This window comes from Psychrosphaera sp. B3R10 (genome assembly GCF_018861025.1).
GTDB lineage: Bacteria > Pseudomonadota > Gammaproteobacteria > Enterobacterales > Alteromonadaceae > Psychrosphaera > Psychrosphaera algicola.
In genome coordinates, this window is sequence record NZ_JAHKQH010000028.1 from 1 (window position 1) to 51,472 (window position 51,472).

Genomic DNA, 51,472 nt, shown 5'->3' on the forward strand with positions numbered 1-51,472 from the left:
AGATTTATATCTCGAAGTGAACCGCGGGGACGCCGTTGCAAGGGATGGGTGTTCACTGCAAGGACGAAGGGAATTCGTCAGTAAATGGATGTACATCAGACGAATTATGGACATACTTTCATCCCGTCTTCGACGATAATATAAATCTTAAATAAGGATTAGTGATTTACGACAATGCGCCCTTTTGATTACATGATCTTAGAAACAAAGAGCGGCTGTTGAGAAAAGTAAGAGCGACGCAGTGGAAATATGTGCACCTTTTCTTCCCTCTGATACTTTTTTTAAAAGAAGAAAACAATAAGCCATGTAGAATCATTAATTACTTTTGTAATATGGCTCAATAAAACATCCGGATTAGCAGCAACAAGTCTGAAGGTATGAGAGTTGGCAAAACAATATGAGTAATAACATCAGTGAATATGGCGTAAATGACAACTCTTACAAAAGTGCGGGAGAACTCGCCGGAATTACGCAACTTGTAGACGAGTTTTATCACAATATGGCTAATTTAAAAGAAGCTAAGAAAATTCGTGATATGCACCCAAAAGATTTAACGCTGTCAAAACAAAAGCTAACGTATTTTTTATCCGGTTGGCTTGGTGGCCCCAAATTATACTCCGAACATTTTGGCAGCATTAACATTCCAAACGCACACAAACACTTGCATGTTAGCAAAGCAGAAAGTGAAGCCTGGTTATTGTGTATGGCAAAAGCTGTTGAAAACCAGCCATATCATTCGTCATTTAAGGCCTATCTGATAACTCAACTTAGAATTCCAGCAGAGAGGATCCGAATGGCGTCCGCTCGAAATCAACCGTTGAATAATCAATAACTAAAATAAAAAGCCCAAACCTAAAACCCAAACTTAAAACAGCGCTAAGCTATAGAAAATGAAGCGAGGCATCAAAACTGTATTAACAGTAAGAGTTGCAACGCCTCGTACAACAACTATGGTTACACTAGTTTTTGATTAACACAGTACTATTTACTTTGCCCTAGCATTTATTAAACGCAGACAAACACTGCAAATACGGCAAAAAATAACCTTCAATATGGAAATAATAACGATGCAAAAATACCAATACAAAGTTATCGATACACGCGATGTTGAAACCGGTGGTATCTTCAAAGGACGTAAACGCGAAGACGTTGAAACTTATTTAAATAAACTTGGTGCCGATGGCTGGGAACTGGTAAACGTCGACTTTAGAGAGCTTGAAGGCGGATTGGAATTTGCCGGCATTATGAAAAAATTGCGATAAATAAATGCGATGAAAAAAGGGTTATGAAAATACATAAACTGGCAGTCCCCAATACCTTGTTTAACGCCTTTATTCACAACCTCTAGACTTGAAGGCGTTTTACTAATTGTGTTTTACAAACCCTTTAACAATGTTTAAATAGCGCCTATGACGATAGAATTTAAAAATATAACAAACGACGAGGTTACTTGCGCAAGTTGTGAGGCCTGCTGTTGTAAATTAGAGGTGATTTTAATTACCGATACTGGCGTGCCAAGTCAACATATTGCCCGTGATCAATGGGGGGGTGAAACCATGCGGCAATTATCCGATGGTTGGTGTTCTGCTCTAGACCGAGAAACCTATATGTGTACGATTTATGAAAAACGTCCCTGGGTGTGCCGAGAATTTGAAATGGCGTCTTATGAATGTGAAGTCGAACGACATGAACAGTTAGGTACGCCACTCCCAAAACCTTAGTGAAGCCTTAACCAGAGTGGTTGCAGCAGCTAAACCTTATAATTTACTATTCGTTTCATGTCATTGAGAACAAGCTAAAAGTCAACTAAGTGAGATCAAAAAATGGAACAAATCAGCGTAATTAATACGATTTTGGTGCCTAAGGGAATGGAAGAAACAGCGGAAAAAGTCAGAAATGAATACATCGACTATTTTCGCCAACAAGCTGGCTTTGTAAGCTCAACGTTTTATAAATCTATCAACCGTCAAAATGATGATTCAGTTAATTATGTTAATACCGTTGTATGGTCATCAAAGGCACATTTTGACGCTGTGGTAAACCTTGGTTTTAAAAATGCGGAAGGCAAAAACAAAGATGGCAAACAAGTCTTAGGTAAAGGCTTCCCGGAGCCCATCAAGGTAAACCCCGACCAATATATTGTAATTGACAAAACCGAAATATAATCACTTACTATAGCTACTAACTATAGTAATCCATAGAATCCTAAAGATTAACGTCGCAGTATTAACTGTTGAAAATGATGTTATTTTAAGGCTATCGCATATTAAAGCTAAGCAAAGGCAAACCATGTTAAAACGACTGGCATCAATTTTCTTTTTTGTTTATTCAATTAATATTTTTGCAGTAGAAATCAATACGCTTAATCCCATTGAAAAACTCGTAATTGACGCGCCTATTTTACAACAAACCATGTATTTTAATGTCACCCTGCCCGCCAGTTATTACTCCGCATTAGACAAAAAGTACGTGGTCATATTTGATCTCCATCCACGGAGTCAACCCTATTTAAGCGGGATGCACGACTGGTTAAGTCACAACTCTGAATGGCCATGGTTAGAAAGCATAGTGGTCACACCGGCAACATATCACCCTGGTTACGCCAAGCTATTTGAAGACACTGCCGCTGAACCAACAAATATGGTGCTTTTAGACCTTTATGAACAGCACATATTACCGAAACTCGATGACACCTTTCGGACTAACGGATTTAAGGTTTATAGTGGCTTTATGAGTAATGGCGCTTTTGGTTTGTATACGATGTTAAATAAGCCAAACCTCTTTAATGCCTACTTAATTTCGAGCCCAACATTAAGCAATGATTTTCTAAATATTGTCGCTGATGCAAAATCAAAATTACCTTTATTAAAAAATAAAAATCTATTTTTGTATCTCACAATAGGCAAACACCAATATGAACAGGCACACGTTCAATATGTTGAAGAATTAGCAGAGATCCTAGAGAAATACGCACCGGAGGGTTTAGATTGGGAGGTAAAAAGTGACGACCCCCATTATTATATGTCTCGCCCAGTGCTTACAGTATTAAACGGAATTGAAAAGCTGTTTGACGATTATCACAATGATTTAAGCGCTGATTCAAGCATTTCACAACAAGGCATTGACGCAATCGTTAATTATTATGCCGAGTTGTCTAACAAAAAATATGGCTTTACGGTTTCAGCCGAGGGGTCGTTGAACAAACTTGCCGCTGCGCAATTAACTCGCGACAAATCCAAGGCGGTGCAAACCTATCTGAAGATAATAACACTGTACCCAAACTCGGCCTATGCGTATTCAAATTATGCCGCAGCTCTTGCTCAAACCGGTCAACTAAAGGCAGCGATTGAGCAACAAAAAATTGCAGTTGAAAAATCAAAATCCTTAGGGAAATGGCATCAAAACAAGCACGCCAAATTATTAGATAAATACCAAAAACGCAATCGTGCCGTCGCAGACTAAGTCATCACTTTTATACTTGTTTTGAATTAATTTACTTAACAAGTGTAACGGATTAACTGCAAAAAACTGACGAATGGGGATAATGCTTAATTAGCATAACCCCCACAACATTTATCCAATGGTATCAGTACACGGGTCAATTATTTTTGCCAAACACGCACATATTCGATTTCAAAGTCGACAATGCCGTCGTCCTTTTTACCTTCTGGGCTGTTAAGTTCTAAATCTTCTTTACTGTCTGGTATACCGTGCCAAGGAAAGGTTTCTTGGTCTAGCCATAAACTAATAGGTTTCGTCGCTACCCAGCCATCGTATCCTGGATTGGTATCTCGGTTTTCCAGTGCCCACTTGCGAACGTCATCCGCCGTTACCGTTGAAAGAAGCTTGCCATCGACATAATACTTAATGCCGTTTTCATCCCACTCAAAGCCATAAACGTGGAACTCATCCGCAACTCGAAACCCTAAATCTTTGTGTTCAGTATAAGTTGGCTTCCCTCGCTGCTTTGAATTTTTACTCCAGTCTCTTACCGACCACCACAACTCTTTATCCAACTCTAATTTAGCTTGATCACGATGGTCACCAAACTGCTCAAAAAAGTCGATTTCTAAACCTTCACCCATCGCCCAAAATGCACTAGTGATTTCTGCATCTGCCGCTTTGCTTTTAATTTCGATGTAACCGTATTTAAACTCTTTCCTTGAAATAATGCAGGCCGTTGTTAGATTTTCGTAGGGCAATGCATCGCCAAATACAGGAACGTGAATTTTATCGCTAAATGGAAAGTCCGGCTCCCAACGAGTTTCTAATATTAATTTACCGTCTTCTAGACGATAATTTTTACCAGAAAATTGTGAAGGCGCTCGACCTTTCCATACCTTCTTGTTTGGCTTATCTGGATGTTTGTAAACGGGCACACCGTCTTCAAATTTACCTACAATGTACCAACGGTCTTCATCAAGTTGAGGGGATTCAAATTCGTCGCTGACCTCAGTGTTTAAGACCCATTTACCTGTATTTTCAGGGTCGGAAAAAGGTAATACAGGCTTAGGCGATTTCATCGCACAACCGGCAATACTCAAACTACTTACCAATGCAATTAAGACTACTTTAGATTTTGACAAGACGGTGAACCAACGCATGTTGTTCGTAAACACACCTGCAAAAATGCGCGTTGAGCAAATTAAGATAAATGCTGTGAAGTTATTCATTCTATGTTGACCTATTGACTGAGCATACAAATTATTACGTTGCCACATCATAAGCTGAATTAACTATGCATTGCAATATAGTTAATATGTTATTAAACATATTATGTTTGAAGTTAAAAAATAGCGTAACAAAGTATCATCTAGGTATCTAAGAGTGATCTACAAAAAGGTAAGGATTGAAGGTTTAAGGACTATCTATCTTTAAAATCGACAATATGACCAGGCTTCCATGGATGATAAGACTGGCCATAACAGTGATATATATTATTTTGTTACGGGGCTTTGATAAGTTGAACGTGTGGAGCAAGGTTGATCATGAAGTCTTTTTTACCTATATCGACACCGTTTAAACGTAAAATATTATACGCAGTAGTTAGGTGGAAATATAAATTGGGGACCAAAAAATCATTTACATAGGAAGTACCCACTAACTCCATATCCATATTTTCACCAAGTGCAATGCGCTAACCTGCTCTAAGTGGGCATCATCCACTGTGATATTTTCAACCAACGTTTTTGCTGTTTGAATAACCTCCTTAGCTGTTGCCATTGAAGTCACTTCCGGATTAAAACTGTCTACGTCCTCCCCAGCACACCACATGGAAAACTGGCGTGGTTGATTGCAAACAAACGCTATTTGAGTCCCAAACGGCAACATATCAGGTGTAATTCGAAGTTAAAAAATCGAATCGACATCGCTTTTATAACAGACATATTTTGGATTGACATAGTATTTTCCATCAAGATTAATTTAATAAGGGCCTTTAAGACAGCTTATCGACAGTTACCACAACTTGAGTGATATATAGGGCCAGTTTAAGGTAATTTAAAGAATTTTAGCCAATGTAGATAAAATTAAATAATCGTATGTGAATTACCCTTTTTGTGGTAAAAGTTCGAAATTATATAAGATCACTCAATATTAAACTCTGCAACTAGGTAAATACTAAATTGGAAGCGATAAAATTATCCTCACTATCTTCTGACACGCCGTCGAATACGGATCTGTTTGCACAAATTGCCGAAGATATTTATCAAAAAGGGTTTAGTATTAATCCAAATATTTTGTCGCCTGAGCTATGTGATCTGTTAGTCGCACACGCGCAATCTATTCAAGATGAAAAATTTTCTGCAGCCAGTATCGGCCGTCAGCAAGATACCTTATTAAATAACTTTGTTCGCAAAGATAAAATCTGTTGGATTACCGGAGAAACCCAAGCGGGAAATGCATGGCTTGAATGGTCAAAACAACTTCAATTGTTTCTAAATCGACGCCTTTTTTTGGGATTATTTTCATTTGAAAGCCACTTTGCGCATTATCAAGTTGGGGATTTTTACAAAAAGCATTACGACGCGTTTCGCGGAGAAGCAAATAGAGTATTGTCGATTGTTGTTTATTTGAATTCTCAATGGCAAAGCGAAGATGGCGGCGAACTCGTACTTTATCAATCAGACGATGACATCGAAGGCATTAAGGTTATTCCCGGTTTAGGCACTGTAGTGGTATTTTTAAGTGAAGAGTTTCCACACGAAGTTCTAAAAGCCAAACGTGACCGATTTTCTATCGCCGGTTGGTTTCGTGTTAATACCTCGATTGCTAATAAAGTTGACCCTCCAGTTTAGGCGTTTTCTCTTCCTAAATTGCAGGTTGCTCTATCAATAAGAGCAAGACCTGCATTTTATAAACGTTTATAATGCCTATTACTTTAAGCTTCTCACTATGCCCCTATGCGCCTTGACCGTTTTATATGTAAAAGTACCCAACTTACCCGCGAAGAAGCGCGAACAGCCGTTACAGAAGGACGAGTAGTCGTAAACAACGTCGTTGATATACATGAAGCCTATCAAGTTCATGAAAACAACATGATTACGTTAGACGGTGAGTTATTAACACCACGAGCTTCACGGTATTTGATGTTGCATAAGCCTGCAGGTTTTATCAGTTCAAACGTCGACGCACGTTATCCATCGCTATTTCACCATGTCGATATTAGCGACAAAGACAACTTACACATTGCTGGCCGCTTAGATAGAGATACCACAGGCTTGGTATTAATTACCGATGACGGCCGTTGGTCGTTTAATATTATTTCCCCGGATACACACTGCCCTAAACGATATCGAGTGACGTTGCGCAATCCAATTACGGTAGAGGCAATCGAGCAACTGCAAAATGGCGTTTTGTTGGATGGCTTAGACACGCCAACGCGTCCAGCAATTTTGGAAGTGATCACGGACCAAGAAGTATTACTCACGATTACTGAAGGTAAATACCATCAAGTTAAGCGTATGTTCGCTGCTGTTAGAAATAAAGTGGTGACATTACATAGGGAAAAAGTGGGTAACTTAGAACTCGATATTCCAGAGGGGCAATGGCGATATTTGACGCCAACAGAAGTCAATTATTTTCAGCAAGAAGCGGATACCAGTGAAATTTCAAAACCCTAAATAATTATCACGGTGTAGAACATTTCAAAATTGTTGCATTGGCTTCTTTACCTACTATAACCATTCGCCATAAGGTCAAATTGAACCTTATTTTGGCCCACTGTATTTTTCTGTTCTAATCGGCGTAATCAACACACTCTTAACACTAGGATATTCCTTTGACAATAGAACGCATCGAAACCAAACAACGTATGAGCCGCATCGTTAAACATAACGGGACTATTTATCTATGTGGTCAAGTCTGTGCGGACGCGAGCAAAGACATCACCGAACAAACACAAACAATGTTGGATAAAGTCGATACCTTGTTAGCAGACGCTGGCAGCGATAGAGAGCACATATTATCCGCAACAATCTACATCAAAGACATGGCTGACTTTGCGGCAATGAATGAAGTTTGGGATAACTGGGTGCCAACTGGGTTTGCACCAGCACGTGCTTGTGTAACCGCAAATATGGCTCGCGAAGCACTGTTAGTGGAAATATCAATAATAGCTGCTGAAAAATAATTACAGGTTCAAAACGCGTTAAGTTATGCAGTAACTAAAGTGCCGTATTTATTTAAATACGGCATTTTCTATTGGCTCACTTAATTATCGTTTTGCTAAATCTATTACGATTGTTTAAATTTCTTTAGTAAACTTTTACCGTAATCAATCGCCTTGCGCTCAATTTTAGTTAGTGGGTCAGCTTGTTCTTTTTTCGGCGTTTGAAAAATTGATTTAGCAAACCTAATGGCTTCTTTTTCAAATGTGTTTAGTTTTACCGGCCCCGATGTTTCTGAATTTTTTGTCGTGTCCATCTTTTGCTCCTGAATTAAGCCTGTAATTGACGTTTCAAAAACAGCAGCAAGACACTTTAAAGATTCCGCACCGACACTTTTTCCACTCTCGACTCGTTGAATAGTCCGAGCGCTTAAACCTGAATGAAGGGCTAGTTCTTCTTGAGTCCACCCTTTTCCCAATCGACGCTGTTGAATACTCATCCGTTTCCCTTGTGCTGTTTGATGTCTATTTATGACAGTCTTTGAGGTGATTAAACACGACAAAACGGCGACAAAAGCTGTTTTGTCGACGACAACCGGACATTAAATTCGATAAACGCCGCTAACAATTGCGCTGTTGATTATTCAACCTTAAAACTAACAGATACTTTGGCTTTGTATTTCAGCTCTTCAAATGAGGCTTTAGACATGGGATTTATGTCTGACGAATAATTGCTTTTTTCTTTTGAACGTCGATACGCCATTACTTCGATAACTTCTATATCGTGTTCAGGGTTTGCATTGTTGTCACTAAAGCTAATGGGGACCAACTTAATACCAAGTTGTTCTGAATAAAATTGTTTTTCTTTCAATACATTGTCTAAAGCCTGAGCTTTTACTTTTTCAATGTACTCTGCTTTTTTTGAATGTTCGTATTCTGTTTTTAACAGCGTCACTTCACGATTTTGATCAACCACTTTTGCTATGCTTTCCATAGCGCTTTCTGAGTTGATCCGAATGGCAATAACGTTGCTCACTTTATAACTGTCAGGTTTATCCCCAAACCAGCCATAATCTGGTGACGTTGAAAATTTAGAATTATTAATATTTTTCAATTCAATGCCGGCATTAGTAAGCACCGATGAAATTTTTGCTCTTAATTTAGAATTTTTGTTTAAGGCTACAGATAATTTATCATCTTCCGTTGTCGCCACTAAGCTGATAATTGCAATGTCCTTAAACACAACTTCTTCGGCGGTTCTTGTTATCGTAATGATATTTTCACTAGGATGAAGAAATCGCTTTAATTCATCGGGGCTGCCTTTCAGTTCAGGTGCAGACAATGCATTAAAAGAAAAAATAGCTGCGAGTATTAATATTGATTTGTTCAAATTCAACTCCATTGTTTATGAATAAATTAATGCAATTGCTTATCAAAGCGCATTGCTTAGGTAACCATCTCCATTAAAAAAATAGCCTACAAAACTTGTTGAATTGTTGATTTCAATTTTTCTGTATCTATTGGTTTAGCGATAAAACCGTTCATGCCCGCTGCCAAACATTTCTCTTCATCACCTTTCATTGCATTGGCGGTTAACGCAATAATTGGAATGTTTTTGTTTTCTGGGCAGACTTCACCAATTCTAATAATTTGTGTTGCTTCTAGCCCATCCATTTCAGGCATTTGACAATCCATTAGCACCAAATCAACACGTCGTAAATCTTTTAGGGCGTCTAATGCCTCAAGTCCATTGTTAGCAACGGTTACAATACAACCAAGGTTGGTCAACAGATTTTGCGCAACGAGCTGATTAATCTTGTTATCTTCAACTAAGAGGATGTTTAACCCTGAGAGTTCAATATCCGAACTTTGAACTTTAATCGGTGCAGCTTTGATTTTCTCTTTACCAACTGGGAATACAAAAGAGGCGACAAAGTTGCTGCCCTCTCCAACAGTGCTCGTCACTTTGAGATCACCTCCCATTAGCCCGCACAACTGTTTAGATATGGATAATCCCAATCCAGTTCCACCGTACTTTCGTGTTGTCGATTCATCTGCTTGAGTAAAGGCACTGAATAATGAGGCAATTTTTCTGTCGTCGATACCTATTCCAGTATCTAATACTGATAATTCAACTTTTCGAACTTGGCCTGTCAACTCAGTTTTTAAACTAATTCGGATTTCACCTTGGCTTGTAAATTTAATCGCGTTTGAAAGCAAATTAGTAAGTACCTGCCTAACTCGCATTGGGTCACCTACGCTCCATAACGGATCAGCTTGATCAAAATCAAGAACCAATTCAACACCATTACCTTCCAACAAGTATTTTTGCGTAGAAGCAACTTCTGCAACGAGCGCACTTAGCGCAAAATCCATTTTTTCAAACGAGACTTTCCCAGCATCAAGTTTCGATAAATCTAAAATATCGTTGATTAAACTTAAAAGCGCTTTAGCACTGGTTTGGGCTATATCGACTTTATGTTTTTGCCCTTCATCAAGATCGGTAAACGTCAGCAATTCCAACATCCCCAATACGCCGTTCATTGGCGTTCGGATTTCATGACTCATATTGGCCAAGAACTTTGATTTTGCCTTATTTGCGTGATTCGCCTCATAGAGCGCAATTTCTAATTCATGGGTTTTATCTGCGACTATTTTTGTTAAGTTTTTATTCAAAACAGCCAACTGCTGATTCGCCGACTGAGTTTCGAGTGTCGCCAATCGGACTTTATTTAAGGTGTCCCCTAACGTTTCTGAAAAACGCTGAATAATTGGGATCATCTGATTAAATTCGGTAATAAAAGACGATTTAATATCAAGTTTCATCTGTTCAAAATTTTTGTTTTCTGAGGCACTAGCCACTGTCTTGGTCAATTCCATTATTGGTCTACTGACTTTTCTGGCCACTGTTAACATGATGAAATATAACGCAATGATAAATATTCCTAAGATCGAAAGTGACCCAACAGCCATCTTAGAAATATGTTGTTCGTAGAGGTTTCGAGGTAATAGCACCATAATTTGCCACCCCGTATCTTCAACGGTTGAACTCTCAACTATAAGGTAATCGCCGAGTTCATCTTTGAAGTAATAATTTTTTGGATCGGCAATGTGCTTAAACATTAACGAATTAGACATGTCCTGTAACAACTCAAGTTGCAAAGGACTGGAACTGAAAACCACTTTATTTTTGTCATCTAGTACAATCATTGTTTGGCTTTCGTCGATGCGTCGACGGTCAAAGTCAGCAAAAATTGACAGATCTAACGATGCCTCATAGATCCCAGCAAAGCTGTCGTTTTTGATAATCGGCACCGACAGAGCGACAATCGTATCGTTCCCAAAACCCGTGCCGATAAATACGTCTGAAATAACTGGCCTAGATTGTAATTTTGCATCGATAAAATAATCTCTGTGGCTAACATTTGTATTCTGCCCGACACCATCCATTAAATAGGAGGGATAAGCCGCGATAATGTTGCCTAATTTATCCGTCGCTAACATCGTTAAAAAATCAGGATGTTGCTCTGCGACTATTTGCAGTCGACTGTTTTGTACGTCGGTAGAATTGTCGTCATGGGTTTTTGCTAAAATTTGCAAACTACGCTTGCCGCTGGAAAAGTATCTTCTCACCTGCGCTGCAACATGCTCAGATTCTAACGAGAGTTGTGTTTGCAATTCGCTTAATTTTTCATTTTGAGTTTGATTTAGCCAAAAATAAGCATTTGCAAATACAGCAAAAGTAACCGAATAAATAACGCTTAAAGAAATGAACGAGCTTAAACGTAAAGGTCGTAATACTCGACCTTTTATCCAAATACTTAAACCATGGGCTAACGCAAAACCAATAAGTAAGTTTATGACGCCGTTTACAACGAACTTGATGACAATTGCGACCTTAGTAATGTAAAGATAATCTGTGAAACTAAAAAACAAAAATGCGACGGTCGCTGCCCCAAATGTAACCCAGTAAATCCCGCCCCAAGTGAGTGGAGACTTAGACTTACGAACGCAGTAATAGACAACTAATACTTCAAATAAAAATGGCGGGACAACCAAAAAATGTCCCCAATTGAGGTAAGTCACACAGGAGGCAATTACGGATGTGATAATTCCAATTACGCCGCCAAATACTATAGTCAACGCCACCGCAATGACGTTTCCAAAGATCAGTGACGCACCAGAAAACAATGGTAAAGGGAAGTAATTAGCGAGTGCGGCGAAAATTATTAGGCTCACTATAAGGAGTTTTTTTAACGCCGAGAGATTTCCAAATTTTATAGTTTCTAACACAAATAAAATACAACCTTTGCAAAGTTACTCTACACCATAACCATTATTACTTTACTCGACAAATTTAATTGCCAATTTTTGCCTAATAAATTTCACGACAAAAGGCAAATTAGTTGAATTTATTATGACTACAAGCAACTTAACAAATTGATTTGTGCAGTTGAGAGTAATTGACTCTTTGTGTTTACGTTTAGTTCGATATTGTAGTTAAGTAATATCTAAGAAAAACACGATTTAAGTATTATTAGAGAGTTATTAGAAACGGCTGGTAAACTGTCACAATAATGTAAAAGGCTCTAGGTAAACTCTGTTGTTATGAAAAAAATATTCTTTTACCTAGCCTCTTTTCTAATTTTTATTGCCACTATATATATCACTGAAAAAAATATTGGCTGGCGAACAATTATTGTCAGTTTAGCGGATATCCCGTTACAAACTCTTAGTGGGTTAGTTGCCTTGAGCATTCTCAACTACGTTTTAAGAATGTGGCGAATTCGTTGGAGTTTACAACTGCCTAGCAACGCGTCCGTCACTGTTTTTTACATCACCACTAGCCATAATTTATGGAACATATTGATGCCGATGCGTCTAGGAGAAGCAAGCTTTCCACTGTTAATAAAACAACATTTTGCAATCGATTACGTCACATCAAGCAGTCATTTACTGTTGTTTAGGCTACTCGATCTCGCTGTTTTATTGAGTATATTTGTCCTGACGCTTTGTTTAGTCACAGTGCCTATGATGTTTATTCCTTGCTTAGTGGTCATTACCCTCATGTTCTGGGCAGCACCGTATTTACTCTCTTTAATTTCCATTACATTAAAAAAAACTCGATTTTCAGTTGGCCAAAGAGTTGCTTTAGCCCTAGAACAACTGAGTGATAACCAACATCAGCTCGCCTTAATTTCCATTACAACATGGGGCATTTGGGCACTTAAACTGCTGGCCTTTGTGTTGTTTTGTATATTCGCCAGTGGTTTACCTGCTTTTGATGCACTGATGAGTATCATTATTGCCGACCTATCTTCCATTTTGCCGATACATGGGTTTGCTGGCACCGGCACCTTTGAGGGGGCTTTTGTATTGGGTGGGTTGCAAACTGGAGCGACGACTGACGCATTATTGCAGGCCGCTGTTCAGTTACACCTTTATCTAATCTTTGTGGCAACCTTAGCAACATTCATTGGTTATTGCTTACATCTAATAGTGCCTACGACATTAAAAACGGCCAAATAAAAACCGAAGGTTTAAGATTCCAACGCAGCTCTTAATGTCACCAAATTGTCATTTGAGGTTCAACTGTTGTTAACTTCCCGTTCAACTTAATGTCACGTTAATTTCATAGATTTGTTGCAAATAACAGCAGTCAACGGAATTAACATGACCTCTCATGCCACCAATGCTCAACCAACGACACGCTCGAACTCGAGTTCACATGTGTCTCCAACATCTAAAATAAACCTGTCGCTTGTTGTGCCATTGTATAAAGAGCAGGACAACATCCATCCCCTATTTACTCGGATCCAAAATGCACTGGGCCCAACACAGTTTAACTGGGAAGTTATTTGCGTCGACGATGGCAGCCCAGATGCAACACTCAGTGAATTACACAGCGCAAATAAGCAGTTTGGTGAACATTTTAGAATAGTGGAATTGCAACGAAATTTTGGCCAAACCGCTGCTATGCAAGCGGGTATCGACGTGGCTCGTGGCGACATCATCGTAACCATGGATGGCGACCTTCAAAACGATCCTGCTGATATTCCGCGCATGGTAAGTGAGTTACAAGAACGTAATTTAGATATGTTGCAAGGCTGGCGTAAAGCCAGAAAAGACAATTGGTTACTGCGAAAACTACCTTCAAAAATAGCCAATAAACTTATCGCTAAGATCACCGGCGTTAAACTCAAAGATTATGGCTGTAGCCTTAAAGTCTATCGTGCGGGTGTGATTAAACAGATTAGATTATTTGGCGAAATGCATCGTTTTATTCCGGCCTGGGTTGCGTCGGTGACAAAACCTTCGCGCATTGGGGAAACTCAAGTGACTCATCATAGTCGTCAATTTGGTGAATCAAAATATGGGTTATCTCGAACATTTAGAGTATTACTCGACCTATTATCCGTGTCATTTTTTATTAAATTTGCAGCACGTCCCGGTCACTTTTTTGGCTATGTAGGCCTGACATTGCTTACCATTGGTGGGCTAATCATGAGTTATCTCGCCGGTCTAAAATTTATATTAGGCGAAGACATCGGCGGTCGCCCAATGTTTTTCATCGGGATCCTCTTCTTAATAGCAGCGCTACAGATGTTAACAACAGGCGTATTAGCCGAAATCATGTCTCGCGTTTTATTCCAATCGACCAATACTAAAGGGTACAGCATTAGAAACTCAGTAGTCGTGCCGGCGGATGCATGCTGGTCAGCACCGAGCCACAGCCAACTCGATACATCGACGAACAGCTCAAATGAAGTAAAAACAGGCACATGTTAACTATGTTCAAAGTTAAATGTGACCTCGTTCAAAACCCGATATTTTTGCTACTCGTGGTATTTATTGCGTTTTTTCTCAACCTTGGTGGGGTGCCGTTATTTGACCTTGATGAAGGCGCGTTTGCCGAAGCAACACGGGAAATGCTGGTAACAAGCAATTTTTCTGCGACGTATTTAGACGGACAACCACGGTACGATAAACCAATATTCAGTTACTGGATGCAGGCGATATCAATATCCATCTTTGGCTTAAATGAATGGGCCGTTAGATTGCCTTCAGCTTTGGCAGGTTCTTTATGGCTGCTGGCTGGATATCGCTTTGCAAAAGAGCAATGGGATGAATCGAGTGCACGCTATTTTGTCGCCGCGATGAGTTTAATATTGTGGGTAATGATCATTGCAAGAGCAGGCACAGCTGACGCTTGGCTAAATCTTTTTGTGTCACTTACCCTATTTAATATGTGGCGATTTAGCCAAAACCCTAGTCGTATTTTATTACTTTCTGTTTATTTTTGGATGGCGTTAGGATTATTAACAAAAGGCCCTGTCGCGGTACTCATTCCTTTGTTAACTGGTGTAATAGCTTTTGCCTTACAGGGAAAGTTGACTTTATTTTTTCGTGCTTTGGTTAACCCATTGGGTTGGATCGTATTGCTAGTTGTGGTGAGTCCTTGGTTAATTATGGTTTATCAAGAGCAAGGACTGGGCTTTTTCCATGGTTTTATTTTTGAGCACAACCTCAATCGATTTAGCCAAACCAAAGAACAGCATGGCGGCCAACTATATTACTATCTTATCTTGTTGCCTGTTATTTTATTGCCGTTTTCCAGCGCCCTATTTGCGCTATTTTATCGAATTAAAACGTACTGGAAAAAGCCATTAGAACAATTTTTGCTGATCTGGTTTTTAGTCGTTTTGACCCTTGTTTCGCTGTCAAAAACTCAGCTTCCCCATTATGTGTTGTATGGTTTACCAGGGATTGTTTTAATTATCGCTCACCATCGTACCGAGCTGTTACGTCACATAGCGGGATTGGCGTTCCCTTTAATATTTATTTTTATATGTGCGATATTGCCACTACTGTTTCCGTATTTTGTCACTGACAATTTGTCTTACGACATGGCGCTACTAAAACAGTACGACCAGTTTTTTAATGTTCGATATTTAGTATGCAGCGGTATTTTGCTTGGCCTCGCATTATCTTTAACGTTTTTAATTAAAGATACGATGGCAAATCGAACCATCTATGTTGGTGTTATTCAATCTATTTTTGTTTTCACCCTACTGATCGAAGCCATTGCCGGTTTGCAGCAACTTCCAGTTTATAACGCTGCGTTACATAAAAACCCTCAAAACAAACCCATAATTGCGTATCAAATAAGAATGCCGAGTTTTAGTGTTTATCGAGAGCAAGTCACTCCGACTCGCTCACCACAAATTGGCGATCGGGTGTTTACTAAAATAGACAAAATTGCCGAGCTTAAACTCGCCATAGCCGATTTAACTCCTGTCGCTGAGCTTCAGGTTGTTTTTAAGCAAGGCGGTATTGTTTTAGTTGATATTAACTTTGCTCAGTCAGCTTTTAGGATGTCGACATCAGCCGTACCGACAACTCTGTTTTCCACATTTAAGTCCCGACAACCATTGCCACTCAGCGATAAGAAGTAATCATGACCTCGTTATTTCAACAAATTATTTCTAATCTGAAATTTGCCCAATTACGTCAGGAACTTGCCGTTTCAAAGCGCTTGTTCATTCTCAATTTTCAATCGAAAAAGTTACTGTCGTTGCTCCATACTGCAATAGCCTTTATTGCCATCTCCGCCATTTTATTTGCGTCAAATGGCTACCATACAGGGTTTCAAACCATCAATAATGTGTCTGGGTATTTACCTGAAAGTTTGTTGCAAATAATAACCTTTTTAGGAGATTCCACCGTCGCATTGGCTTTGATGCTATTTTTTGCACGTAAGAACCCAGCAACTTTGTGGGTTGTATTTGTTGCCGCCATAATTGGCATGATGATAAGCCATGGAATGAAAGACTACTTTGCTATGTTGCGGCCCGCATCTGTACTAGCGTCAACTGAGTTTTATATTATTGGAAAGCCGGTTTATCTCGGTAGCTTTCCGTCAGGCCACTCGTTAACCATATTTGTTTTTGTCGCTACCTTGATGTACTTTTCGAGCCGCAAACAAACACAGCTTTGGCTATTGTTATTTGGTATGACAATCTCTCTAAGTCGGGTACTTGTCGGCGCTCATTGGCCAATTGACATTTTAATCGGGTCTGCACTAGGCCTCATTTCTACCGTTTTAGCTGTGACGATATGTCAGCGATTCACTATTGGATTTAACCTCGTTATTCATTTGCTCCTGCTGACCTTACTCTTCGCGGCAGGCTTAAGTTTATTCCAACATGATGGGGGCTATCCACTCGCAGCGGATTTTGCAAAGCTCTTAGCTTGGTTCACTTTGTTTGTTGTGATTAAAGATTACGGATTAAACAACGTCATAACTAAAACACTAGCAAGTACTCACTTGCCACATAAAATTCATAAAATAAAACGAAATAACTAATATTGGCTCATTTGTAGATATTATAGGTTTTGGTATCAGTTACTCAAATAGGCCGGCTAAATAGCAAGTGCTGTTTGAATTACTCTTTTCATTGCTGACAAACGGTTATTTACAGTTGTGTTGCCAGTAAGGGACTCTGTTAATGGTAGGAAAGCGCCAGCAAATTTGGGACTAATCAAATTGAAATGCCAGCGCTTTCCTGAAACTAGAATGCCCAACGGTTTTTTCTAAGTCTTTATTTGTGTCAAATATAAAATTAATAATTTCCCAATATCCCAATTTGAGATACTAAAAAACATGTTGTAAACCAGTCAATTAAAGTGACGGTGGGTCAATAATCAAATTAGTGTTGAACATTTGGAGATATCAAACAGGGTGTTATATCCCGTTTCTAATCAGCATGAAACTCCACTTAGAGCTCAATTATGGTGAGGGCTAGATACAAAAAAGCCCACTCAATGAGTGGGCTTTGATAAAGATTTACTATGCGACTCTGTTTATATCGCCGCTAGGAACTGTAACTTCCATGTTACCTAAATCCATTTAGTTCCTATTTTTCATTCCTTTATTAAATCTTAGTTTGTGTAGTTTCAAATGTTACTTCGAAGAACCAACAAACTCAGGGTAAGCTTCGATACCACATTCAGAGCGGTCAACACCTTCGTATTCTTGCTCTTCAGTAACACGGATGCCCATCACAGCTTTAAGTGCGAACCAAACGATGAAGCTAGTTACGAATACCCATCCGAAGATAGTTGCTGCACCGATGATTTGACCACCTAGAGTTGCGTCGCCATTTGTAATTGGAACTAATAGAAGACCTAGTAGACCAACAACACCGTGAACAGAAATCGCACCAACTGGATCATCAATCTTAACTTTGTCTAACGACGTGATTGAGATAACAACTAAGATACCGCCTAAAGCACCAAACAATGTTGCTTGTAATGGTGTAGGAGTTGAAGGCTCAGCAGTAATTGTTACTAGACCAGCCAACGCGCCGTTAAGTGCCATTGTAAGGTCAGCTTTCTTGAATAAGATAGCAGCTAGAACTAGAGCAGCAATCGCACCACCAGCAGCCGCGGCATTAGTGTTTAAGAAAACAACCGCAACAGAGTTTGCACTACCGATATCGCCAAGTTTAAGAACTGAACCACCGTTAAAGCCAAACCAACCCATCCACAAGATGAATGTACCTAATGTTGCCATTGGCATGTTCGCACCTGGGATTGCGTTAACTTTACCTTCTTTAGTGTATTTACCTTTACGAGCACCTAGTAATAATACACCTGAAAGAGCAGCAGCTGCACCGGCCATATGAACGATACCAGAACCTGCGAAGTCAACCATAGTCAGAGAGTAAAGACCAAATACTTCTTGTCCACCCCAAGTCCATGAACCTTCCATTGGGTAGATGAAACCAGTCATTACAACTGCGAATGCTAAGAATGCCCAAAGTTTCATACGCTCTGCAACCGCACCAGATACGATTGACATAGCAGTTGCAACAAACACAACTTGGAAGAAGAAGTCAGAAGCACCAGAGTAGATAGAGCCACCAACAAAACCGTCTTCACGTGCAGCAAATTCGCCTAATGTCGCATCAACGTCAACGCTTTCGATACCCGATAAGAAGATACCGCCGTCATACATGATTGCGTAACCGCAAACTAAATACATGATGCAAGAGATTGCAAATAGCGCAACGTTCTTTGTTAAAATTTCTGTTGTGTTTTTCGAACGAACCAAACCAGCTTCTAACATTGAGAAACCAGCAGCCATCCACATGACTAAAGCACCACAAACTAAGAAATAGAATGTGTCCATAGCATATTGTAAGTGAAATATATTTTGTTCCATGATCCGACTCCTTAAATCGCTTCGCCGTCAGTTTCACCAGTACGAATACGTACCGCTTGAACTAACTCTGATACAAATATTTTACCGTCACCAATTTTTCCGGTGTTGGCAGCTTCTGCGATAACTTCAACTAAACGCTCAGCGTTTTCGTCTGAAGTTGCGATTTCTAATTTAACTTTAGGTAAGAAGTCGACTTGATATTCCGCGCCGCGGTATAATTCAGTGTGACCCTTCTGACGACCGAAACCTTTAACTTCAGTAACAGTAAGACCTTCTACGCCTACTTCACTGATGGCTTCGCGTACATCATCAAGTTTAAATGGCTTGATTATGGCAGTGACCAGTTTCATTGTTGTTTCCTTTATATTTTTGTTTATTATTTTATCGCATTGTATTAAGAAAGATCAGTGCCACAAGTTTAAATACTTGATATAAAAGAGGTTTTTGGTTTTTTCACTAACTAGATAACAAAAAACGCCCCAATATGGGGCGTTTAGCAATGTCAATTTGGTGCAGGAATAGGATTAGAAATTTATGCGTTTTTAAGGGGCACTAGGGTGTTCTAAAAAGACCGCAGATACGTTTGTATCCACCTTGATTTTTACGGTTTTATCGAGAAAAGAATACACAGTTCGGACTTTAATAGACTGCCCAAACCATTCGATAGTCGACTCAAAGTACTGGCCAACAAATCGTTCTTTCGTTACTTTTATTTTTGAATCTAGGCTAAATTCTAAACGTAAATGATGTGGTCGCAGGTAGATATCAACATATTGTCCAACCATAGATTCTATTGATGATTCACCGCAATAAGCTATTTCGCCAAGTTCTGACGATAACCTATGCGCAGACGCTACTTGCGTTCTAAGCCATAGCCCTTCCCCTAAAAACTCTGCGACAAACCGTGTTTTAGGATAGTTAAATAAACGTTCGGCTGTATCTATTTGTTCTATTTGTCCTTCGTTTAATACCGCAATACGATCACAAAAAGCAAAAGCTTCATCTTGGTTATGTGTAACAAAAAGCGCGGAGGTATTTTGGTCTTTAAGCAAGGTTCTAATATCGGCAATCAACTCGAACCGAAACTGCGGGTCGATGTTGGAAAATGCTTCATCGAACAACAAAATATTTGGTTTACAGGCAAGCGCTCGAACGATGGCGATTCTTTGTTGCTGTCCACCTGACAGCTGATGAGGGTATTTACCGCGGCTTGAGGATAATTTAATAAGCGCCAGCATTTCTGTTACGCGCTCTAAGCGTTCTTCTTTAGGTAAATGACCTAACCCAAACGCAACATTTTCTTCAACGGTTAAATGCGGAAACAACGCGTAGTCTTGAAATATCAGACCGACATTGCGCTTTTCCGTTGGCAAGTTGAGTTTGTCACTTAGTACTAATGTATCGCCAATATTTACCGTCCCTGAAACGTCTTCAAGCAGTCCTGCAACGGCTTTAAGAACGGTACTCTTGCCGCCGCCTGAAGGACCAAATAATGCCACGATTTCACCTGGCTCAATTTGCAGGTTCAATTTTTTAATGACAGGTTGGTTCTGGTAACTTACTTCGAGATTTTGAATGTTTAAAACTGACATGACATTTCCAACTACGTGTTAACTCAAAACCATTTTGCTAATGAGAGTCGATAGAACGATTTAATAAAATTAACGGAACGAGTCCAACAAGGACAATTAAAATGGCCCCTAAAGCAGCTATTTCAAGCTGCTCGTCACTCGCAAATTGATAGACATAGGTTGGTAGAGTTTGAAAATCAAATGGCCTAAGCAATAGCGCTGCTGGCAGCTCTTTCATACTTTCAACGAAGATCAACAATGACGCAACTAATGCGCTTTTACGAATTAGCGGCAGATGAACTTTCGATAATAATTTCACACCACCTTGCCCCATTGTTTTAGACACCATGTCTAGTGACGGGCTAATTTTCATGTAACTGGCTTCTACGCTTTTATTTGCGATAGCAACAAATCGAACCAAATGAGCAAGTATAATGGCGATAATAGAGCCACTTAACAATAAACCTGGCCCCTGCATTCCGAACGACTCCGCAATTTCATTGATGCTCGTATCTAAAAAGCTCAATGGAATAAGCACACCTATCGCCATAACCGTACCTGGAATTGCATAACCTGTGCTCGCAAGTTTTAAACTAAACTTTTGAGCCGGATATGGGCGACAACGTAAAATAAAGTTTAATACTACCGACAAAGCAAGCGCGGCGATCGCGGCAATCGCAGCAATCAAAATACTATTAAACGCATAAGTCATGATCCCCGTTGACCAGGATTCTGCATAGTAATCGAGTGCATACCCAACTAGGACCGCGGCGGGAACAACAAATGCGATGATTAAAATTAGACTGCAAAAACAAAAGGCTATAATGCTTTGTTTAGTTGAAAGCTGATACATTAACTTTTGTTGACTAACCTTAGCATCTGCGCCGGTTTGTTTTTTACCGTTCTGTAGTCGTTCAACGTACAAAAGCATAAACATACCGAGCACCATAATTGACGATAACTTTGCCGCCGAGCCTAAATCATAATGTCCTAACCAAGTGTCATAAACGGCTGTAGTTAATGTACTTACCGCAAAATAATGAACTGTTGCAAAATCCGCCATACTTTCCATCATTACCAGAGCAACACTAGCGATAATGGCATTTCGGGCTACTGGTAAAGAAACTTTAAAGAAGCAGCGGAGTGGCGATTGTCCCAGCGTTCTAGCGGCATGAGTTAACGCGGCATTTTGTTCCAAAAAACTAGCACGGACCATTAAATAAATATAAGGGTACAGCACTAAAGCCAGCATCAGTGACGCACCTTCAATACTGCGGATATCAAAAAACCAATAGTCATTTGGTGATTGCCAGCCGAACCAACTTCTTAACGCTATTTGAATTGGTCCCGCGTAGTCGAGCAAATCAGTATAGGTATAAGCCACTAAATAAGCTGGCATAGCTAAGGGCAAAACAAGCGCCCATTTAAAAAACGATTTGCCTTTAAATTCACAAACAGACATTAACCAAGCTAAGGGCACACCTATTAACAGGGCTAAAAAACCTACTGAAAACACCAATATTAAAGTATTTACAATATAGTCGCCTAGAACAGTTTGCTTTATATACTCAAAACTTTCACCTTCACCAACAATGGCCTCGTAAAACAAAGCGAACAAAGGCGTTGATAATAAAACAGCGAGAAGCAACCCACCTAAATGAACTTTAGAGAGTGTTCTGAAAATAGAAACGACTAAGGCAGCCAATCGGCTGCCTTTTGCATGTTCTGTTATTTTTTGTGGCTGAGGCAACGTTTCCGCAACGGCCTCACTACCTGATATTCCTAATGACAATGTGTGCCCTACAGATCAAATTTTACCTTATCAACTAAACGCAAAGCCGCTTGGCGGTACTGTGCAATTTGAGTTAATGGCAATGTATCTTCTTTAAATTTACCCCAACTCGCCACAAGTTCAGATGGTTCAACATTTGGGTTAACTGGGTATTCCATATTTAACGACGCATAAGCTTGTTGTGCTTTCTCTGACGCTAAAAATGCAATTAACAATTTGGCATTTTCACTATGCGGAGCAAACTTTGCAACAACTGCACCCGAAACATTAATGTTTACGCCACGATCGTTTTGATTTGGAAACACAATATTGACCGCTTCGGCCCAAGGTTTTTGGTCTTCATTCGTTAGCATTTTACCAAAATAATAACTGTTGCCTAACGATACATCACAAAGCCCTTCTTTAATTGCTTTTACTTGAGCACGGTCATTACCCTGTGGTTTACGAGCTAGATTGGCTTTAACACCGCGTAGCCATTGTTCCGTAGCTGCTTCACCTTTATGTGCGATAAATGACGAAATCAAACCAATATTGTATGGATGTTTGCCACTACGTGTACAAATTTTACCATCGAAGTCTGCTGAACCTAAATCTTCATAAGTTAGATTAGACGGATTAGCAATTTTGGCTTTAGATGCATATATGTTGCGAACACGCTTTGTTAATGCAACCCAATGGCCATTTTCATCACGAAAATGTGCAGGTACCGACTGATCTATTTCAGCTGACTGAAATGATTGAGTTAACCCTTCGTCTTTTAATTGCAATAATTTACTAAAATTAGATGTTAGAACAACATCCGCAGGACTGTATTTTCCTTCGCGCTTAATACGTTCAATTAAGCCGCTTTTAGCAAACACCACTTTAGTTTTAATGCCCGTTTGATCGGTAAACTGTTGCAACAAAGGTTCAATCAAAAATGACTGTCGAAACGAATAAACATTTACCGTTTTATCATTTGATCCACTGTCTTTAGCAACAGCTGTTAAACAAGTTAACCCTAGGAAAATAGCGACCAATTTTTTCATGTTTTTAAGCACTTCTATCTAATTGCGAATAATTCTCATTCATTTTAAACATCACAATAAAAATGTACAGAAATAATTTGTTCCAATTGATTCCTTTTCGATACAACGGAATTTACTGAGAATGATAATGTTTTTGGTAAAAACAATATAAGGTTCCAAACGAAACCTGATAGACACAGTTGAACAATCAACGGTATAGTGAATAACACTTATTAATTTAGACCTTCGGTTCACGACTCTATGATAAAAAGAATTGCACTTGTCGCTCATGATAAAAAGAAACCAGCCATTATTGAGTGGGCAAAAAAACACTCAGATAAACTGCAAAAACACACATTATTTGCAACCGGTACAACGGGTCGTTTAATCAAAGAAAATGCGCCATTGCTAAATCTGACACCGTTAAAAAGTGGCCCACTTGGCGGCGACCAACAGTTAGGTGCGATGATTGCTGAGGGTAAGTTAGACATCTTATTTTTCTTTACTGACCCGATGACACCACAACCGCACGACGTCGATATTAAAGCCTTATTACGTCTATCCACTATGTACAACTGTGTCGTGGCCTGTAATTTAGCGACTGCAGACTTTGTTATCGAAAGCCCTTTATTTGAAGAACCACAGGATCACACAGTGGATTTTTCGGAATATAGCGAACGCATAGTTTAAAGGTAAACAATCGGAACACTATGAATAAAATTCGCGGTTTTACGTTAATAGAATTGATCATTGTCATTGTTTTACTTGGCATTTTAGCCGTAGTTGCGTTGCCAAAATTTATCAACGCAACAGACGACGCTAGGGAAAATGTTATTGAACAACTTTTTGGCCAAATCCAAGCGACCATTGAAATGAATTACGGCTTTGCTCAGGTTAAAAACAAAACTCGTGGAACACAAACCATTGACCTCGACGAAGTTGGCGAATATACATTTAGCGGCGGATACCCCGAAGTCAAAAGTGAAGCGACAACGCCTAACAAGTACTTTTTTGACCTCATGACCTTAGGACTAAAATCGTCGATCACAATTAACGGCGCCGAACGCACTATGGAAATTGCAGGTTTAGTGACATTTGAAAACGATACGGTTGCCCGTATCGGTTTTGGAGAAGATGATTTAGAAGACGGTGAATGTTTTGTTGAATACGAATTAGACGTTGACAATAAACCGCAGGTAACAATGATCAAAACAGGTTGCAAATAATCGCAGAAAAAGTCAGCAAGTTTCTGCAAACCTGCTATTTTATTTATTCCATTTTCCCTTACGAGTGCCTGCCAATCACATTATTACGCAATTTATAGTTCAGGCTTGACAGTATTTTCAAAAAATTCTACTGATTTAATACTGCCCATCGTTATCGGCACTCTTTGGTGGAGCGATGTAGGTAAAATGTTAAGCACACTTTTGCCTTCACTAAACGCACTGCCACCTGCATTTGAAACTAGCAACCCAAGTGGATTAGCCTCGTACAACAATCGTATTTTCCCCCTCTCCATATTCGTTCTGCTGTCAGCTGGATAAAGAAAAATGCCACCTCGATATAATATTCGATGTACATCGCCCACCATAGCCGCGTTCCATCGCATGCTAGGAACATTGTCATTGTTTGTAATTTTTTCAGCTTTTGTATCAGCCATTTTTTCAACACTAAGGTCGGCAATATATTCGGCATCCGATCTAGCTGCCGCTTTTGAACCTTCTAATTGTTGATCAAAGTAACGTTTAGTCAATTGATCCCAGTATCGATAGTTTGCAAGATTTGCAGAAAACTCGTTACTTATCTTTGGGATCTCTAATTGCTCAGTTGTAAGCAAATAGCCACCATGAGTGAGGTCTAACGTATAACCCCTTGTCGGTCCACCGGTTGTCATCACCAACATTGTTGCCGCACCATACAAAATATAGCCTGCGCACAGTTGAGCACTCCCATGTTGAAAGAACTGGGCTTCATCATCCGCTGGCACCTCTGAGCGTGCAGCATAAATCGTAAATATGGTTCCTATTTGGCCATTTACGTCAATATTGGAGGAGCCATCTAATGGATCAAAGGCAATGAGGTATTTACCTTCTTTATTACCTACTACCGTATAGTCTTCTTCCTCTGACGCAATAGCCATCACTGATGATTCATCTAACAACATGGTTTTAAGCAAGTCGTTTGCGATAACATCCAGTTTTTTTTGGATTTCACCCTGTACATTTTCGCTTAATGTTGAACCTAGAACATTACCGAGCGCACCTTGGCTCACTCGAAATGCAATTTCTTTTGACGCTGCAAGGATTGTCCTGATCACGATGATAAGTTCTGACTCAACGTTATCTCGTTTTAAAACCGCCGTTAGTCTTTTCATTTGGCATAACGTCCAATGCAATTGAGGTCTTCAAAACACTGAGCCAATCTTTGTGTCATTGAGACTTGAGCATGTTTCAGCCAAACCCTTGGGTCGTAATATTTTTTGTTGGGTTTATCAATGCCCTCAGGATTACCTATTTGACTTTGTAGGTACCCCTGATATTGATTGTAATAGCCCAAAACGCCACACCAGGATGCCCACTGAGTGTCGGTGTCGATATTCATTTTCACTACCCCATAATTAAGTGATTCCGCAATCAATTCAGGCTCAGTACCCGAACCACCATGAAAAACAAAATTAAGGGGATTTAGGCCTAGGTTAAACTTCTGAGCAACAAACCGCTGTGAGTCTCGCAGTATTTTTGGTGTCAGCACTACATTCCCAGGTTTATAAACTCCGTGAACATTGCCAAACGAAGCGGCAACAATAAAGTTCGAACTTATTGGGTTTAATACCTCAAAGGCATAAGCAACATCATTAGGCTGAGTATATAGTGCAGAAGCATCCATATGACTGTTATCAATACCGTCTTCTTCCCCGCCCGTACAACCGAGCTCGATTTCGAGTGTCATATTAAGTTTTGTCATATGTGTTAAATACTTGGCACAGGTTTCGATATTTTCGGTCAATGGCTCAGCTGACAGATCAATCATATGTGAGCTAAATAGTGGTTTCCCAGTATTAAAGTAATGTTGAGCGCCGGCTTCTAACAAGCCATCTATCCAATCCAACCGAGCTTTGTCTGCATGATCAGTGTGCAATATCACAGGAACTCCATAACTTTGCGCCACCGCATGAATATAATGTGCAGCTGCCACAGCCCCCATAACGGCGAGCTCAGTGCTGGCGGTTCGTACGCCACTGCCAGCAAAAAAACACGCGCCCCCGTAGGACAATTGAATAATAACAGGCGACTGCGCTTGGCTTGCCGCAGCAAGTGTTGCGTTAATCGGATCCGTACCTATGACATTTACCGCAGGTAAGGCATAACCTTTATTGCGGGCATCCGCAAATATGCGTGTAACATCTTCACCAACTACGACCCCGGATGGGACTAAATTTACAAGTTTGCTCATACTGCCACTCCAGATTACTTATTTGCGTTGCGACAAGAGTCGATAATCATTTGCCAATTTTTTGCTGTCACCCATTCGCTTTTCGCCATCCATGTTCCACCAACAGCAAATACATTGTTTAAAGACAGGTAGTCAGCTTTGTTGGTCGCGGTTACACCACCTGTTGGGCAAAATGTTACGTCTGAAAACACACTAGAAACCGCTGATAAAAAAGGAGCACCTCCCGATAACGATGCTGGAAACAGTTTCATTTCGGTAAACCCAAATTCCCGAGCTAACAAAATATCAGCGGTATTCGACACCCCAGGTAAACATGGGACATTTGTATCTGAAAGGTTTGTTAACAACGTTGCTGACCCAGCAGGAGTAACGATAAAATCGGACCCTGCTTGCAGAGCCTTAGTCAGCAATTCAGCATTTGTGACTGTACCTGCACCGACGCACAAGTCTGGTATTTCTGATTTTATGGCTTGTAACGCCGCCAATGACTCTTGAGTACGCAAAACAACTTCGACTAAACGAAGTCCGCCTTCATACATACATTCAGCAATTTTTACCCCTTCAGCAACTGATGACGTCTGGATTATTGGCAAAACAGTTTGCCCCGATAACAGCTCGGAAAATTGAGACATGATGGCTCCCTAAATTTATGTGTGTTTTGGGTTTGTTTAACTTTACAAACAACTCGATTGAAAGGTTTGCACTGTAAATACAGGGGTAACTTCCGAGTTCCCCCTGTTCTAACTAATTATTTTTGGAGCTGATCCGCAATTAACTTAGTCTGCAAATTGTCTGATAATGCCATTTAAGGTTTCTTTTGCGTCGCCAAAAATCATTCGCGTGTTTTCTTTAAAAAACAACGGATTATCAACACCAGCAAATCCTGTTGCCATGCCTCGTTTTAAGACAAATACGGTATTTGCTAAATCCGCATTAATGACCGGCATTCCGTAAATAGGACTGCCTTCCATATCACGAGCGGCTGGATTAACGACGTCATTAGCACCAATAACGATTGCCACATCAAAACCGTCAATACGAGGGTTTATTTCGTCCATTTCAAAAAGTTGTTCGTATGAAACGTCAGCTTCAGCCAACAAAACATTCATGTGACCCGGCATTCTGCCAGCTACCGGATGGATACCGTAAGCGACCTCAGCACCGTTATTTTCGAGCAACACCTGCAACTCTTTCATTGCATGTTGTGCTTGTGCTACCGCCATCCCATAACCTGGAATAACAACTACAGATTGCGCAGCTTCCAAAATGTAATAGGCATCGTCGGCACTAATAGGTTTAATTTCGCCTTCAAGTGTTATTGAATTACTTGTTACTTTTTGGAAGCCCGAAACAAGCACGTTTTTTAACGACCTATTCATTGCCTTACACATAGTATTGGTCAGAATAATGCCGCTGGCGCCCACTAAAGCGCCGGCGACGATGAGCAAATTATTTTGCAACGCAAATCCCGCAGCACACGCCGCTATACCGGAATAACTATTTAATAATGAGATAACCACAGGCATATCAGCGCCGCCGATTGGCATAACGACTAATAAACCTAAAACTAAAGCTGTTACAAAAATCAGCCATTGGATGTCTGATGATTGTGGTGAATTCAGAAGCTGAGTTCCCCCTGCCACCATTACAGTCAACACAGCCACATTTACTATAATTTGGCCTTTAAAAACCAATGGCCGCCCGGCAATGCGTTCGCTCAATTTGCCCCAGGCCAGCAACGATCCCGAGAACGTTACGCCACCTATAACCAATGCTAAAAAGCTAACAAACACAACAAAACTAGAAATCCCATCAGTCATTAAACTTGCCCAGGCAACGCCCACACTCGCTAAACCGCCGATACCATTAAATAACGACACTAACTCTGGCATGGATGTCATTGCGACTTTTTTTGCAGCATAAGCACCAACGATTGAGCCAATCAACATACTTACTAATAACAACTCATAAGACACAATGGCTTGATCTAACAAGGTAACAATAACCCCAGTTAACATAGCAATCGACGAAATTAGATTACCTTTACGAGCCGTTGACGGGTGTCCAAGTAATTTAAGACCCATAATAAATAGTGCTGCAACGATAACGTACACACCATTAATCAAAATATTCATATCCATAACGTATTCCTTACTTCGCTTTAAACATGGCTAACATGCGATCGGTAACCATATAACCACCCACCACATTAATTGTTGCTAAACACGCTGCAAATGCCCCCAAATATGTCGAGTACGACCCCATTTCGCCACCAGCGAGTGACATCGCCGCAAGTAACGAAATACCAGAAATCGCATTAGCTCCTGACATCAATGGGGTATGTAAAGTGGCTGGCACTTTACGAATAAGCTCAAAGCCAACAACAACCGATAATAGGAGGATAAAAAGAAGATAAATGGTCGTCATTACGCCACCTCATTAGAATTATTTGTGAGAGTAGAAGTTGCGGAGTTAGCCTGTGAAACTGCACCAGTATCGTATTGTGGCTTTTCTGTTGTTACTAATTGCACTTTGCCTTGCTGCTCATAAAAGTCGGCAATCGTCTGATTAACAATGACTCCTTTGTGAGTGATGACAGCCGCTTTAAGGATTTCATCCTGCAATTCAATTGGTAACGTTTGAGTTTCTATATCCCAACATTCAGAAACTAAACTGATAATATTGCTTGAGTACATTTGTGATGCATCACGGGCAACGTCATTTGCCCAAAAGCCGGTACCTACAATGGTAACACCTTCAACATTGACGACATCCCTGGCGACTGCACATTCAACATTGCCACCGTTTTCAGCTGCCATATCAACAATGACACTGCCTGGTTTCATTTGACAAATAACATCACGCTTAATTAACACAGGTGGTTTTCTACCAAACAATTGTGCCGTAGTAATCACCAAGTCCGAACTAGCAATACATTTAGCTTGTTCGCGTTGTTGAATGGCCATTTGCTCAGGGGTTAATGCCGTTGCATATCCTTGCGCTGTTTGCGCCGTTTCGCCTAAATCAATTTCCAAAAACTTTGCCCCTAAACTTTGCACTTGCTCTGCGACTACGGCACGTGTATCAAAAGCCGTGACTTGTGCACCAAGTCGTTTCGCTGTTGCTATTGCTTGCAGTCCGGCAACACCTGCACCAATGACAAATACCTTCATTGGTTTTAGTGTTCCAGCAGGAGTCATCATCATCGGCATAACACTTTGCAAATATTGCATGCCTTTTTGCACCATGACATAACCGGCCAAACTTGCCTGTGAACTAAGCGCATCCATTTTTTGACAACGGCTAATTCGTGGCAGCATTTCGACACTAATGCTTGTGATCTGTTGGTGACAAAATGTGTCGATTAAATCAAATTCATTAAAGGGATCTAAAAAGCTGATCACTAACGCACCTGGTTGTACGTTTTTGACCTGCTCATGATTGAGTTTATGGAGCGTCACTACAATGTCAGCGCCACTAATCACTTGTTTTTTCGTATGCAGTACCGTCGCACCAGCTTGCTCATAGTCAGTATCTGAGATGTAAACCCCTTTACCTAACCCCGACTCAACAAGGACTTCCATGCCTAACCGTTTATAGGCCGCGACATTTTGAGGCAACAATGAACAACGATTTTCAAACTCGATATTTTCTCTTGGGAATGCGATATTAACCACGTTTCCTCCTAACTTTAGGTGTGACTCTCCCCTAGCCGCCACGTACGCGTTTTGACTATAGGAGATATTGACTGAACAAATATGTATTAGGCTTGTTTAAGCCCTTTTTGTACGAATAGTGAAACTAAGTTGGGTGCGTCGTATCATTTGCCTCCAAACTTGCTTTAAATAGATTAAAAGTGTCGCGCTCGACAATCGCGCCAGGATGCTGAATGACAAACCCTGCTACTTTAGCCGCCATCAAAACAGACTGCTTAATTGCAATACCATTAAGACGATTACCAATATAAGCCCCATTAAACGAATCGCCTGCTGAGGTAGTATCAACTACATTATCGACTGGAATAATGGCGACTTTGCATAACTTGCCCTGAGAAATGGTATAGACTTTTTCTGGACCATTTTTAATCACAATTTCATCGATATTAAATGGCGCTAAAAAACGGATAATGTCGGGGATCGTATCCAGTTGATATAGTGATTCTAAATCTTCAACCCCCGGTAATACCATATCGCTCATCTCGAATGCTTTTGCATATTGCAGCTTTGTTTCATCCGTTGAGTTCCATAATTTAGGTCGGTAATTAGGGTCAAATATCACCTTAACCCCACCATCTTTAAGCCGGTTTACTAACTGCCAAAACATGTCACGTAATTCAGGCTGGATCACTGCTAAGCTAATGCCGGAAATAAACAGCCAATCACTTTGTTTTAATCCGGATACCAAAGTTTCGTCTATCGCCGCTATAAATGAACGCGCCGCTGAATCATTCCGCCAGTAAGTAAATGTTCGCTCCCCCTCCTCATCAGTATTTATCCAATATAACCCCGGCGCTTTTGTCACGCTGTGAGTGATAAATTGGCAGCCAATATTTTCAGCTGCAAAACGTGACAGCATATTTTGACTTAACACGTCATGACCAACTTGCGTTGCAAATTCAACACTTAATGTTGGAAACAGTCGTTTTAAATACACACAGGTATTGTAAACATCACCGGCAAAACCTTGTTGGATTTGACCGTTTTTATCGGTCCGCAACTCCACCATACATTCGCCAAAACTGACAATTGATTTCACGTAACTGCTCCTATAAACCTAATAAATTTGGAAGAAACTCGCTTATTGCCGGTATCGCGGTCACTAAACCTAACGCCACAACCATAGCTGCATACAATGGCAATATTGGTTTGACAATTTCGGCAATAGAGACTTTCCCTATACTGCAACCGACAAATAACACACTGCCTACTGGCGGCGTACATAATCCAATTGAAAGGTTTAAGATCATCATGATCCCAAAATGCAACGGCGAAATACCTAATGACTCAGCAACAGGTAAAAATATTGGGGTGAATATCAACACCGCAGGTGTCATATCCATAAATGTTCCAATCACCAACAGAACTAAATTGATAATTAACAAGATATAAAGCGGGTTGTCAGACAACGCCAACATAAAGTTGGATATGGCTTGTGGTATCGCCTGATACGACAACAACCACGACATTGAAGAAGAAGCCGCGATTAACAACATAACGATTGATGTGGTTCGAATGGCCTGTAATAACAAAGGATAAATATCATCATGACTAATTTGTCGATAAACAAATACCGCGAGTACAAAGGAATACAATACGGCAACAGCACCCGCTTCTGTCGGGGTAAAAAAGCCACAAATAATCCCGCCTATAACTAACACCACTAGAGCAAGAGATGGGATCGCACCAATAAAAGCAGTCCAAAACGGCTTTATCGCTATGGTATTTTTAGGCACTTGATTAGTGCGTTTTAAATATATCGCTGCGGCAGTCATCAATAAAAAAGTCACTAATAAACCAGGTAAATAACCTCCTATAAAGAGCGCTGCGATTGATACCCCCCCACTAGCAAGTGAATAAATAATAAGTATGTTACTCGGTGGGATTAACATCCCTACCGTTGACGCAGTAACCGTTACGGCGGAACTAAATGGTCGTGAATACCCGGACTTTTCCATCGCTGGGATCATAAACCCGCCAACCGCTGATGTCGCTGCAACCGCCGAACCGGAAATAGACCCAAACAAGGCGCAGGAAATAACATTTACATAGGCTAAGCCACCAGGTAAACGGCCAACTAACGCCATCGCAAAGTCGATTAACCGACTTGCAATACCGCCACTTCCCATTAAATAACCTGATAAAATAAAAAACGGAACCGCTAATAAAGCAAAACTATCAACCCCTGCAACTAAACGCTGTGCAATAGTTGTTAATGCCGGCAATACATCAATCGACGCCACCATTGAAACAAATGTCGCAATGATAATGGCAATTGCAATAGGTTGATTTAGTAGTAACAGCGCGAAAAAAGCGCCAAACAATAATAACTCAGTCATTTTGAGCTCCCTTTTGGTCGTCCGATAATGATTTATTTGGTTCGTTTGATAATGCGTCGGTTGTCGACATAAAACGTTCCAAAGCAAACAACACAAATAACAATCCCGCAATTGGCAACACCATATAGATATAAGCCATGTTTATGCCCAACACGGATGAAAACTGCTCCATTGAGTAAACAATGTAAACCACGTTACCACCGCCAATGCACAACACTACAACCCCAAAGATCAGCGCGAGCAACGCATTCATTTTTCGAATAATAGTCTGTGTTGTTGGTTTAGTTTTGCTTACCAATAAATCAAATCCCAAATGATCCGCATGACGATAGGCAACGGCAGCCCCTAACATGCTGATCCAAATCAGCAGGAATCTGGCTATTTCTTCAGTAAAAGAGCTTGGACGTTCGAGTAAAAATCGCGTGATAACCTGCCACGATACGTCGACTATCAAAATCACAAGTAAACCTGCAACAAATTTACTGACAAACTTACCGATGACGTCACAGAACAAAGTTAATAGATTCATTTGGCCACTACCTCACGTTGAATTGCAGTCACCAACGAGCTGATTTCTGGGTTGGTTATATCTTGATAAAGTTTTTTAACACTCGCTCTAAAGGGAGCTTTGTCGGGGATAATGACGTTAACACCGTGTTTTTTGACTTCACGAAGCGCCATCTCTGTCGATTCTTGCCACAATTGTCGTTGAAACTCAGTCGCCGATTTCATCGCTTGTTGAACCCAGCTTTTTTGCGCGGCATTTAGTTGTTGCCATAAGTGGGTACCTATTATAATAACGTCTGGAATAGAAGTGTGTTCGTCGAGCACATAATATTGGCTGACTTCGTAATGCTTAGAGTAAAAGAAACTTGGCGGATTATTTTCAGCGCCGTCAACAACTCCTTGTTGCAATGCTGTATAAAGCTCACCCCACGACACCGGAGTCGCAGCCCCGCCCATGGTATTCACCATATTGACGGCACTTTGACTATTCATGACTCTAATTTTTAGCCCTGCTAAGTCATTGGGAGCTTCAACTTTAGCAGAGGTCGCATAAAAACTTCGGCTGCCAGCGTCAAAATAACCAAGCCCTTTAATTCGAAACCGTTCTCCCTCAGCAAGTAACGATTCACCTATTGGCCCGTTTAGAATTTGCCAGTAATGTTCTTGATCGGTAAATAAATAGGGCAGTCCAAAAACTTTCATCTTAGGAACAAAAGCTTCGAGTGAGCTTGCCGAGACCTTGGTCATACCCAAAGTTCCAAATTGGATCAATTCAATGATTTCACGTTCTGTGCCTAATTGCCCAGCTGGAAATATCTGAACGTTAAGCTGCCCAGCCGATAATTCAAGCAGTTCAGCTTGGAAATGTTTTAACGCTAAATGTACTGGATGATTAATATCTAGCCCGTGTGCAAGTCTAATGACTTTATTCACTTCCCCTTTATCAGTGCAGCTAGTGGCTCCCCCTATTAGGGTTAGCACTGTAATTACTCGTACTACATACCTTTTGAAAATTGATCGCATACGGCCCTCTAACTTTGAATTTTTGGTAAACCCACTTTTGCCTTCACCTTACAGCAAACCAAAAGCGAAACCAAGATTAATTGGTCATGCCACCTGACCATAATATTACACTGACACTAAAAATTTCAACAACTTTATTGTTTCTCGTGTTATTGTTAGCGATATTAAGCATTCAATAATTTGTTAGAAACAGCGATATCAAAGCTTCTCAAGTGTTTTAAAGGAAAAGAATTGTGGAACTCGAAACCATAAAAATTCAAAGGTTATACGTTAAGGTGGCCGAACAAATCTCTAGGTTAGTACAGGAAGGTGAACTAAAACCAGGTGATAGACTGCCGTCCGAACGTGAGTTAGCAGAAAAAATAGGCGTCAGCCGCCCAACAATTCGTGAAGCTATGATCGCCTTGGAAATAGCGGGAATAATAGAGATAAGAACAGGTTCTGGTATTTATGTAGTTGAGCAAAAACCTGAGTTAGCGCTATCTGACGAAGGGGTTGGCCCGTTTGAGGTTTTAGATACTCGATACATTATAGAAGCCGAAGCTTGCGCCTTAGCCGCGGCCCGAATTACAGAAGAACAACTTGAAGAATTAAATCAAACCATTAAAGAAATGGAAGAGGAAGAGAAACGCCCAGACGCCTCTGAAAAAGCCGATATGAAGTTTCATATGTTAATTGCCGAAGCCAGCCAAAACTCAGCGATCAGCGCGATTGTTAAGTGGCTTTGGGAGCTTAGAAATCAGTCAGCATTGAGCAAAGCATTTATGGCTAGACTACGTGAAGAAGGCATCCATCCTTCTATTAATGAACATAAACGTATTGTCGACGCGCTTGCTAAACGCAACCCAGAAAAAGCTCGAAACGCAATGAAAGCTCATATCGAAGGTGCTTCGGACGCCGCGGCAACTTACTTTTCTAGTAAAAAATAGTATATCCCCTCACTATTTCTTCTTTGGTATAACCACTTAGCATAAGCGAGTGGTTATATATTTATCTAATATTTTCAAACACTTAAGCCGAAATCATTGTGGTTTTTGTCGTCTATTTAATGAAAATCGATATTTCTGTTTGCAAAATTCGACGTACATGTGGTTAAATTGACAGGTGGCCTTACCAATATTTAAATTATTACGGTGGAAGTAGAATATTATGAAAGAGACATGGCGCTGGTTTGGACCAAACGATTCAATTACTTTAGACATGATAGTGCAAACGGGTGCTTCGGGCATCGTTACTGCTATGCATGAAGTCCCAACGGGTGAATGCTGGACATATGAAAGCATTGTCGACCGAAAGAAACTAATTGAAGCGTCAGGTCTAGAATGGACAGTGGTAGAAAGCGTACCTGTTCACAATGATATAAAAACACGTACCGGTGATTTTAAGCGGTATATTGAAAACTATAATCAAACATTGATCAATCTCGGTAAGGCCGGGGTCGACACGGTATGTTATAACTTTATGCCGGTGGTTGACTGGACTCGCACCAATCTAAACTACAAATTGCCCAATAAGAGTTTTGCACTTCGTTTTGAAATGACTGACTTTGTTGCATATGACGTATTTGTTTTAAATCGCAAAAATGCCAGAAATGACTACAAACCAGAAGTCATTGCCAAAGCTAAAACTCGACTTAATAATATGAATGCTAAAGAAGTTGAAGAGCTGGAGAAAAACATTATTGCCGGACTTCCTGGTGGCGAAGGCTCTTATAGTCGCGAGTCAATTTTAATTGCTATCAACGAATTTATTGAATTAGGGACTGAAGGATTAAGACAGAATCTTTTTTCATTTTTAGAAGAGATCATGCCAACCGCCGAGTCTGCAGGCATTAAAATGTGTATACATCCGGACGATCCACCGTTTTCACTATTTGGTTTACCGCGTGTCGTTTCTACTCAATCAGACGCTCAAGCTATTATAGACGCTGTGCCTAGTTCATCAAATGGACTGACATTATGTGCCGGTTCTTATGGGGCACGTGGAGATAACGATCTTGTTTGCATGGCCAACGCATTTGCCGAACGCATTTATTTTGTCCACCTTAGAAATGTTATTAGAGAAGTGGATGGTTCATTTTTTGAATCTGAGCACCTCTGCGGTGACAACGATATGGTTGGATTAATACAAGCCCTTTTGAAAGCCGAAACAACAAGTGGCAATTCGATCCCAATGAGACCAGATCATGGCCATTTACTCGCAGACGAGATTGGTGCAGAAGGCGTTAAACCTGGTTATTCGTACCAAGGTCGAATGAAAGGTTTAGCCGAATTACGCGGCGTTATGCACGCGTTAGAACAACTAAAATAAGGTTTGTACCATGGCTTCTTTTTTGCACCCAGACCGATTGTTTTCAAGTGATGTGACACAACGACAAATTGCCCAGCGCATATATCAGCAAATTAGTGGATTACCCATAATTAGCCCTCATGGGCATACTGATCCAGCTTGGTTTGCAGAAAATGAAAATTTTTCAAATGCAGCCGAGTTGCTCATTGTCCCCGACCATTACGTGTTCAGAATGTTATATTCGCAGGGGATTTCTTTGTCCGATTTGGGTGTAGGCCTGGGTCCATTATCGATTGATCAGGCTCAACGTGTTTGGCAAACCTTTGCAGACAAGTATTATTTGTTCCGTGGAACACCCAGTAGTATGTGGCTAGATTATGTATTTTCAGATATTTTTGATCTTGAAACACCATTATCATCCGCTAACGCCAGTCATTATTTTGATCACATAAACGCTAAGCTAGCGACTGAAGCCTATAAACCACGCGCCTTATTTGACCGATTTAATATCGAGACATTGGCAACTACTGAGCAACCCCTTGACCAACTGAAGCATCATCAAAAGATTCAGGAAAGTAGCTGGCAAGGTAATGTCATTACCACATTTAGGCCAGACAACTTTACTGATCCTGAGCACCCAACGTTTGCTAATAGCATGGTTGAACTCGCAACCATGTGTAATTCAGAACTAACCACATTTAACGACTATTTAGATGCAATTAGACAACGTAGAGTACACTTTAAATTGCGTGGCGCGACAGCAACGGATCATAGTCATCCAACGGCTTTTACCGCTGATCTCGACGAGGCAACAAAAGAACATTTATTTCAGAAAATAAAAACGCTTTCTTTTACGCCTGCAGAAGCTGAATTATTCCGTGGCCAAATGATAACGGAAATGGCAACGATGAGTATTGATGACGGGCTAGTTATGCAATTGCACCACGGCTGTTTCCGTAATCATAACCGTCCATTGTATGAGCAGTTTGGGACAGACAAAGGCGCAGACATTCCTCTGCAAATCGAATTTGTTAAAGCACTGCAACCCTTATTAAGCAAACATGGAAACAACCCAAATCTGACCATTATTTTATTTACCTTAGACGAAACAACCTACAGTCGTGAAATTGCACCGTTGGCCGGGCATTATCCCGCCTTAAAAGCTGGACCAGCTTGGTGGTTCCATGACAGCCCAGAGGGAATGAAGCGTTTTAAAGAGCAAGTAATAGAGTCGGCTGGCTTCTACAATACGGTTGGGTTTAATGACGACACTCGTGCCTTTATGTCTATTCCAGCGCGCCACGACGTGGCCCGCAGAATAGACTGCGCGGCGTTAGCAAAACTAGTGGCCGAACACAGATTAAGAGAAGACGAAGCAATTGAAGTTGCCATCGACTTGACCTACAACTTAGTCAAAAAGGCATATAGGTTTTAATTATGAACCAACTTCTAAATCTTACAACGATGGCCTTATTACCTAAAGCCGTTGTTCGTCCCAAATATGACTTTGCATCTCGCACGGCGTCAATTGTGCATATTGGGATTGGCGCTTTTCATAAAGCCCATCAAGCAACCTTTACCGAAGATATGATGGCGCAAACTGATGGTAACTACCGGATAATTGCCGTAAGTCTTCGAAGTGCCGGTATGCGCGACAGCTTAAAAGCACAGGACTATTTATATACCGCTATTGAAAGATCCAATAAAACGGAACAAGCACGGGTTATTGGCGCACTTCAAGAGGTTTTAGTTGCACCAGAAGATCCACAATCTGTTGTTAACGTATTATCAAATGATTCGATAACGGTCGTTACTGCAACAATAACTGAAAAAGGCTATTGTCTTTTACCGGGCAATACTGGACTTGATTTAGCTCATACCGATATTCAACATGACCTAAACAATCCAAACACCCCAAAAACCATGGTAGGTTTTATTGTTAGGGCTTGCCAAGTTAGACAGCAAAAAAACGGTAAAGGTTTTACATTTATCAGTTGCGATAATTTGCCAGACAATAGCAAAATGGCCGGTAAAGCGATTTTAGAATTTGCCCAGAAAATAAATGCCGACCTTGCACGTTGGATCAAATCTAATGTCAGTTTTAGCAACAGTATGGTTGACCGGATCGTACCGGCCGTAACCCCAAACGATATTGAAAGTTATACTCTAAACAACGGAGTTATCGACAACGCACTAGTGACAAGCGAACCTTTTAGGCAGTGGGTAATAGAAGATAACTTTAATGGTGACCGGCCTCCTTGGGACCTTGCCGGTGCGTTATTTGTTAAGGATGTCAGCCAGTATGAACGACTAAAACTACGATATCTAAATGGCAGCCACTCAGCATTGGCTTACCTTGGTAAAATTACAGGCCACCAGTTTATTCATCAAGCAATTGCCAACCCGACATTAAGACGATTAGTTGAAGCATTGATGGCGGACATGAAACGAACTTTGTCATCGTCAATGGACTTTAACTTTGACGATTATGGCAATGTCATTATTGACCGCTTCTTGAATGATGAAATTCAATACCAAACTCAGCAAGTTGCAACTGATGGCTCGCAAAAGTTACCTCAACGGATAATGGCCCCAATGCAGGAATTATTAGCAGACGATTATTTGTCTAAGCCCATGTGCCTCGTTTTAGCGGGTTGGGTACGTTACCTATCGGGTATTTCAGAGCTGGGAGAGACTCACGCGGTGTCCGATCCAATGGTACAGCAACTGCAAGGTATATGTGGTGATAAAACATTAACACCGATACAAAAAATTTATCAACTAATGGAGATTGATGGGTTGTTTCCTGCGGCGATTAAAAACAACACTACCGCTATTGACCAGATAAGCGAATATGTTATTAAAATGAGCGACGATGGTGTAATTTCAACTATAGATACAGTATTTAGTTAGCGATGCCCTGAGCTCAGTTGTTTAGAAATAGTAATGTTCAAGCCATAAAAAAAGCGGGAGGTTAAAGACCTCCCGCTATTATTAGTCGCTAATTTTTAACATCATCATTATCATTTACAACGTCTTGTTCGCCGGTTGATTTTAGTGAGCTATTCGATTCGTTGTAATCATTTGCAACAGACACATCTCTTATGTTTTTCTGCACAGTTATAATGGCAAACAAAGCCAAAAAAAATGACATGCCATAGAAGCCTTTTTCACTTAACAATAAAGTTGCATTTACAAGCCCAATAACGAGTAAGGCGATTGCAGCGGCAAAAGCGATCCAACACATTCCTAAAAAGACTTTTGTTACAGAGATCCCATCTTGATTATCTCTAATTGTTTTCTGCAGAGTTACAGCTGAAAACATAGCAAGTAGGAATACAGCAAAAATAGTAGCCTTTTTCAATTAACTCTAACTCTGCATTCCACAAGCCAATCAAATAACCAATGACTCCAATAGCCAACGCGCCTAACGTCCTTAATATATAAGTAGAAGTTGGCCTACCTATGTATTGTTAAAATGCATATATAGTTTGTCCTTTTTAAGATTTAGGTTAGCTCTAATTGAGAACTCCAGTGTAATTTTGACCACTTTTGAATAATTCTACAAAGGGGCTTCTATTACGCTAATCAGTGCAAATTTAAATCGAATTACAAAAGTGAAGTCAGCAAATTCATATTTTAAACTAGATGTTTTCTCTATGTTTCCACACTATCAACAAACTAACACTACTTTTCCAATCAAATTATCGCTGACAGCTTTTCCGCTTACTAACAGGTTAACAATCTAACGTGAAATTACACTGCTGTTTGACTAATTTGGGTACTAATAAAACCAGTTAGTTAAAATACAACATATTAAATCCAGCGCAAAAAAAAGCCAGTGAATATCACCGGCTTTGACTTCAACAACATAATAAATAGTTCGCCCTATTTTTACGTCTAGGGCCAAGACGGCATGCCTATTTAGAAGAATTTATATTTCATCGTTAATGAATAAACTCGACCCGCAAATTTTGTTGCGCGTGGTTGCCATTCATTGTTTTGATATTCTTCATACAAGGTATCAGTTAAGTTATACGCTTTGAAACTCACACTTAAATCGTCAGTAAAGTTATAATAAGCAGAAGCATCTAAGCGGCCCGCGGCTTTCACACTGCGGTCACTAGAACCATTGGCTGTGCCAGTCGTTCTTAAGTCATATGCAGTACGGTAGTTATATGCAAAACGTAGCCCGTAGTTGTCTTGCTCATAATAAGCGATTGCATTGTATGACTCATCAGAGATACCAGGAACACGTGCTTCGTCGCTTTCATCTTGAGACGTACTTGAATAGTTAAGTACCCCACCTAATCCATTAAAAGGGTAAGGTAGAAAATCTAAGTTCTGTTGGATAGCTAACTCATAACCACTTACAGAAATTGTATCTTCAATGTTAATCAAGCCGTTCATTCGAACTTCGTCACCAGCTTCGAGCAATGTTGGGTCAGACAAACTGTCGTTACCATCGGTGATACATGTACCGTCGGCTTGTTGTGATAACGCACCTAGATTTACGCCAGTACCTTCCAACGAAGCGCTGTCACAAAGTCCTTCGCTATCAAATAGATTAGAGATTTCTTTGTTGAAAAAAGCTAACGTAATTGCACTGCCCTCACGGTTATACCACTCAAGTGACAAATCGTATGAATCAGCTTCAAATGGCTTGATGCCAACACCTGGTAGTCCAACTGTCGCTAGTCCAGGAATATATGTAAATTTCGCTGAAGGGTTAGCTGAACGTAGATCAGGTCGAACTAGACTCTTGTTATAAGCCATACGAAGCATAAACTCTTCATCTTCGTCGAGGTTAACCGCAAAGTTTGCACTTGGTAAAAAGTGGCTATAATCGTCTGGGTAAACACCTTCGTCTAGGTTATTAATATCACCTTGACCTGCTAATGGCGCTCTTGATTCAGTAGAAGAATCAACAAAACGTCCACCTACATTACCAGTAATAAATCTATCACCTAAGTCCACTTCAATATTAGCCATACCGTAAAGGGCATGTGTCTCTAGTGAAGATGAATAAATTAGACCATCAGCTTGGCGACCACCACGTTGGATATAACCCATTGGCGTGTAAACTGGTAATTCACCGTCACTAGATGCACCAACATCATTAATATCGATGGTGTTTTTAAGACCTTCATTCATAGAAGCAAAGTCAAACGAACGCCAGCCCTCTCCGGCGCTTACAAAGCCTGGCGCTAGCCCACCAAAAAATGACTCTTCTGAAGTATATGACGGGTCGGTAATAGAAGCCGATGTTAGGATGCCTGTTGGGTCGACGCCGACAGATGACCCTTTAGCATAAGTTGAATCTTGAGAAGACTCAGCGTAGCGATAACCAAACTTCACACTTGTTACAAACGAATCGTCAAACGTATATTCTGTATTAAATTCCAACGAGTTTGCTTCATGTTCGATTTGCTCGTAGTTACCAGTTATGATCATGTACAAACCATTATCAGCTCCCACTAACGCCGTATTTGCCACTTTGTCTTTAACATTCCAATTAGCATTGTCAAAGTCCATCGCGCTATTGGCATTTTCCATATCAAAGTAAAAATCACCGATATCGCCTTCACCTGTATAAACACGACCGTTGACGCCTGAATCATTAATTCTTGAAGACAATAATACTTCTGCACGTTGGTTAACGGCGTCTGATAGTGTTAATTTAGCATCAACTTTCCATGCGTCACGCTGCCATTCAACATCAAACAAATACGCGTTTGATTCTTGTTTTTGAGCATCTTGACGATTATCAAAATAATAACGCGCGTTATTAAAATCGACTCCAGATAATACGTAAATTGGTTCACCATCTTTACCGACTGCTCCGGTATTTCTAGGTGGAAAATCAGACAACGGCGTTATACCTACCGTTTTTTGATCTAAACGCATTTCAAGCTGTTCCAAACGGCTACCGTCCAGTTCTTTGCTTGTCATTATGGTATTAAATCCAAATTTAAGTTCGTCAGTTGGTTGAAATTCAATACCACCTGAAAACGACAAACGGTCACCCGTGTTGGTTTCACTTTGCTGGCGATATTCACCAGGCATTTGGATGATCGCATCCGCCGGTAAGTTATTAGCAGCTTTCCAATCATTTAGCGAACCGACATTGCCAGTTCCTTGATCATAATTTTGGCTTGAAATCGTGTCATAGGCATTAATACGAATAACGTCTCGGCGGAATGTTTGTTTGGAATACGCTAAAGTAGCATTAACAGCTAATACATCTTCGATTAAATGGGTAGAACCAGAGATAACAGCTTCAGGTTCAATTGAATCCGCCAATTCTTCGTTTCTGAATCCTATTTGCGCTTTTAGATACGCCTTACGACTTAATGCACCACGCAACTGCTGGTCGACAACCCCTGCAATACCACCCTCAGGCATTTCAGCAGATAACGATTTAACTACCGTGATGCCTGAAAAAACAGATGGGTCAAAAGCACCAAATGGGTTGGCTGCACCATATGCCGATGTTGAAGTATTACGTGTTGGTGTTGCAATTGATTGGCCGTTTGCTGTTGTTAAAACAAATCCAGACGGTAAGCCACGTAAGTTAATACTTGATTCTCTTCGGTCGCCTTCTCGATTTAACTGAACACCGGCTACCGCTTGTAATGCCTCACCCATATCAAGTGCTGGCAATGAACCGATATCATCGGCAGAAATACCATCAACAATTTGTGACGATGTTTTTTTCTCATTTAGCGCTGACTCTAAATTGCCACGAAATGAACCTTTAACTGTTATGACTTCGATATCGTCATCTTTCGCTGTTTCTTTGTTGTTTTCTGCCGCCATAACTTGCGTGCCAAATCCACTTAGGATTAGACCAACCGCAACTGTTACCGCTTTCTTTGAAAACCTTGAACTTGAGTTTGTTCCTTTAGTCCACATTGAAAATCTCCCCGTTGATTTATTCTAATTATTCAATTTCAAATTGTTGTGTCGTGTTATCCACGAGATGAATATTTAAACATATTAACCTTACTGTCAAGTGGCCTTACCAATTATTTTCTATTTAATTTCACTTAGCTTCAAATGATCCATGTCAGAAAACTCCTGGTTTTCTCCACCCATTGCCCAAATAAAGGTATATGCAGCGGTTCCTACGCCACTGTGAATTGACCAGCTAGGAGATACCACCGCTGTCTCCGGTGCCATTACCATTGACTTTATTTCGGTAGGTTCACCCATCAAATGAAATACCACCTCTTCTTTTGGAACATCAAAATACATGTATATTTCAGACCGGCGAGCATGCGTATGCGGCGGATTAGTATTCCAAACACTGCCTTCAGCAAGCTCAGTAAAGCCCATTACTAACTGACAACTGTCTGCGACTCCGGGACAAATCGATTGATAAATGGTTCGTTCGTTACAAGTTGCAGATGCACCTAATTCAAGCTTGTTTGCTTCATCTTTAGTGACTAATTTGGTTGGTAAGCTTTGGTGCGCTGGATAACTAATTAAGTAAAACTTGGCGGGATTTGAATCCTCATTACTTTCAAAACTAATTTCAACACTGCCACGGCCAATATAAAGACTGTCTCGGTTGTTTAAGGTATAACGAGTTCCGTCAATAGTAACGGAACCTATAGCACCAATATTAATGATGCCGACTTCTCGTCGCTGACAAAAATAATCAGCGGCTAACTCTTTATATACTGGTAAATTAATTGCTTTATTTACCGGCACAACTCCGCCAACTACACCTCGGTCGATATCTGTATAAGTGATATTCAACTCACCTGTTTTGAACAAGCCGTTAACAGTGAATGAATCTTTAAGCTGTTCATTTGTCATAGTTTTATAGCGAACAATGTCCGCTGTGTGTAAATTTTTCATAGTAAAATACTCTTCGTTTTTTAGATCAAATTTGGGTTTAATTATTGGTTTGTTAAGGTTATTGAAATGGGGGAATTTAGCATTTGAACTTCTTGTTCAAGTCGCTCAATAAAGCGCTCTTGGGTCGCACTACCATTTATGCCACCTTGCCAATCCGCCATAAAGTAGTAAGAAACCATATTGTTTTGGCTATTCAATACGACAGCTTGGTTGTCTTGGCTAATCTGTATCCCAGCGGAATTCTCTAAGCGGTCCGTTAACTTGTAGAAAACGGCTAGCCCCAAATTATCACCAGCTAAACTCTGCTTTCCATAACTGGCAATATAAGCCCAACCTTTTGAATTTATCGTTGCAGGTTGCAGTAAATCCAAGTTGTGATTTACGAACCCCGTTACCCATTTTGGTAATTCTAGAGCCGACTTTGCGACAACTTTTACTTTAGCGTCACCGTGATTCATCGAATAGCTTACAGTCGCATCTGTTGTACCTGCAGGTGTGGACCAGTTGGAAAATTGAAGCGTAAATTGCGCGGTATTGACGCCGTTTGATAACTGGACTTTAAGGTCATCAAATGCGGACATTTTTGTAAGCTGTCCTTTATGCCAATTACCAGGAGTCCCGATACCAAAAGACGCGCCAACTTTAAGGACATCCATCCCCCATTCGGATAATTCATGATAATTGGACCCATCAACGCCGACAATTGGTAAAACCAATTTTGTCGTGGTTTTTCCAAATACATCCATCGAGCCACGGTAATCAAAGTAATAGCGGTAAGCTATCTGATTTGATTCAATACCGATACCTTCGTATTTAAATAAGCGATCTCCGACAAAATGTTGTTCTGGTAATGTGTAATTTGTTACTGAAAAATATTGACCATCTTGCAACTTATTGTCCTTACCCGGAGTTCCGCCGACTCTAACTGCGAGTTCAGTTTGAGTACGAATGTTAGTGTTGTTATTCGCACCAACATTCGGATTGTGATACAAAGTAACGGTACGGCTTTGGTTCGCTTCAAAATCAACTAACAGTAGGATTTCATTGGCTATTTGATCACCATTACAATCTGTAATCTGAGTCGGGATTTGACTATTATTTACAAATGCAAAAATAGACTCGATAGCAAAAGGTAGACGACTCTGTGGTAGGCATATTTCTGCATTATCACGTGTAATTGGTAAATTATTTTTCGTAATATATTCAATTTTTTGCCATTTTGACGGCCCGGATGCTATCGCTAAGCCACTGATAAAAATAGAAATTACTAACATTGTTTTATAGGTATATGACGTCATTTTGTTCCTCTACCTTAGGTGTAGACATTCAATAAAAGCCAATATACACTATCAAAATTGGCATTACCACATTACCAATAATTTATAATTTCTTTTATGAAAAGACGTATTGAAGGGAAGAAGATGAAAATAAGTAACCTAATTGGCCTGACAGCCAGCATGATAGCAAGCCTATTAACGATAGCTTCCTGTGCAGACGAACCAGCACACATAAGTGATCCAACCCACACTAAGGTGCCTGCTCCAGTTAAATATGCAGCACCAACCACAATTGAACAGCAATTTAGTAAACAATTTTCATTGGATAATATTCAAACAATTGCCAATCAAGTTGCTGACTATCAATTGTCTTTGTTTGATATCCGTTCAAATCAGATGCGTCCTGAGGGTCGTGCGAGTGGAATTCCCAATGGTTGGATGTACGCAACTTTGCATATTGGTCTTGAAGCATATGCTGCCGCATCTGGACAACAAGAATATGAACAAGCGGTAATAAACCTGTCTCAACTTAATCAATGGAAGCCAGGACCAAGGCTCTACCATGCAGATGACCATGCCGTTTCGGATGTGTATCTAGAGTTATATGAAAAATATGGCTTTAAATATCAAATCACACCGACAAAAAAAGTATTGGATGGAGTGCTAGCTGCTCAAAAGACAAATTCCCTCGTTTTTGATAACAATGACAAATACACAGAGTATTTAGATGGTCGAAAATTTGTAGACCCAAGTTGCACTTATCGGTGGTGTTGGGCTGATGCAATCTTTATGGCACCACCTGTATGGGCACATATGGCAAAAATAAGTGGTAACAACAAATATCTCACATTTATGGACTCTGAATTTTGGGCAACAACTGAATACTTATTTGATGAAAAAGAATCACTATTTCTGAGAGATAGTCGCTACTTTGAAAGACGTGATGATGAAGGTCGAAAAATATACTGGAGTCGGGGCAACGGTTGGGTATTAGCAGGTATAGCAAGAACGCTTCGCCACTTACCAGATGATTTTAAAAACAAATCTAAATATGAATTTCTATTTACTCGTATGAGCAAACGACTTGTCGCGCTGCAAAATGAATCGGGAAACTGGCCAAGCTCGCTACTTGATGCATCAGATTCAGTTGCTCGAGAAACAAGTGGTACCGCACTCATAGTTTACGCTATGGCATGGGGTGTAAATAATGGTTACTTGGATAAACAAACATATTTACCAGTAATCACTAAAGGCTGGGATGCAATCGTTTCTAATGTTCACCCATCAGGCCAAGTTGGCTGGGTTCAACAGGTTGCATTTGCCCCTGGTTCTGCCTCTAAAAATGACAGCCAATTATATGGTAGCGGCGCTGTATTATTAGCCGCAGCAGAGATCACAAATCTATTACAGTCAAGCAACTAGAGAATGAGCATGAACCCATATATAAATTCCTTGTTTTCCGTCGAGTCTAAAGTCGCCGTTATAACTGGGGCGAGTCGAGGGCTAGGACAGTCAATGGCCATTGCATTGGCTAAATCTGGTGCACGTGTTGTTGCTGTTGCAAGTTCAGAGCAAAGTATATTGCGCACCAAACAATTGTTGTCTGACATCGCAGGCGATCATTTGTGTCTTGGTTGCGACCAGTCAAAACCGAATGAAATTATCGATACCGTTGATGCAACAATGGAAAAATATGGTCGTATTGACATCTTGATCAACAACGCAGGGATAATAAGACGCGCCCCTGCAGTAACTCATTCTGATGAAGACTGGTTAGATGTAATTGAAACAAACCTAAATGGTGTGTTTCGATTTTGTCGTGCTGTGGGTAAACATATGTTGGCCCAAAAAAGTGGCAAAATTATTAATATTGCATCACTTTTGAGCTTTTCTGGAGGCATTACAGTTCCATCATATGCTGCAAGTAAAGGCGGTGTAGCGCAATTAACAAAAGCATTGGCCAATGAATGGGCTGATAACGGCATTCAAGTAAATGCCATTGCACCGGGTTATTTTGCTACAGATAATACTGAGCAGCTACGCCAAGATCCAGATCGTAATGCGAGTATTACCGCCCGTATTCCAAGTGGCGAATGGGGCGAACCAGCTGATCTCAATGGAGCTACACTCTTTTTATCAAGTAAAGCGTCAAACTATGTCAATGGCCACATTATGTTGGTTGATGGCGGTTGGATGGCGAGGTAATCAAAATGAAATTCGTAAAATTAAAATCGACCTTACTTAACAGTGTAAAAAAGGCAGTTAAAACTGCCGGCCTTTTAAGCTTGCTAATAACAAGCCAAGTTTTTGCCAACACTCTTGCTATTGCAAAGACTAATATTAATGCTGATTGGCAATATCTAGCGAACAATACAAATAGTGTAAATGATGCGTTAAAAAATTCCGACTGGCAGCCTATTTCGCTACCACACACTTGGAACGCAATCGACACAGTTGATGCGCAGCCGGGCTACCGACGCGATGCAAGTTGGTATCGTAAAACAATCCTGGTTTCTAACAGTCCTCGCCACTACTTATATTTTGAAGGAGCAAATACCCAAACCGAAGTTTATGTTAATGGCCAAAAGGCCGGGTCTAATATTGGTGGTTACATCGGCTTTACAATTGAAGTAACAGACTATATTGGCAGTGATAACAAAGCCGATGTCATGGTTCGTGTTACCAATGAATACAATCCTCATTTAATTCCATCACAAAAATCCGACTTTTTTATTTTTGGCGGTATAACTCGAGATGTCTGGTTACTGCAAAGCGGAGACCTGAATATTGATAACCTGATTGTTGATTTAAGGGATGTCAGTAAACAACAAGCAGATGCCGATATGAAGGTCTACTTTAACGGTTTAAACAAAGTTGTTAATGCAAAAATTGTGGCTGAGCTGCGCGGGCCTAACAATGAACTTGTTTACGAACAAACAAGTGACTTAACAATCAACAAAGGTAAGTCAGAGAAAAAAATAGCGCTTAATACCGTACCAAAACCACAACTGTGGTCTATTGAACAACCCAATCTATACACATTAATTGTGAACGTATTCGACGAAAACAACGCTGTTATTGCTTCATCCAGCGCCCGCTTTGGTTATAGGTGGTTTGAATTCAAACAAGGGGCGGGATTTTTTCTAAATGACCAGAGAGTATTATTAAGGGGCACTCATAGACACGAAGAACATGCAGGCATTGGCGCAGCATTGTCAAACGAACAACACTTAGCCGACATGAAACAAATGAAAGACATTGGAGTTAACTTCGTCCGTTTAGGGCATTACCCACAGGATCCTGTGGTCTATGACGCTGCAGACGAATTAGGGCTGATACTTTGGGACGAACTACCATGGTGCCGAGGAGGAAAAGGTGGTGAAGAATGGGAGCGTAATACTGAGTCATTGTTAGAACGCCAAATTTTACAAAACAGAAACCATCCGAGTATTGCATTTTGGTCGATTGGTAATGAGATGTATTGGGAAGAAGATTTCCCAGGTGGCGGCAGTGAAACTATCATAACTCCTTATGTTCAGAAGCTGAATGATAAAATCAAAACATTAGATAACACCCGTTTCACTACAATTAGAAAATATTACCCTGCTGCTAAAATCGTCGATATCTTTTCACCTTCGATTTGGGCTGGTTGGTACGGAGGTGCATATGGTCAATATGAAAAGGCACTTATCTCCTCTACCAAAAAACACCCAAACCTCATTCATATGGAATATGGTGGTTCAAGTCACGTTGGCCGTCACGAAGAAAACCCCATTGATGACAAAGGGTTAAAAGATGCTCAAGTCTCTATAACAGAAGCGATGAATCAAGCTGTCGTTAAAAGTGTCGCAAAGGATTCTAATTGGAACGAAAATTACATGGTGAATCTTTTTGATTGGCACCTAAGTGTATCAGAATCGTTGCCAGGTTTTATTGGCAATGCCCAATGGGCATTTAAAGATTTTGGCACTCCACTTCGACCAGAAAATCCAATTCCATATGTGAATCAGAAGGGTCTTGTCGACCGCTCAGGAATACCAAAAGACGCGTATTATGTGTTCGCTAGTTATTGGGCTAAAGAACCATTTTGTTACATTGAATCAAAAACGTGGACTGTACGTTACGGACCAAAAGATGGGCGTAAAGTTAAAGTGTATTGCAACACCGACAATGCTGAATTAATGCTTAACGGAACTTCTTTGGGGAAAAAGACCCGCGTATTTGGTCAATTTCCGGCACACGGTTTAGTCTGGAAAGTTCCTTTTGAAGAAGGGGAAAATAGATTAAGTGTTGTAGGTCGAACAACCACACAGGAAGTAACAGACTCACTTAACGTGTCTTATTTTATTGGCGATGTCGGTAAACCAGATAAAATAGAACTGAGCTATATCAAACTTAATGACACAACGTATAAAGTAACAGCAACAATTGTTGACGAAAATGGCCGTCAAGTAACGAGTTACGAAGACCGTGGATATTTCTCTACACTAGATGGCAACGCAAAGTTAATCGAACACCAAGGCACACCAAACGGCTCAAGTAGTATTGAGTTAGCAGATGGAAAAGCCAGCATTATTTTAGAGAAACACGGTTCAAACACCGCTGTGATCGAATTTAAAACACAAAACTTTAAAGGGCAATACATTCAAATACGATAACTCATTTATAGTTCAACGCTACTAACATGGTTTTTAGTAGCGTTTTATCTTCAGTTTAAAGCCCACTTGGTATCCAAAATAAAAGTTTCACTTCAAAATTATGAAATTGCCATATTGCCACTATACTTAGGTTTAATCACAATCTAGTTATGGGGGGGCTATGGCAAAATGCACATTTGTATTCATTTTAAGTTTGCTTATTTTCTCAAACTTTCTTGCCGCTGCTGAGCCTATAGATATAATAAAACTAAATAGTGGCCATAATGCCTCTGATCAACGCCATCTGTATAACTGGGAGGTTATTGACGCTGCTTTAGAAGCAAGTAAGATTAAATACGGCCGGTCCAAAGTAAAAATCACTGGAAGTGCCATTCCAAACCACCAGCGGCTAAAGTCATTAGTCCAAGGTCGATTTCTAAACGTAGCGATGTCGTTAACCAATCAAGAATGGGAAGACTCTGTTATTCCCATCCGTATTCCAATCCGTAGGGGTATTTTCAGTTATCGTTTATTGATGATTAACAAAGATAAAAAAGAAACCTTTAAACGTATTTCAACAGTTAATCGTCTAAAAGAAATGCGAGTGGGCGTTCGTAAAAGTTGGACGACTCGAATTATATTGAAGCATTTAAATTTTAATACAGTAGATGCATTCTCCTATGACGCCGTATTTGCGATGTTAGATAAAGGACGATTTGACTATATCCCGCGGGGAATAAATGAAATTTACTATGAACTCAAAGTTCGCGAAAAAGACTTACCCAATATTATGATTGAGCCTGATATTGCATTATATATCCCATCGCCTTACTACATTTTTGTCTCCCCCAAAACACCTAGGATTGCAGAACGTTTGGAGTACGGGTTAGATAAGATGGTTAAAAACGGAAAGCTCAATGAGATATTCACTAAACATTATGGTAAATATATTGAACGAGCCCAAATCCACAAAAAACGAATAATTCAAATCGGTAATCCTCTTTTACCCATTGAAACCCCTTTGCATGATAGTGATTTATGGTTCGATTTTAATGTCGATACAAACACGGTTTCAAACTCTGGTTCTAAGCCAGAAAACAAAAGTTAAGTTAGTACGCCTATTTGCAAAATCCCCATTTTATTGACGACCACATGGATGTGG

Annotated in this window: 47 protein-coding genes; 22 read left to right on the forward strand and 25 right to left on the reverse strand. The window is 40.3% G+C overall.

Annotated features, from left to right (window positions below):
- Positions 1–397 precede the first annotated feature (397 nt).
- From KO525_RS11110 to KO525_RS11130, 5 genes are all read left to right on the forward strand, one after another.
- Positions 398–832, forward strand: coding sequence for a group II truncated hemoglobin (locus KO525_RS11110; RefSeq protein ID WP_215963890.1), 435 nt, complete (start codon positions 398–400; stop codon positions 830–832).
- A gap of 235 nt (positions 833–1,067) precedes the next feature.
- Positions 1,068–1,262, forward strand: a complete 195-nt coding sequence (locus KO525_RS11115; protein WP_215963891.1) for a DUF4177 domain-containing protein — start codon at positions 1,068–1,070, stop codon at positions 1,260–1,262.
- 147 nt (positions 1,263–1,409) lie between these two features.
- On the forward strand, positions 1,410–1,721 hold the full coding sequence (locus KO525_RS11120; protein ID WP_215963892.1) for a YkgJ family cysteine cluster protein: 312 nt from the start codon (positions 1,410–1,412) through the stop codon (positions 1,719–1,721).
- Positions 1,722–1,823: 102 nt separating this feature from the next.
- Complete coding sequence (locus KO525_RS11125; protein WP_215963893.1) at positions 1,824–2,165, forward strand: antibiotic biosynthesis monooxygenase; 342 nt, start codon at positions 1,824–1,826, stop codon at positions 2,163–2,165.
- Between the two features lie 124 nt (positions 2,166–2,289).
- Positions 2,290–3,462 (forward strand): tetratricopeptide repeat protein, encoded by a 1,173-nt coding sequence (locus tag KO525_RS11130; RefSeq protein ID WP_215963894.1) that lies wholly within the window; start codon positions 2,290–2,292, stop codon positions 3,460–3,462.
- A 140-nt stretch (positions 3,463–3,602) separates the two neighbouring features.
- On the opposite strand, the gene KO525_RS11135 is transcribed toward KO525_RS11130, so the two are convergent.
- The 3 genes from KO525_RS11135 to KO525_RS11145 all read right to left on the reverse strand — a co-directional run bounded on the left by KO525_RS11135 (position 3,603) and on the right by KO525_RS11145 (position 5,343).
- Positions 3,603–4,673: a family 16 glycosylhydrolase gene (locus KO525_RS11135; protein ID WP_252736582.1), complete on the reverse strand. Its 1,071-nt coding sequence runs from the start codon at positions 4,671–4,673 to the stop codon at positions 3,603–3,605.
- A gap of 272 nt (positions 4,674–4,945) precedes the next feature.
- A complete protein-coding gene (locus tag KO525_RS11140; RefSeq protein WP_215963895.1) occupies positions 4,946–5,116 on the reverse strand; it encodes a DUF1993 family protein in 171 nt (56 codons plus the stop codon).
- Positions 5,101–5,343, reverse strand: coding sequence for a DUF1993 family protein (locus KO525_RS11145; protein ID WP_368668245.1), 243 nt, complete (start codon positions 5,341–5,343; stop codon positions 5,101–5,103). The genes KO525_RS11140 and KO525_RS11145 overlap by 16 nt, the downstream gene beginning before the upstream one ends.
- A 281-nt stretch (positions 5,344–5,624) precedes the next feature.
- Here KO525_RS11145 and KO525_RS11150 point away from each other — a divergent pair, with 281 nt between their 5' ends.
- From KO525_RS11150 to KO525_RS11160, 3 genes are all read left to right on the forward strand, one after another.
- The gene (locus KO525_RS11150) at positions 5,625–6,296 is read left to right on the forward strand and encodes a 2OG-Fe(II) oxygenase (RefSeq protein WP_215963897.1); all 672 of its coding nucleotides are present in this window, start codon (positions 5,625–5,627) and stop codon (positions 6,294–6,296) included.
- 105 nt (positions 6,297–6,401) lie between these two features.
- The gene (locus tag KO525_RS11155) at positions 6,402–7,121 is read left to right on the forward strand and encodes a pseudouridine synthase (RefSeq protein WP_215963898.1); all 720 of its coding nucleotides are present in this window, start codon (positions 6,402–6,404) and stop codon (positions 7,119–7,121) included.
- A 158-nt stretch (positions 7,122–7,279) separates the two neighbouring features.
- The gene (locus KO525_RS11160) at positions 7,280–7,630 is read left to right on the forward strand and encodes a RidA family protein (RefSeq protein WP_215963899.1); all 351 of its coding nucleotides are present in this window, start codon (positions 7,280–7,282) and stop codon (positions 7,628–7,630) included.
- A gap of 104 nt (positions 7,631–7,734) precedes the next feature.
- Here the strand turns inward: KO525_RS11160 and KO525_RS11165 are convergent, their stop codons facing one another.
- The 3 genes from KO525_RS11165 to KO525_RS20005 all read right to left on the reverse strand — a co-directional run bounded on the left by KO525_RS11165 (position 7,735) and on the right by KO525_RS20005 (position 11,845).
- Positions 7,735–8,106, reverse strand: coding sequence for a helix-turn-helix domain-containing protein (locus tag KO525_RS11165; RefSeq protein WP_215963900.1), 372 nt, complete (start codon positions 8,104–8,106; stop codon positions 7,735–7,737).
- Between the two features lie 140 nt (positions 8,107–8,246).
- Positions 8,247–8,996 carry an SIMPL domain-containing protein gene (locus tag KO525_RS11170; protein WP_215963901.1) on the reverse strand — a complete coding sequence of 250 codons (750 nt, stop codon included), beginning with the start codon at positions 8,994–8,996 and terminating at the stop codon, positions 8,247–8,249.
- A gap of 86 nt (positions 8,997–9,082) precedes the next feature.
- Positions 9,083–11,845, reverse strand: a complete 2,763-nt coding sequence (locus KO525_RS20005) for an ATP-binding protein (RefSeq protein WP_215963902.1) — start codon at positions 11,843–11,845, stop codon at positions 9,083–9,085.
- Positions 11,846–12,214: 369 nt separating this feature from the next.
- Here KO525_RS20005 and KO525_RS11180 point away from each other — a divergent pair, with 369 nt between their 5' ends.
- From KO525_RS11180 to KO525_RS11195, 4 genes are all read left to right on the forward strand, one after another.
- Entirely contained in the window at positions 12,215–13,135 is a 921-nt protein-coding gene (locus KO525_RS11180) for a lysylphosphatidylglycerol synthase domain-containing protein (RefSeq protein WP_215963903.1), read from the forward strand.
- A 144-nt stretch (positions 13,136–13,279) separates the two neighbouring features.
- On the forward strand, positions 13,280–14,395 hold the full coding sequence (locus KO525_RS11185) for a glycosyltransferase family 2 protein (protein WP_215963904.1): 1,116 nt from the start codon (positions 13,280–13,282) through the stop codon (positions 14,393–14,395).
- A 2-nt stretch (positions 14,396–14,397) separates the two neighbouring features.
- Entirely contained in the window at positions 14,398–16,062 is a 1,665-nt protein-coding gene (locus KO525_RS11190) for a glycosyltransferase family 39 protein (RefSeq protein WP_215963905.1), read from the forward strand.
- Between the two features lie 2 nt (positions 16,063–16,064).
- Positions 16,065–16,973: a phosphatase PAP2 family protein gene (locus KO525_RS11195; protein WP_215963906.1), complete on the forward strand. Its 909-nt coding sequence runs from the start codon at positions 16,065–16,067 to the stop codon at positions 16,971–16,973.
- Between the two features lie 597 nt (positions 16,974–17,570).
- Here KO525_RS11195 and KO525_RS11200 read toward each other — a convergent pair.
- From KO525_RS11200 to KO525_RS11220, 5 genes are all read right to left on the reverse strand, one after another.
- The gene (locus KO525_RS11200) at positions 17,571–18,833 is read right to left on the reverse strand and encodes an ammonium transporter (RefSeq protein WP_215963907.1); all 1,263 of its coding nucleotides are present in this window, start codon (positions 18,831–18,833) and stop codon (positions 17,571–17,573) included.
- An 11-nt stretch (positions 18,834–18,844) separates the two neighbouring features.
- Positions 18,845–19,183, reverse strand: coding sequence for a P-II family nitrogen regulator (gene glnK / locus KO525_RS11205; protein WP_215963908.1), 339 nt, complete (start codon positions 19,181–19,183; stop codon positions 18,845–18,847).
- A 192-nt stretch (positions 19,184–19,375) separates the two neighbouring features.
- Positions 19,376–20,425: an ABC transporter ATP-binding protein gene (locus KO525_RS11210; protein WP_215963909.1), complete on the reverse strand. Its 1,050-nt coding sequence runs from the start codon at positions 20,423–20,425 to the stop codon at positions 19,376–19,378.
- Positions 20,426–20,462: 37 nt separating this feature from the next.
- Positions 20,463–22,088, reverse strand: a complete 1,626-nt coding sequence (locus KO525_RS11215; protein WP_303522201.1) for an iron ABC transporter permease — start codon at positions 22,086–22,088, stop codon at positions 20,463–20,465.
- A 116-nt stretch (positions 22,089–22,204) separates the two neighbouring features.
- A complete protein-coding gene (locus KO525_RS11220) occupies positions 22,205–23,224 on the reverse strand; it encodes an extracellular solute-binding protein (RefSeq protein WP_215963910.1) in 1,020 nt (339 codons plus the stop codon).
- A gap of 240 nt (positions 23,225–23,464) precedes the next feature.
- On the opposite strand from KO525_RS11220, the gene KO525_RS11225 reads away from it, so the two are divergent.
- Entirely contained in the window at positions 23,465–23,893 is a 429-nt protein-coding gene (locus KO525_RS11225; RefSeq protein WP_215963911.1) for a methylglyoxal synthase, read from the forward strand.
- A 20-nt stretch (positions 23,894–23,913) separates the two neighbouring features.
- Positions 23,914–24,429, forward strand: coding sequence for a type II secretion system protein (locus KO525_RS19880; protein WP_215963912.1), 516 nt, complete (start codon positions 23,914–23,916; stop codon positions 24,427–24,429).
- Between the two features lie 92 nt (positions 24,430–24,521).
- Here the strand turns inward: KO525_RS19880 and KO525_RS11235 are convergent, their stop codons facing one another.
- The 10 genes from KO525_RS11235 to KO525_RS11280 all read right to left on the reverse strand — a co-directional run bounded on the left by KO525_RS11235 (position 24,522) and on the right by KO525_RS11280 (position 34,241).
- Positions 24,522–25,577, reverse strand: a complete 1,056-nt coding sequence (locus KO525_RS11235; RefSeq protein ID WP_215963913.1) for a class 1 fructose-1,6-bisphosphatase — start codon at positions 25,575–25,577, stop codon at positions 24,522–24,524.
- Positions 25,574–26,656 carry a class II fructose-bisphosphate aldolase gene (fbaA, locus tag KO525_RS11240; protein ID WP_215963914.1) on the reverse strand — a complete coding sequence of 361 codons (1,083 nt, stop codon included), beginning with the start codon at positions 26,654–26,656 and terminating at the stop codon, positions 25,574–25,576. Before fbaA ends, KO525_RS11235 begins: the two co-directional genes overlap by 4 nt.
- Before the next feature lie 14 nt (positions 26,657–26,670).
- Positions 26,671–27,288 (reverse strand): bifunctional 4-hydroxy-2-oxoglutarate aldolase/2-dehydro-3-deoxy-phosphogluconate aldolase, encoded by a 618-nt coding sequence (gene eda, locus KO525_RS11245; protein WP_215963915.1) that lies wholly within the window; start codon positions 27,286–27,288, stop codon positions 26,671–26,673.
- Positions 27,289–27,432: 144 nt separating this feature from the next.
- Positions 27,433–28,797 (reverse strand): NAD(P)(+) transhydrogenase (Re/Si-specific) subunit beta, encoded by a 1,365-nt coding sequence (locus tag KO525_RS11250; RefSeq protein WP_215963916.1) that lies wholly within the window; start codon positions 28,795–28,797, stop codon positions 27,433–27,435.
- A 10-nt stretch (positions 28,798–28,807) separates the two neighbouring features.
- A complete protein-coding gene (locus KO525_RS11255; RefSeq protein ID WP_215963917.1) occupies positions 28,808–29,083 on the reverse strand; it encodes an NAD(P) transhydrogenase subunit alpha in 276 nt (91 codons plus the stop codon).
- Positions 29,083–30,333, reverse strand: coding sequence for an NAD(P) transhydrogenase subunit alpha (locus tag KO525_RS11260; RefSeq protein WP_215963918.1), 1,251 nt, complete (start codon positions 30,331–30,333; stop codon positions 29,083–29,085). The genes KO525_RS11255 and KO525_RS11260 overlap by 1 nt, the downstream gene beginning before the upstream one ends.
- Before the next feature lie 124 nt (positions 30,334–30,457).
- Positions 30,458–31,411 carry a sugar kinase gene (locus tag KO525_RS11265; RefSeq protein WP_215963919.1) on the reverse strand — a complete coding sequence of 318 codons (954 nt, stop codon included), beginning with the start codon at positions 31,409–31,411 and terminating at the stop codon, positions 30,458–30,460.
- Between the two features lie 10 nt (positions 31,412–31,421).
- Positions 31,422–32,711 carry a TRAP transporter large permease gene (locus tag KO525_RS11270; protein WP_215963920.1) on the reverse strand — a complete coding sequence of 430 codons (1,290 nt, stop codon included), beginning with the start codon at positions 32,709–32,711 and terminating at the stop codon, positions 31,422–31,424.
- The gene (locus KO525_RS11275; protein ID WP_215963921.1) at positions 32,704–33,240 is read right to left on the reverse strand and encodes a TRAP transporter small permease; all 537 of its coding nucleotides are present in this window, start codon (positions 33,238–33,240) and stop codon (positions 32,704–32,706) included. The genes KO525_RS11270 and KO525_RS11275 overlap by 8 nt, the downstream gene beginning before the upstream one ends.
- A complete protein-coding gene (locus KO525_RS11280; RefSeq protein WP_215963922.1) occupies positions 33,237–34,241 on the reverse strand; it encodes a TRAP transporter substrate-binding protein in 1,005 nt (334 codons plus the stop codon). Before KO525_RS11280 ends, KO525_RS11275 begins: the two co-directional genes overlap by 4 nt.
- A 233-nt stretch (positions 34,242–34,474) precedes the next feature.
- Here KO525_RS11280 and KO525_RS11285 point away from each other — a divergent pair, with 233 nt between their 5' ends.
- The 4 genes from KO525_RS11285 (at position 34,475) to KO525_RS11300 (ending at position 39,443) form a co-directional block, all read left to right on the forward strand.
- Positions 34,475–35,170, forward strand: a complete 696-nt coding sequence (locus tag KO525_RS11285) for a FadR/GntR family transcriptional regulator (protein WP_215963923.1) — start codon at positions 34,475–34,477, stop codon at positions 35,168–35,170.
- A gap of 220 nt (positions 35,171–35,390) precedes the next feature.
- The gene (uxuA, locus tag KO525_RS11290; protein ID WP_215963924.1) at positions 35,391–36,551 is read left to right on the forward strand and encodes a mannonate dehydratase; all 1,161 of its coding nucleotides are present in this window, start codon (positions 35,391–35,393) and stop codon (positions 36,549–36,551) included.
- A gap of 10 nt (positions 36,552–36,561) precedes the next feature.
- Positions 36,562–37,965: a glucuronate isomerase gene (gene uxaC, locus KO525_RS11295; RefSeq protein WP_215963925.1), complete on the forward strand. Its 1,404-nt coding sequence runs from the start codon at positions 36,562–36,564 to the stop codon at positions 37,963–37,965.
- A gap of 2 nt (positions 37,966–37,967) precedes the next feature.
- The gene (locus tag KO525_RS11300) at positions 37,968–39,443 is read left to right on the forward strand and encodes a mannitol dehydrogenase family protein (RefSeq protein ID WP_215963926.1); all 1,476 of its coding nucleotides are present in this window, start codon (positions 37,968–37,970) and stop codon (positions 39,441–39,443) included.
- Positions 39,444–39,531: 88 nt separating this feature from the next.
- Here the strand turns inward: KO525_RS11300 and KO525_RS11305 are convergent, their stop codons facing one another.
- From KO525_RS11305 to KO525_RS11320, 4 genes are all read right to left on the reverse strand, one after another.
- Positions 39,532–39,894 (reverse strand): YiaA/YiaB family inner membrane protein, encoded by a 363-nt coding sequence (locus KO525_RS11305; protein ID WP_252736583.1) that lies wholly within the window; start codon positions 39,892–39,894, stop codon positions 39,532–39,534.
- A 560-nt stretch (positions 39,895–40,454) separates the two neighbouring features.
- Positions 40,455–43,445 (reverse strand): TonB-dependent receptor, encoded by a 2,991-nt coding sequence (locus tag KO525_RS11310; RefSeq protein WP_252736584.1) that lies wholly within the window; start codon positions 43,443–43,445, stop codon positions 40,455–40,457.
- A 120-nt stretch (positions 43,446–43,565) separates the two neighbouring features.
- Positions 43,566–44,396: a 5-dehydro-4-deoxy-D-glucuronate isomerase gene (gene kduI / locus KO525_RS11315; protein WP_215963927.1), complete on the reverse strand. Its 831-nt coding sequence runs from the start codon at positions 44,394–44,396 to the stop codon at positions 43,566–43,568.
- Positions 44,397–44,437: 41 nt separating this feature from the next.
- Positions 44,438–45,694: a DUF4861 family protein gene (locus KO525_RS11320; protein ID WP_215963928.1), complete on the reverse strand. Its 1,257-nt coding sequence runs from the start codon at positions 45,692–45,694 to the stop codon at positions 44,438–44,440.
- 123 nt (positions 45,695–45,817) lie between these two features.
- On the opposite strand from KO525_RS11320, the gene KO525_RS11325 reads away from it, so the two are divergent.
- From KO525_RS11325 to KO525_RS11340, 4 genes are all read left to right on the forward strand, one after another.
- On the forward strand, positions 45,818–47,095 hold the full coding sequence (locus tag KO525_RS11325; RefSeq protein ID WP_215963929.1) for a glycoside hydrolase family 105 protein: 1,278 nt from the start codon (positions 45,818–45,820) through the stop codon (positions 47,093–47,095).
- A gap of 9 nt (positions 47,096–47,104) precedes the next feature.
- On the forward strand, positions 47,105–47,878 hold the full coding sequence (locus tag KO525_RS11330; RefSeq protein WP_252736585.1) for an SDR family NAD(P)-dependent oxidoreductase: 774 nt from the start codon (positions 47,105–47,107) through the stop codon (positions 47,876–47,878).
- 5 nt (positions 47,879–47,883) lie between these two features.
- Complete coding sequence (locus KO525_RS11335; RefSeq protein ID WP_215963930.1) at positions 47,884–50,331, forward strand: glycoside hydrolase family 2 TIM barrel-domain containing protein; 2,448 nt, start codon at positions 47,884–47,886, stop codon at positions 50,329–50,331.
- Positions 50,332–50,491: 160 nt separating this feature from the next.
- Entirely contained in the window at positions 50,492–51,418 is a 927-nt protein-coding gene (locus tag KO525_RS11340; RefSeq protein ID WP_215963931.1) for an ABC transporter substrate-binding protein, read from the forward strand.
- Positions 51,419–51,472 lie beyond the last annotated feature (54 nt).

Bases quoted from the DNA above. Each gene is read 5' to 3' on its own strand.
- KO525_RS11310 (WP_252736584.1), bottom strand. From the start codon at position 43,445: ATGTGGACTAAAGGAACAAACTCAAGTTCAAGGTTTTCAAAGAAAGCG.
- KO525_RS11165 (WP_215963900.1), bottom strand. From the start codon at position 8,106: ATGAGTATTCAACAGCGTCGATTGGGAAAAGGGTGGACTCAAGAAGAA.
- KO525_RS11270 (WP_215963920.1), bottom strand. From the start codon at position 32,711: ATGACTGAGTTATTATTGTTTGGCGCTTTTTTCGCGCTGTTACTACTA.
- KO525_RS11210 (WP_215963909.1), bottom strand. From the start codon at position 20,425: ATGTCAGTTTTAAACATTCAAAATCTCGAAGTAAGTTACCAGAACCAA.
- KO525_RS11195 (WP_215963906.1), top strand. From the start codon at position 16,065: ATGACCTCGTTATTTCAACAAATTATTTCTAATCTGAAATTTGCCCAA.
- KO525_RS11280 (WP_215963922.1), bottom strand. From the start codon at position 34,241: ATGCGATCAATTTTCAAAAGGTATGTAGTACGAGTAATTACAGTGCTA.
- KO525_RS11330 (WP_252736585.1), top strand. From the start codon at position 47,105: ATGAACCCATATATAAATTCCTTGTTTTCCGTCGAGTCTAAAGTCGCC.
- KO525_RS11180 (WP_215963903.1), top strand. From the start codon at position 12,215: ATGAAAAAAATATTCTTTTACCTAGCCTCTTTTCTAATTTTTATTGCC.
- KO525_RS11120 (WP_215963892.1), top strand. From the start codon at position 1,410: ATGACGATAGAATTTAAAAATATAACAAACGACGAGGTTACTTGCGCA.
- KO525_RS11325 (WP_215963929.1), top strand. From the start codon at position 45,818: ATGAAAATAAGTAACCTAATTGGCCTGACAGCCAGCATGATAGCAAGC.
- KO525_RS19880 (WP_215963912.1), top strand. From the start codon at position 23,914: ATGAATAAAATTCGCGGTTTTACGTTAATAGAATTGATCATTGTCATT.
- uxaC (WP_215963925.1), top strand. From the start codon at position 36,562: ATGGCTTCTTTTTTGCACCCAGACCGATTGTTTTCAAGTGATGTGACA.
- kduI (WP_215963927.1), bottom strand. From the start codon at position 44,396: ATGAAAAATTTACACACAGCGGACATTGTTCGCTATAAAACTATGACA.
- KO525_RS11340 (WP_215963931.1), top strand. From the start codon at position 50,492: ATGGCAAAATGCACATTTGTATTCATTTTAAGTTTGCTTATTTTCTCA.
- KO525_RS11300 (WP_215963926.1), top strand. From the start codon at position 37,968: ATGAACCAACTTCTAAATCTTACAACGATGGCCTTATTACCTAAAGCC.
- KO525_RS11255 (WP_215963917.1), bottom strand. From the start codon at position 29,083: ATGACGACCATTTATCTTCTTTTTATCCTCCTATTATCGGTTGTTGTT.
- KO525_RS11320 (WP_215963928.1), bottom strand. From the start codon at position 45,694: ATGACGTCATATACCTATAAAACAATGTTAGTAATTTCTATTTTTATC.
- KO525_RS11200 (WP_215963907.1), bottom strand. From the start codon at position 18,833: ATGGAACAAAATATATTTCACTTACAATATGCTATGGACACATTCTAT.
- KO525_RS11225 (WP_215963911.1), top strand. From the start codon at position 23,465: ATGATAAAAAGAATTGCACTTGTCGCTCATGATAAAAAGAAACCAGCC.
- uxuA (WP_215963924.1), top strand. From the start codon at position 35,391: ATGAAAGAGACATGGCGCTGGTTTGGACCAAACGATTCAATTACTTTA.
- KO525_RS11220 (WP_215963910.1), bottom strand. From the start codon at position 23,224: ATGAAAAAATTGGTCGCTATTTTCCTAGGGTTAACTTGTTTAACAGCT.
- fbaA (WP_215963914.1), bottom strand. From the start codon at position 26,656: ATGAGCAAACTTGTAAATTTAGTCCCATCCGGGGTCGTAGTTGGTGAA.
- KO525_RS11185 (WP_215963904.1), top strand. From the start codon at position 13,280: ATGACCTCTCATGCCACCAATGCTCAACCAACGACACGCTCGAACTCG.
- KO525_RS11125 (WP_215963893.1), top strand. From the start codon at position 1,824: ATGGAACAAATCAGCGTAATTAATACGATTTTGGTGCCTAAGGGAATG.
- KO525_RS11275 (WP_215963921.1), bottom strand. From the start codon at position 33,240: ATGAATCTATTAACTTTGTTCTGTGACGTCATCGGTAAGTTTGTCAGT.
- KO525_RS11190 (WP_215963905.1), top strand. From the start codon at position 14,398: ATGTTCAAAGTTAAATGTGACCTCGTTCAAAACCCGATATTTTTGCTA.
- KO525_RS11140 (WP_215963895.1), bottom strand. From the start codon at position 5,116: ATGGATATGGAGTTAGTGGGTACTTCCTATGTAAATGATTTTTTGGTC.
- KO525_RS11335 (WP_215963930.1), top strand. From the start codon at position 47,884: ATGAAATTCGTAAAATTAAAATCGACCTTACTTAACAGTGTAAAAAAG.
- KO525_RS11235 (WP_215963913.1), bottom strand. From the start codon at position 25,577: ATGAAAAGACTAACGGCGGTTTTAAAACGAGATAACGTTGAGTCAGAA.
- eda (WP_215963915.1), bottom strand. From the start codon at position 27,288: ATGTCTCAATTTTCCGAGCTGTTATCGGGGCAAACTGTTTTGCCAATA.
- KO525_RS11250 (WP_215963916.1), bottom strand. From the start codon at position 28,797: ATGGATATGAATATTTTGATTAATGGTGTGTACGTTATCGTTGCAGCA.
- glnK (WP_215963908.1), bottom strand. From the start codon at position 19,183: ATGAAACTGGTCACTGCCATAATCAAGCCATTTAAACTTGATGATGTA.
- KO525_RS11110 (WP_215963890.1), top strand. From the start codon at position 398: ATGAGTAATAACATCAGTGAATATGGCGTAAATGACAACTCTTACAAA.
- KO525_RS11155 (WP_215963898.1), top strand. From the start codon at position 6,402: ATGCGCCTTGACCGTTTTATATGTAAAAGTACCCAACTTACCCGCGAA.
- KO525_RS11135 (WP_252736582.1), bottom strand. From the start codon at position 4,673: ATGAATAACTTCACAGCATTTATCTTAATTTGCTCAACGCGCATTTTT.
- KO525_RS11130 (WP_215963894.1), top strand. From the start codon at position 2,290: ATGTTAAAACGACTGGCATCAATTTTCTTTTTTGTTTATTCAATTAAT.
- KO525_RS11115 (WP_215963891.1), top strand. From the start codon at position 1,068: ATGCAAAAATACCAATACAAAGTTATCGATACACGCGATGTTGAAACC.